This is a genomic window from Alteribacter keqinensis, from assembly GCF_003710255.1.
Classification (GTDB): domain Bacteria; phylum Bacillota; class Bacilli; order Bacillales; family Salisediminibacteriaceae; genus Alteribacter; species Alteribacter keqinensis.
Genome location: NZ_RHIB01000001.1, coordinates 749728 through 806840 on the forward strand (window position 1 = coordinate 749728; position 57113 = coordinate 806840).

The 57113-nt window shown below is 43.4% G+C and carries 65 protein-coding genes and 2 riboswitches (1 of these 67 running past the window's edge); of the genes, 55 read left to right on the forward strand and 10 right to left on the reverse strand.

From position 1 onward, the window contains the following. Positions 1-56: 56 nt before the first annotated feature. A riboswitch (FMN riboswitch) is annotated at positions 57-211 on the forward strand. Positions 212-389: 178 nt separating this feature from the next. From ribD to EBO34_RS03740, 5 genes are all read left to right on the forward strand, one after another. Then, positions 390-1478, forward strand: coding sequence for a bifunctional diaminohydroxyphosphoribosylaminopyrimidine deaminase/5-amino-6-(5-phosphoribosylamino)uracil reductase RibD (gene ribD / locus EBO34_RS03720; protein WP_122896595.1), 1089 nt, complete (start codon positions 390-392; stop codon positions 1476-1478). Continuing rightward, complete coding sequence (gene ribE, locus EBO34_RS03725) at positions 1478-2125, forward strand: riboflavin synthase (RefSeq protein WP_122896596.1); 648 nt, start codon at positions 1478-1480, stop codon at positions 2123-2125. Before ribD ends, ribE begins: the two co-directional genes overlap by 1 nt. Before the next feature lie 40 nt (positions 2126-2165). After that, on the forward strand, positions 2166-3365 hold the full coding sequence (locus tag EBO34_RS03730) for a bifunctional 3,4-dihydroxy-2-butanone-4-phosphate synthase/GTP cyclohydrolase II (protein WP_122896597.1): 1200 nt from the start codon (positions 2166-2168) through the stop codon (positions 3363-3365). A 198-nt stretch (positions 3366-3563) separates the two neighbouring features. Beyond that, entirely contained in the window at positions 3564-4034 is a 471-nt protein-coding gene (ribH, locus tag EBO34_RS03735) for a 6,7-dimethyl-8-ribityllumazine synthase (protein WP_122896598.1), read from the forward strand. Between the two features lie 14 nt (positions 4035-4048). Beyond that, the gene (locus EBO34_RS03740) at positions 4049-4399 is read left to right on the forward strand and encodes a GNAT family N-acetyltransferase (protein ID WP_122896599.1); all 351 of its coding nucleotides are present in this window, start codon (positions 4049-4051) and stop codon (positions 4397-4399) included. A 238-nt stretch (positions 4400-4637) separates the two neighbouring features. Here the strand turns inward: EBO34_RS03740 and EBO34_RS03745 are convergent, their stop codons facing one another. Further along, a complete protein-coding gene (locus EBO34_RS03745; protein ID WP_122896600.1) occupies positions 4638-5156 on the reverse strand; it encodes a DUF309 domain-containing protein in 519 nt (172 codons plus the stop codon). A gap of 155 nt (positions 5157-5311) precedes the next feature. On the opposite strand from EBO34_RS03745, the gene EBO34_RS03750 reads away from it, so the two are divergent. Genes EBO34_RS03750 through EBO34_RS03760 form a run of 3 tightly spaced genes read left to right on the forward strand, consistent with a single transcriptional unit; the run spans position 5312 to position 7181 of the window. Continuing rightward, the gene (locus EBO34_RS03750) at positions 5312-6076 is read left to right on the forward strand and encodes a segregation/condensation protein A (protein WP_122896601.1); all 765 of its coding nucleotides are present in this window, start codon (positions 5312-5314) and stop codon (positions 6074-6076) included. Then, positions 6066-6650: an SMC-Scp complex subunit ScpB gene (gene scpB, locus EBO34_RS03755; protein ID WP_122896602.1), complete on the forward strand. Its 585-nt coding sequence runs from the start codon at positions 6066-6068 to the stop codon at positions 6648-6650. Before EBO34_RS03750 ends, scpB begins: the two co-directional genes overlap by 11 nt. A gap of 60 nt (positions 6651-6710) precedes the next feature. Continuing rightward, positions 6711-7181, forward strand: a complete 471-nt coding sequence (locus tag EBO34_RS03760) for a DUF3907 family protein (protein WP_122896603.1) — start codon at positions 6711-6713, stop codon at positions 7179-7181. A gap of 70 nt (positions 7182-7251) precedes the next feature. Here EBO34_RS03760 and EBO34_RS03765 read toward each other — a convergent pair whose 3' ends face one another. Next, positions 7252-7968 carry a DUF421 domain-containing protein gene (locus tag EBO34_RS03765; protein WP_346725793.1) on the reverse strand — a complete coding sequence of 239 codons (717 nt, stop codon included), beginning with the start codon at positions 7966-7968 and terminating at the stop codon, positions 7252-7254. Between the two features lie 235 nt (positions 7969-8203). On the opposite strand from EBO34_RS03765, the gene EBO34_RS03770 reads away from it, so the two are divergent. The 6 genes from EBO34_RS03770 to EBO34_RS03795 are packed head-to-tail and all read left to right on the forward strand — an operon-like array spanning position 8204 to position 11645. Further along, positions 8204-8662, forward strand: a complete 459-nt coding sequence (locus EBO34_RS03770; protein ID WP_122896604.1) for a YhcN/YlaJ family sporulation lipoprotein — start codon at positions 8204-8206, stop codon at positions 8660-8662. Between the two features lie 15 nt (positions 8663-8677). Next, on the forward strand, positions 8678-9157 hold the full coding sequence (gene spoVAC / locus EBO34_RS03775) for a stage V sporulation protein AC (RefSeq protein ID WP_122896605.1): 480 nt from the start codon (positions 8678-8680) through the stop codon (positions 9155-9157). A 3-nt stretch (positions 9158-9160) separates the two neighbouring features. Further along, positions 9161-10180, forward strand: a complete 1020-nt coding sequence (gene spoVAD / locus EBO34_RS03780) for a stage V sporulation protein AD (RefSeq protein WP_122896606.1) — start codon at positions 9161-9163, stop codon at positions 10178-10180. Next, positions 10180-10530, forward strand: coding sequence for a stage V sporulation protein AE (spoVAE, locus tag EBO34_RS03785; RefSeq protein WP_122898504.1), 351 nt, complete (start codon positions 10180-10182; stop codon positions 10528-10530). Before spoVAD ends, spoVAE begins: the two co-directional genes overlap by 1 nt. A gap of 32 nt (positions 10531-10562) precedes the next feature. Further along, positions 10563-10769, forward strand: a complete 207-nt coding sequence (locus EBO34_RS03790) for a DUF1657 domain-containing protein (protein ID WP_183163692.1) — start codon at positions 10563-10565, stop codon at positions 10767-10769. Between the two features lie 15 nt (positions 10770-10784). Continuing rightward, entirely contained in the window at positions 10785-11645 is an 861-nt protein-coding gene (locus EBO34_RS03795; RefSeq protein WP_122896608.1) for a DUF421 domain-containing protein, read from the forward strand. Positions 11646-11657: 12 nt separating this feature from the next. Here the strand turns inward: EBO34_RS03795 and EBO34_RS03800 are convergent, their stop codons facing one another. Next, positions 11658-12377, reverse strand: a complete 720-nt coding sequence (locus EBO34_RS03800; RefSeq protein WP_122896609.1) for a DUF421 domain-containing protein — start codon at positions 12375-12377, stop codon at positions 11658-11660. 128 nt (positions 12378-12505) lie between these two features. Here EBO34_RS03800 and EBO34_RS03805 point away from each other — a divergent pair, with 128 nt between their 5' ends. From EBO34_RS03805 to EBO34_RS03850, 9 genes are all read left to right on the forward strand, one after another. Next, complete coding sequence (locus EBO34_RS03805; protein ID WP_122896610.1) at positions 12506-13654, forward strand: D-alanyl-D-alanine carboxypeptidase family protein; 1149 nt, start codon at positions 12506-12508, stop codon at positions 13652-13654. Further along, complete coding sequence (locus EBO34_RS03810) at positions 13647-14240, forward strand: nucleoside recognition domain-containing protein (protein WP_122896611.1); 594 nt, start codon at positions 13647-13649, stop codon at positions 14238-14240. The genes EBO34_RS03805 and EBO34_RS03810 overlap by 8 nt, the downstream gene beginning before the upstream one ends. Positions 14241-14246: 6 nt before the next feature. Next, the gene (locus EBO34_RS03815) at positions 14247-14777 is read left to right on the forward strand and encodes a spore maturation protein (RefSeq protein ID WP_122896612.1); all 531 of its coding nucleotides are present in this window, start codon (positions 14247-14249) and stop codon (positions 14775-14777) included. Positions 14778-15440: 663 nt separating this feature from the next. After that, the gene (locus tag EBO34_RS03825; RefSeq protein WP_122896614.1) at positions 15441-16160 is read left to right on the forward strand and encodes a pseudouridine synthase; all 720 of its coding nucleotides are present in this window, start codon (positions 15441-15443) and stop codon (positions 16158-16160) included. A 98-nt stretch (positions 16161-16258) separates the two neighbouring features. Beyond that, entirely contained in the window at positions 16259-16789 is a 531-nt protein-coding gene (resA, locus tag EBO34_RS03830; protein ID WP_122896615.1) for a thiol-disulfide oxidoreductase ResA, read from the forward strand. A 9-nt stretch (positions 16790-16798) separates the two neighbouring features. Next, entirely contained in the window at positions 16799-18466 is a 1668-nt protein-coding gene (gene resB, locus EBO34_RS03835) for a cytochrome c biogenesis protein ResB (RefSeq protein ID WP_122896616.1), read from the forward strand. Continuing rightward, entirely contained in the window at positions 18450-19640 is a 1191-nt protein-coding gene (gene ccsA / locus EBO34_RS03840) for a cytochrome c biogenesis protein CcsA (RefSeq protein ID WP_122896617.1), read from the forward strand. The genes resB and ccsA overlap by 17 nt, the downstream gene beginning before the upstream one ends. A 338-nt stretch (positions 19641-19978) precedes the next feature. Further along, complete coding sequence (locus EBO34_RS03845; protein ID WP_122896618.1) at positions 19979-20692, forward strand: response regulator transcription factor; 714 nt, start codon at positions 19979-19981, stop codon at positions 20690-20692. Then, the gene (locus EBO34_RS03850; RefSeq protein WP_122896619.1) at positions 20692-22467 is read left to right on the forward strand and encodes an ATP-binding protein; all 1776 of its coding nucleotides are present in this window, start codon (positions 20692-20694) and stop codon (positions 22465-22467) included. Before EBO34_RS03845 ends, EBO34_RS03850 begins: the two co-directional genes overlap by 1 nt. 392 nt (positions 22468-22859) lie before the next feature. Here EBO34_RS03850 and EBO34_RS03855 read toward each other — a convergent pair whose 3' ends face one another. Then, on the reverse strand, positions 22860-23372 hold the full coding sequence (locus EBO34_RS03855; protein ID WP_122896620.1) for a MogA/MoaB family molybdenum cofactor biosynthesis protein: 513 nt from the start codon (positions 23370-23372) through the stop codon (positions 22860-22862). Between the two features lie 158 nt (positions 23373-23530). Beyond that, a riboswitch (cobalamin riboswitch) is annotated at positions 23531-23745 on the forward strand. A gap of 158 nt (positions 23746-23903) precedes the next feature. Here EBO34_RS03855 and EBO34_RS03860 point away from each other — a divergent pair. The 4 genes from EBO34_RS03860 to EBO34_RS03875 are packed head-to-tail and all read left to right on the forward strand — an operon-like array spanning position 23904 to position 27750. Continuing rightward, positions 23904-24878 (forward strand): ABC transporter substrate-binding protein, encoded by a 975-nt coding sequence (locus EBO34_RS03860; RefSeq protein ID WP_183163693.1) that lies wholly within the window; start codon positions 23904-23906, stop codon positions 24876-24878. Further along, positions 24847-25908 (forward strand): FecCD family ABC transporter permease, encoded by a 1062-nt coding sequence (locus EBO34_RS03865; RefSeq protein WP_249413989.1) that lies wholly within the window; start codon positions 24847-24849, stop codon positions 25906-25908. The genes EBO34_RS03860 and EBO34_RS03865 overlap by 32 nt, the downstream gene beginning before the upstream one ends. 17 nt (positions 25909-25925) lie before the next feature. Further along, positions 25926-27218 carry a heme ABC transporter ATP-binding protein gene (locus EBO34_RS03870; RefSeq protein WP_122896622.1) on the forward strand — a complete coding sequence of 431 codons (1293 nt, stop codon included), beginning with the start codon at positions 25926-25928 and terminating at the stop codon, positions 27216-27218. After that, complete coding sequence (locus EBO34_RS03875; protein WP_122896623.1) at positions 27193-27750, forward strand: cob(I)yrinic acid a,c-diamide adenosyltransferase; 558 nt, start codon at positions 27193-27195, stop codon at positions 27748-27750. The genes EBO34_RS03870 and EBO34_RS03875 overlap by 26 nt, the downstream gene beginning before the upstream one ends. 177 nt (positions 27751-27927) lie before the next feature. Here the strand turns inward: EBO34_RS03875 and EBO34_RS03880 are convergent, their stop codons facing one another. After that, on the reverse strand, positions 27928-28674 hold the full coding sequence (locus tag EBO34_RS03880; RefSeq protein ID WP_122896624.1) for a SurA N-terminal domain-containing protein: 747 nt from the start codon (positions 28672-28674) through the stop codon (positions 27928-27930). A gap of 158 nt (positions 28675-28832) precedes the next feature. On the opposite strand from EBO34_RS03880, the gene EBO34_RS03885 reads away from it, so the two are divergent. Next, positions 28833-29645 carry a histidinol-phosphatase gene (locus tag EBO34_RS03885; RefSeq protein ID WP_122896625.1) on the forward strand — a complete coding sequence of 271 codons (813 nt, stop codon included), beginning with the start codon at positions 28833-28835 and terminating at the stop codon, positions 29643-29645. Positions 29646-29745: 100 nt separating this feature from the next. On the opposite strand, the gene serA is transcribed toward EBO34_RS03885, so the two are convergent. After that, a complete protein-coding gene (gene serA / locus EBO34_RS03890) occupies positions 29746-31347 on the reverse strand; it encodes a phosphoglycerate dehydrogenase (RefSeq protein WP_249413990.1) in 1602 nt (533 codons plus the stop codon). Between the two features lie 628 nt (positions 31348-31975). On the opposite strand from serA, the gene EBO34_RS20545 reads away from it, so the two are divergent. Then, positions 31976-32146 (forward strand): hypothetical protein, encoded by a 171-nt coding sequence (locus EBO34_RS20545; protein ID WP_183163695.1) that lies wholly within the window; start codon positions 31976-31978, stop codon positions 32144-32146. Between the two features lie 55 nt (positions 32147-32201). Here EBO34_RS20545 and EBO34_RS03895 read toward each other — a convergent pair whose 3' ends face one another. Further along, the gene (locus EBO34_RS03895) at positions 32202-32450 is read right to left on the reverse strand and encodes a ferredoxin (RefSeq protein ID WP_122896626.1); all 249 of its coding nucleotides are present in this window, start codon (positions 32448-32450) and stop codon (positions 32202-32204) included. Between the two features lie 235 nt (positions 32451-32685). Between EBO34_RS03895 and EBO34_RS03900 the strand changes: the two genes are divergently transcribed. The 5 genes from EBO34_RS03900 to EBO34_RS03920 all read left to right on the forward strand — a co-directional run bounded on the left by EBO34_RS03900 (position 32686) and on the right by EBO34_RS03920 (position 36703). Next, complete coding sequence (locus EBO34_RS03900; RefSeq protein WP_122896627.1) at positions 32686-33750, forward strand: YpbB family protein; 1065 nt, start codon at positions 32686-32688, stop codon at positions 33748-33750. Beyond that, on the forward strand, positions 33747-35255 hold the full coding sequence (locus EBO34_RS03905; RefSeq protein WP_122896628.1) for a RecQ family ATP-dependent DNA helicase: 1509 nt from the start codon (positions 33747-33749) through the stop codon (positions 35253-35255). The genes EBO34_RS03900 and EBO34_RS03905 overlap by 4 nt, the downstream gene beginning before the upstream one ends. Positions 35256-35270: 15 nt before the next feature. Then, a complete protein-coding gene (locus EBO34_RS03910; protein WP_249413991.1) occupies positions 35271-35861 on the forward strand; it encodes a CPBP family intramembrane glutamic endopeptidase in 591 nt (196 codons plus the stop codon). Between the two features lie 75 nt (positions 35862-35936). Beyond that, positions 35937-36215 carry a hypothetical protein gene (locus EBO34_RS03915; RefSeq protein ID WP_122896629.1) on the forward strand — a complete coding sequence of 93 codons (279 nt, stop codon included), beginning with the start codon at positions 35937-35939 and terminating at the stop codon, positions 36213-36215. A 53-nt stretch (positions 36216-36268) separates the two neighbouring features. Then, positions 36269-36703: a DUF2663 family protein gene (locus EBO34_RS03920; RefSeq protein ID WP_122896630.1), complete on the forward strand. Its 435-nt coding sequence runs from the start codon at positions 36269-36271 to the stop codon at positions 36701-36703. A gap of 66 nt (positions 36704-36769) precedes the next feature. Here EBO34_RS03920 and EBO34_RS03925 read toward each other — a convergent pair whose 3' ends face one another. After that, positions 36770-37009, reverse strand: a complete 240-nt coding sequence (locus EBO34_RS03925; protein WP_122896631.1) for a hypothetical protein — start codon at positions 37007-37009, stop codon at positions 36770-36772. Between the two features lie 191 nt (positions 37010-37200). Here EBO34_RS03925 and EBO34_RS21035 point away from each other — a divergent pair, with 191 nt between their 5' ends. The 10 genes from EBO34_RS21035 to EBO34_RS03965 all read left to right on the forward strand — a co-directional run bounded on the left by EBO34_RS21035 (position 37201) and on the right by EBO34_RS03965 (position 45913). Further along, on the forward strand, positions 37201-37332 hold the full coding sequence (locus EBO34_RS21035; RefSeq protein ID WP_272873237.1) for a hypothetical protein: 132 nt from the start codon (positions 37201-37203) through the stop codon (positions 37330-37332). 26 nt (positions 37333-37358) lie between these two features. Next, positions 37359-37637 (forward strand): hypothetical protein, encoded by a 279-nt coding sequence (locus EBO34_RS03930; RefSeq protein WP_122896632.1) that lies wholly within the window; start codon positions 37359-37361, stop codon positions 37635-37637. 145 nt (positions 37638-37782) lie between these two features. Beyond that, positions 37783-39471, forward strand: coding sequence for a formate--tetrahydrofolate ligase (locus EBO34_RS03935; protein WP_122896633.1), 1689 nt, complete (start codon positions 37783-37785; stop codon positions 39469-39471). Positions 39472-40082: 611 nt separating this feature from the next. Further along, entirely contained in the window at positions 40083-40451 is a 369-nt protein-coding gene (locus tag EBO34_RS20550) for a hypothetical protein (RefSeq protein WP_183163696.1), read from the forward strand. Beyond that, complete coding sequence (locus EBO34_RS03940; protein WP_183163697.1) at positions 40448-41203, forward strand: metallophosphoesterase; 756 nt, start codon at positions 40448-40450, stop codon at positions 41201-41203. The genes EBO34_RS20550 and EBO34_RS03940 overlap by 4 nt, the downstream gene beginning before the upstream one ends. Before the next feature lie 139 nt (positions 41204-41342). Then, entirely contained in the window at positions 41343-42239 is an 897-nt protein-coding gene (locus tag EBO34_RS03945) for a MerR family transcriptional regulator (RefSeq protein WP_122896635.1), read from the forward strand. A 136-nt stretch (positions 42240-42375) separates the two neighbouring features. After that, entirely contained in the window at positions 42376-42966 is a 591-nt protein-coding gene (locus EBO34_RS03950; RefSeq protein WP_122896636.1) for a genetic competence negative regulator, read from the forward strand. Between the two features lie 62 nt (positions 42967-43028). Then, a complete protein-coding gene (locus EBO34_RS03955; protein WP_142996767.1) occupies positions 43029-43259 on the forward strand; it encodes a hypothetical protein in 231 nt (76 codons plus the stop codon). An 82-nt stretch (positions 43260-43341) separates the two neighbouring features. After that, positions 43342-44634, forward strand: coding sequence for a Glu/Leu/Phe/Val family dehydrogenase (locus EBO34_RS03960; RefSeq protein ID WP_122896638.1), 1293 nt, complete (start codon positions 43342-43344; stop codon positions 44632-44634). Positions 44635-44926: 292 nt separating this feature from the next. Then, positions 44927-45913 carry a YpdA family putative bacillithiol disulfide reductase gene (locus EBO34_RS03965; RefSeq protein ID WP_122896639.1) on the forward strand — a complete coding sequence of 329 codons (987 nt, stop codon included), beginning with the start codon at positions 44927-44929 and terminating at the stop codon, positions 45911-45913. Between the two features lie 21 nt (positions 45914-45934). Here the strand turns inward: EBO34_RS03965 and EBO34_RS03970 are convergent, their stop codons facing one another. After that, positions 45935-46903 carry an asparaginase gene (locus EBO34_RS03970; protein WP_122896640.1) on the reverse strand — a complete coding sequence of 323 codons (969 nt, stop codon included), beginning with the start codon at positions 46901-46903 and terminating at the stop codon, positions 45935-45937. A gap of 177 nt (positions 46904-47080) precedes the next feature. Between EBO34_RS03970 and prsW the strand changes: the two genes are divergently transcribed. From prsW to fni, 9 genes are all read left to right on the forward strand, one after another. Continuing rightward, a complete protein-coding gene (prsW, locus tag EBO34_RS03975) occupies positions 47081-47752 on the forward strand; it encodes a glutamic-type intramembrane protease PrsW (RefSeq protein ID WP_122896641.1) in 672 nt (223 codons plus the stop codon). Between the two features lie 60 nt (positions 47753-47812). Further along, a complete protein-coding gene (locus EBO34_RS20555) occupies positions 47813-47980 on the forward strand; it encodes a hypothetical protein (RefSeq protein ID WP_183163698.1) in 168 nt (55 codons plus the stop codon). Positions 47981-48362: 382 nt separating this feature from the next. Then, entirely contained in the window at positions 48363-49391 is a 1029-nt protein-coding gene (gene sleB, locus EBO34_RS03980; RefSeq protein ID WP_249413992.1) for a spore cortex-lytic enzyme, read from the forward strand. A gap of 18 nt (positions 49392-49409) precedes the next feature. Then, positions 49410-50759 carry a germination protein YpeB gene (gene ypeB / locus EBO34_RS03985; RefSeq protein WP_122896642.1) on the forward strand — a complete coding sequence of 450 codons (1350 nt, stop codon included), beginning with the start codon at positions 49410-49412 and terminating at the stop codon, positions 50757-50759. A 229-nt stretch (positions 50760-50988) separates the two neighbouring features. Next, on the forward strand, positions 50989-51630 hold the full coding sequence (locus tag EBO34_RS03990) for a flagellar brake protein (RefSeq protein WP_183163699.1): 642 nt from the start codon (positions 50989-50991) through the stop codon (positions 51628-51630). 111 nt (positions 51631-51741) lie between these two features. Further along, complete coding sequence (gene cmk / locus EBO34_RS03995; protein WP_122896644.1) at positions 51742-52425, forward strand: (d)CMP kinase; 684 nt, start codon at positions 51742-51744, stop codon at positions 52423-52425. Then, entirely contained in the window at positions 52418-53017 is a 600-nt protein-coding gene (locus EBO34_RS04000; RefSeq protein ID WP_249413993.1) for a lysophospholipid acyltransferase family protein, read from the forward strand. Before cmk ends, EBO34_RS04000 begins: the two co-directional genes overlap by 8 nt. A 79-nt stretch (positions 53018-53096) precedes the next feature. After that, positions 53097-54251, forward strand: a complete 1155-nt coding sequence (gene rpsA, locus EBO34_RS04005) for a 30S ribosomal protein S1 (protein WP_122896646.1) — start codon at positions 53097-53099, stop codon at positions 54249-54251. Between the two features lie 23 nt (positions 54252-54274). Next, entirely contained in the window at positions 54275-55324 is a 1050-nt protein-coding gene (gene fni / locus EBO34_RS04010; protein WP_122896647.1) for a type 2 isopentenyl-diphosphate Delta-isomerase, read from the forward strand. 255 nt (positions 55325-55579) lie between these two features. Here the strand turns inward: fni and EBO34_RS04015 are convergent, their stop codons facing one another. Next, the gene (locus EBO34_RS04015) at positions 55580-55717 is read right to left on the reverse strand and encodes a YpzI family protein (protein ID WP_122896648.1); all 138 of its coding nucleotides are present in this window, start codon (positions 55715-55717) and stop codon (positions 55580-55582) included. A gap of 80 nt (positions 55718-55797) precedes the next feature. On the opposite strand from EBO34_RS04015, the gene EBO34_RS04020 reads away from it, so the two are divergent. Beyond that, a complete protein-coding gene (locus EBO34_RS04020; RefSeq protein ID WP_122896649.1) occupies positions 55798-56430 on the forward strand; it encodes a YphA family membrane protein in 633 nt (210 codons plus the stop codon). A gap of 349 nt (positions 56431-56779) precedes the next feature. Beyond that, positions 56780-57113 carry the start of a ribosome biogenesis GTPase Der gene (gene der, locus EBO34_RS04025; RefSeq protein ID WP_122896650.1) on the forward strand. The gene runs 983 nt beyond the window's last position, so the window shows 334 of its 1317 coding nt (coding positions 1-334); it begins with the start codon at positions 56780-56782; its stop codon lies beyond the right edge, outside the window.

The window sequence follows — 57113 nt, forward strand, 5'->3', positions numbered from 1 at the left end:
GCAAAATTCGACCACGGAAGAAAGTTTTGTGATATACTATACAAAACTGAACAGCTTATTTCCTTCGGGGTCGGGTGAAAATCCCAACCGGCGGTGATGTGGCCATAGCAGCCCTAAGCCCGTGACCCGTTTCCACAGTGTAAACAGAGGAAACGGTGGATTCGGTGAGAAACCGAAGCCGACAGTATAGTCTGGATGGGAGAAGGAAACGATAGAAAAAACCGGTATAACTATCCCGGGCACCAGTGTGTCTTTTTGACACAGCTGCAGACTTTTCTGCAAAAATGCCTCCAGGAGTGGACACCTGGTTTATTTCCTATTGTTTACTTTTTACTGACACCTGAAGGAAGAACCTTCAGGTTTTTTTATATTTCCGGGAGTGAAGCACTATGCTCGATGAACGATTTATGAATCTTGCCCTTAATATGGCTCGTACCACAGAAGGACAAACTGCACCAAACCCCGTTGTCGGGGCAGTCATTGTTAAAAATAATCAGGTAGTTGGAATGGGGGCTCATCTAAAAGCAGGTGAACCTCATGCTGAACGGCACGCTCTGGCCATGGCGGGCCGCAAAGCAGAAGGATCAACATGTTATGTCACACTTGAACCGTGCTCCCACTATGGCCGTACACCACCGTGTGCGGATGCTTTGATTGATGCTAAAGTGGAGCGGGTTGTAATAGCAACAAGAGACCCCAACCCAAAAGTTGCCGGCAGGGGGATTGAGAAGCTTAAGGAAGCGGGTATTTTAATTACTGAAGGCGTTATGGAAAAGGAAGCACAGGCTTTAAACCGGACTTTTTTTCATTTTATTAAACACCGGCGTCCTTTTGTAACGCTTAAATCAGCAACGAGCATTGACGGTAAGATTGCCACTTCCACGGGTGAGAGCAAATGGATTACAGGACCTGAAGCCAGGCTTAATGTCCATCAGCTCAGACATGAAAACGATGGAATCCTCGTTGGGGTGAAGACGGTTATTGCAGACGATCCCCTTCTGACAACAAGGCTTCCCGGCGGCGGGAAGCATCCTGTCAGGATTGTTCTCGATCACTCTCTTAACATTCCTGTTACTGCATCGTTGGTTACAGACAGGAGTTCACCAACATGGGTAGTGACAAGCGGAAACCATAACGCACAAAAAAAAGAGGAGCTTGAATCTGCCGGGGTTCGCGTATTACCCATTAATGCTGCTTCGATTGAGATTGAAGATGTCCTTAATCTTCTTGGGGAGCTTGGTATTATGTCTCTTCTCGTTGAAGGAGGAGGACATGTGAATGACAGTTTCCTGAGATCAGGTCTGTTTGACCAGGTTGTCGTTTATCTTGCTCCTTTGATAATCGGAGGCCAAAACGCACTTTCCTCTTTTTCAGGAACAGGAATTGAACGGCTCAGTGACGGGAGCCGTTTGAAGATTAAATCAGCTGAAATGGTCGGTAAAGACCTCAAAGTAACAGCAGTGAAGGAGGAGAGATAATGTTTACGGGTATTATTGAAGAAAAAGGAACAGTACAATCCATTCGCCAAGCCGGAGAAGCGATTGTAATGAGGATCAAAGCTCCTTATATTCTGACTGATGTAAAGCTTGGAGACAGTATCGCCGTTAACGGTGTGTGTCTGACCGTTACTTCATTCGATGAGAACTCATTTTCGGTTGATCTTATGCCGGAAACAGTGAGAGCAACGAGTTTAAGAATACTGAAAAATGGCTCCACTGTAAATCTGGAGCGTGCCATGGCTGCAAACGGCCGGTTCGGCGGTCATTTTGTAACCGGGCATGTGGACGGTACCGGTACCATTTGTTCGAAACGAAAAGAATCGAACGCCGTTTATTATGAAATAGAAGTAAGTGATGAGCTTTTAAAATATATGATGCATAAAGGCTCTGTGGCCGTAGATGGTACAAGTCTTACCATTTTCGGGGTAGCCGATTCCACTTTCCTGATCTCAATTATTCCTCATACAATTGAAGAAACCATAATCGGTTCAAAGGGGCCTGGGGACATTGTTAATATTGAAACGGATATGCTCGCAAAATATATGGAACAGCTCATTTCCAGACAAATGAAGAATGATAAGCCTGATAAGATGTCCGAATCCTTTTTGAAAGAACATGGATTCTAACTAACATTAAGGACCAATGATGAAAGAGAGGTCGTAAACCATGATCGAATTTGATCGGATTGAAGAAGCAATTTATGATTTAATGCAAGGTAAAATGGTGATTGTGTGTGACGATGAAGACCGTGAAAACGAAGGAGATTTCGTTGCCCTGGCTGATAAAACAACACCGGAAGTCATTAACTTTATGATCACCCACGGCCGCGGCCTTGTATGTACACCGATAACCCAAAAAAGAGCTGAAGAGCTTGAACTCGTGCCTATGGTTGACCACAATACGGATCCTCATGGAACAGCATTCACGGTAAGTATTGATCACCAGTCTACGACAACAGGAATCTCTGCACATGAGAGGGCTGCTACGGTTCAGGCGCTAATCAAGCCGGATACGAAGGGTACAGATTTTAAAAAGCCCGGACATATCTTCCCCCTTATCGCAAAAGACGGAGGCGTTTTAAGACGTGCAGGTCATACAGAAGCTGCTGTAGATTTGGCAAGACTGTGCGGCTCTGAACCTGCGGGGGTTATCTGTGAAATTATAAAAGAAGATGGAAGTATGGCAAGGGTCCCTGATCTTCGGAAAATTGCAGATGAACACGACCTGAAAATGATAACAATTAAAGACCTGATTCAGTATCGTAACCGGAAAGACAAACTTGTGAAAAAAGAAGTTGAAATCACCATGCCTACAGAATTCGGTGAATTTAAAGCTGTAGGTTATTCAAATGTTGTTGATGGAAAAGAACACATCGCTTTAATTAAAGGGGATATTAACCCGGAAATACCAACCCTTGTGAGGGTTCATTCAGAGTGCCTTACTGGAGATGTGTTTGCATCAGAGCGTTGTGATTGCGGTCCGCAGCTTCATGCAGCCCTTGAGCAGATTGAAAAAGCCGGGGAAGGTGTACTCCTTTATATGAGGCAGGAAGGCCGTGGAATCGGACTGTTGAATAAAATGAGAGCCTATAAGCTGCAGGAAGAAGGGTTTGATACTGTAGAAGCGAATGCCAAGCTGGGTTTTGCACCTGACCTGCGCGACTATGGAATCGGAGCTCAGATTCTGCGTGATCTCGGGGTAAGTAAGATGAAGCTTTTGACGAATAACCCAAGAAAAATTACCGGTCTGAAAGGATATGACCTGGAAGTGGTTGATCGTGTTGCCCTTCAGCTGCCGCATACGAAAGCGAATGAACGCTATTTGAAAGCAAAAAAAGATAAACTTGGACATATGCTTCATTTCTAAACGATCAACGCGCAGGAAATACGGCACTGTACTTAACAAAAGACTGAATTAAAGGTTTCGGCGGATGCGGTACACCCGGGGACAACGTGTTCCGGGAAGCTCCGCATCCGCTATAAGAAAAGAAATAAAAAACAGCATCTGACAGAAGTTAATGAATTTTTTTATTGTAGATCAGACAATTAATCAGGAGGCGTTAAAATGGGAAACGTATATGAAGGACAACTCACAGCAACAGGACTTAAAGTAGGGATTATAGTAGGGAGATTCAACGAATTTATTACCGGAAAGCTCCTAAGCGGAGCCGAGGACGCATTACGAAGACACGGAATTGACGAAGCTGATGTAGATATTGCATGGGTTCCCGGTGCTTTTGAAATTCCGCTTATTGCAAAAAAAATGGCAGACTCGAAAAAATATGATGCTGTTATTACGCTGGGAACGGTTATAAGAGGGTCAACCCCGCACTTTGATTATGTGTGCTCAGAAGCGGCCAAAGGGGTATCAAGTGCTGCAATGTCAAGCGGCATCCCTGTGATTTTTGGAGTACTTACGACAGAAACGATTGAACAGGCGATTGAAAGAGCAGGAACAAAAGCAGGTAATAAAGGTTGGGAAGTAGCAGTGGCAGCGATCGAGATGGCAAATCTCACAAAAACGATCGAGGGCTAGAAAGAAGGATAAGTATGATTATTCCTTATCATCGTGATTATGAAAAAATCGCTATGGGGTTATTGTCTTATACCCCGAATGAAAAAAAAGTCAAAAAACTTCAGCATACAATGAAACAGTACGAGACTGAACAGAATTGGCAACTGTATTTTTGGAAGGAAGAAGAAGCCATCATAGGTGTTATCGGTATCGAAATCGAGGAAAACACAGCGTACCTTCATCATCTGTGCGTAAATCCGTCCTACCGGGAAGAAGGAATAGGGACAAAAATGGTTCGGGAGCTGGAAAAATATACGGGGCATAAGCTTAGTTCAACAAAATCAACCAGTTCCTTCCTGGAATCCTGCCAGAGCCAGAAAGAATAAACAACATACCCATAAAAGGAACCATACACCGGTAAGAGTGTGGTTCCTTTTCACTTTAGAGTATGGGGGAAATCAACACCTGACTTTTCTGAGTCTATTTAAAAAATTGTACTTTTTCAGTGGCCACGCGAAGGATGAGGAGGCTCACCAGCCTTCCTCCGAAAACGAAGTATTTTTCAGGAGCGATGTATTTGCACCGCATATTACTAATACCCTCTTGTCCCAGCCTCTATGTCATTTAACCACGTTCTTTTTTCTTTTCCAGCAGGCTTGTTTTACGGGCTTTAATAACATCTGTTCTGTCTCTTCTTTTATGTCTGTAGATCAGGTTTTTGTCAGTCAAATCTTCCGTGCTTCCCCACTTAACACCGCGTGCTGCACACAGGCTGATACAGTCTTTCTCAAGTTTTTGATCATTTAGTGTAAGGTTAAAGGTTTCGTAGGGCTCTTTATTGTCGATCTTTACTTCTCTTCGTTTTAACTGACCAAGAAGGGAAGGAGTATCAATGCCAAGTTTGGTATAGCGGAAAGGATCTGTTTCGATCATAGCAATCACTTTCTTTAACAGCTTTTTAGCACCTGGGTAGTTCTCCTGACGGTGATGATACATGGCTACTGCAAGCTGTATAAGAGCGAGCCATTGAGGCTGCCGGTCCTTTTTCCAGTACTCCTCCATTACTTCATGACATTCAAATAAATCACGTTCGCCTTGAAAGTAGACGAGGTATTCAATGTAGGCTTCAGGATAATTTTTCATCAGGGGACCTCCAGTGTGGTAATTACTTATACTTTATCATAATCGATGGGCATTCTTCACAGTAAAAGAACGGGCTCAGCCCTGATTTTTCAGGGCGGAACAAAGCATGGTATGGTATAATGCTACAAGAATATAAATGAAATGGTGAATAAAAAATGCAATATAGTGTGAAGTTGAATACCTTTGAAGGACCGTTGGATCTGCTTCTTCATCTGATCCAGAAAAACGACCTTGACCTGTACGATATTCCTGTTGCGAAAATTACAGACCAGTATATGAACTTTATACATACAATGCAAGTTCTCCAACTTGATATTGCAAGTGAATATCTGGTAATGGCTTCTTCCCTTCTGGAAATGAAAAGTAAACTGCTTCTGCCTCCTAAAGAGGAGGACGAGATATATGAAGAGGAGTACTATATGGAAGGTGATGACGATCCCAGGGATGATTTAATGAAGAGGCTGATTGAATACAAGCGGTATAAGGAAGCCGCAGGGGAGCTTAAGGAAAAAGAGATTGAGCGGAGTCAGCTTTTTTCGAAGCCTGCTGCAGATTTGAGCCCGCTTCTTGAAGAAGAAGAAAAAGAACCGGCAAATGTAGATGTGTCACTGTATGATATGCTAAGTGCTTTCCAAAAACTTGTAAAAAGGAAGAAAGACTCAAAACCGATCTACTCTAAAGTTCACCGTGATGAAATTCCAATTGAAAAGAGAATGACTGAAATCATTACCCGACTGGAATCAATGCGTGGAAAAACGAGCTTTTCATCTTTGTTCGATACTGATTCCCGCAGCCAGAAGGTAGTTACATTTCTTGCGGTTCTCGAACTGATGAAGTCAAAGATGATTGGCTGTACACAGGAAGGCAATTTTAATGACATTGTTGTATATCAACGAGAGGTGTTAACGATTGACGAATAGTGAAATTAAAGCAATTATTGAAGGTCTTTTGTTTGTTTCGGGGGAAGAGGGAATTGACCTTAAACAGCTCAATGAAGTTCTTCAGACAGACTCAGACGTTTTAAAAACATGTTTAGATGAAATGATAGAGGAGTTTCAGGCTAAGGAGCGGGGGATACAGGTTGTGGAACTTGGAGGAAGTTACCTCCTTACTACAAAAGCTGAACATGCATCATATTTTAAAAAACTGGTCCATTCACCAGCCACGGCTACCCTTTCCCAGGCTGCCCTTGAAACCCTTGCAATCATCGCATACAAACAACCGATATCACGTGTTGAAATTGAAGATATTAGAGGAGTGAAATCCGAACGTCCAATCCGTACCATTCAGGGCAAAGCGTTAATAAAAGAAGTGGGTAGGGCTGAAGGGACAGGCAGGGCTATTCTTTACGGCACAACAAAAGAGTTCCTTGATCAGTTTGGACTCCGCTCCCTCGATGAACTTCCACCAATGCCTACGGAAGTAGAAGAAGAGGATCCTGAGGGCGAGGCGGACCTTTTCTTTGAAAAATTTCAGGAGCAAATTGAACGGTAACTCTGGCATCATTTTGTACAGGCTACATAAGATGTAGTATTGAATGTCGAGGAGGAAGTTATGGCTGATAATCAGGTGAGAAACCAGCTATCGTTCACTGAAGAAAGACTGTCTTGGGCTTTGTTTGAAATCCGGCAGTTTCTAAACAGTGTGACACTTGAATCTCTGTGTTCAGACGGAGTGGAAAAAGCCTCTGTTGAACCACTGTTGGATGATATCAGACACCTTTTTGTATATTTTGATGAAGGATCGGATGCGAGCAGAACCATTCTTAAGTCCGGTATTTTCAGAGAAGCTGCTGCAAAAAAGACAATGTACTGGATTTTCCATAAATGTGTAGAAGCATTTTTTCAGCCCCGTCTTGACGGGTGGTACGAAGACAGCCGCGCTGCCTACAGCGGTAAAAGTTCGATCAGGTTCAGAAGTGTCCCCCCGGAGCAGGTGCGAATACTCCTGATCAAAATTGAAGGCCCGATTCAGGAAATAAGAGAAGAACTTGAATATTACGAATCAGGCTATTCAGCGAGGTAGTCCAATGGTTATAAAGAGAATGTTTCAGGAAGGTCAACCTTCTTGAGACATTCTCTTTTTTTATCTATTTCTACACGTCAATATTTTTAACAAAGGGATAGTGGGAAATCTGGACATACAAAGGTTCGCCTTCGCTAAACTCGGCGTACATAATATCCCCTAAATTAAGACCCTCCCTGGAGAAAATATCAGACAGTAAGTTTACATTCAGCCGGGTCTGATGAATATTTTTCTCTACCCATTCGCCGTCACTTATGATTGAAATCGGGAGTGAGACCTTTCCTTTGGTACCAGGGTTTAAATCTTTCATTAATACAGACTGAAAAGGTGTTTTCTTTAATACATTTACTGTTCCGTTCGGTTCTAAAATGGCGTATTCTACTTCTTTAAATGAAAATACATCTTTATCCCTGAGAAGGTGCTGCAGCTGATCGAGGTCAAGCTTGTTCTTTTTAAGCTGGTTTCTGTCTATGACTCCTTCACGTATAACAATCGAGGGCTTGCCTTCAAGTATGGAACGGGTCCCCTTCCATTTTTGAGTAATGTATTCAATGAAATAAATAAATGTTCCCCACAATCCGATGGCATATAGGACGTATTTCAGGCCGATTTCTTTATCGTAGATGGCGTTTCCTACAAGTTCACCAAGAACCAGAGCTGAAATGAAATCAAAGGGGGTAAGCTGGGTAATTTGCGTTTTCCCCAGTACTTTCGTCAATATAAGAAGGGCAAAAAAACCAATCAGCAGCTCAATGGTCAGTGAAGGAAAAGTGGTATTCAAGATCATCACCTGCCTCAAGGATTCTTATCATGATTACAATGTATATCCTTCTTATAGTAAGCAATTGATTGATTAAATACTCTAACCTTTTCCAATTATGATTTTCCCTTTGTTGAGAAAGCTATAGTTACCAGGGCAAAAATGATTAATCCTTTCAAAGTGATGTCGCTGCCCATTTTCCATATACATATTATCTCTTTGTTTCTTCATACTAAAAGTACGATGAAAGGGGTCGACGATCGTGAGTAAAAAGAAAGTTATTCTGCTGAGTCTGGTTCTTATCTTGCTGACATTCACCTCGGGCTGTGGGGGGCAGGATCAGTCAAAAGGACAGGAAAAAGAAGCTGAGGTTATGTACATTGAAGCTAAAAGTAAAGTGAATCAGGAAAAAGCGGATTCGGCTAAGCGGGAGCTTGTGAAAATGAAAGAAGTAAAGGAAGTACGTGGCGCAGCGGTAGACGATGACATTTATCTTGCCCTCACAGTTGAGGGATTCGACCGGTTGTTTTTAGACAGGATACGAAAGGATGCCCATCAAAAAATCAAAAAGAAGTATCCGGATGACAACATCCATATAACCACAGACAGAAAACTTTCTTCAGATTTAGAGAAGCTTGAGAAAAAGCTATCCAAAGATGGAGTGAAAAAGGGTGATTTAAAACAAAACCTGAAAAAAATTGAGGACGACATGAAAGGATAGAAGGGAGGCATCCGTATGGGTAAGAAAACAAAAATTCAAAAATTGACACCCGAGCAAAAAAAGTATCAGCAGACGGCACAGAAGCATGAAATAAAACGCCCGGTAATTAAAAACATTATTAAAGCTTTTTTTGTAGGGGGATTTATTTGCTGCATCGGGCAGGCGATTCAGCTTTTTTATATGTATCAATTCGATTTTAATGAGAAAACCGCAGGCAACCCCACCGTAGCTACACTCATATTTATTGCTGTCCTGTTAACCGGCTTTGGTGTTTATGACCGTTTTGCACAATTTTCAGGTGCCGGTACAGCTGTTCCTGTTACCGGCTTTGCCAACAGTATTGCCTCCGCTGCCATTGAGCATAAAACAGAAGGCTACGTTCTGGGTGTAGGCGGTAATATGTTTAAACTTGCAGGTTCGGTGATCGTTTTTGGAACCTTTGCTGCTTTTGTTATAGCTTTAATTCTTACTTTAACAGGAATAGAGGGAGGTTAAACTATGCTGGCGGGTCAACGAACATGGACGTTTGCAAATCGTCCGGTCATCGCATCAACAGGAGTCGTAGTAGGTCCATTTGAAGGAAACGGCAGGCTTTCTGATGACTATGATACCATTCATGAAGATCTATGGTGCGGTCAGGACTCCTATGAAAAAGCACAAAAGAAACTCTTTGAAGATGCTGCATTAAAAGCTCTGAGTAAAATTAACAAAAAGCCTGATGATGTTCAGTTTATTTTTGCCGGAGATTTATCAAACCAGATCACGACAACTTCATTTGCATGCAGGACATTATGTATCCCATACATAGGCTTATTCGGAGCATGCTCTACTTCGATGGAAGGGCTGGCTCTGGCAGCCTTTGTAATGAATAATGAGGGGGCAGACCTGGTCGTTACAGGTTCATCGAGTCACAATGCAGTCGTTGAGAAGACGTTCCGCTACCCAACTGAGTACGGAGCGCAAAAACCGCCTACTTCACAATGGACAGTCACAGGAGCAGGTATGGCATGCCTGACGAAATCAGGTGATGGTCCTGTTGTTACTGCTGCAACAATCGGCAAAGTTATCGATATGGGTATGAGTGATCCTTATAATATGGGAGCGGCAATGGCACCAGCTGCAGTGGATACAATTAATGCACACCTCAGTGACCTTGGTATTACAGCAGACTATTATGATCTGATCGTAACTGGTGATCTCGGGAAAATCGGCCGTTCGATTGCTCTTGATTTGTTCGAGCAGCAGGGCACACCTGTTTCTAATGAACTTTTTCAAGACTGCGGATTGCTTATTTATAAAGAGGATCAGCCTGTTTTCGCAGGTGCAAGCGGTGCGGGTTGTTCAGCAGCGGTAACTTACGGTCACCTCCTCAACCGGATGAAACGCGGAGAATTAAAGCGCATTCTCGTCGTAGCCACCGGGGCTTTGTTATCTCCACTAACGTTTCAGCAGCATGAATCCATTCCATGTGTCGCTCACGCCGTGGCTATTGAAGCAGGGGAGGTGAAAAGCCAGTGATGACATTTGTCTGGGCGTTTATTGTAGGCGGACTTATTTGCGTCATCGGCCAGATTCTGATGGATGTCGCCAAACTGACCCCGGCTCATACTATGAGTTCACTTGTAGTGGGAGGGGCAATCATGGACGGTCTTGGTTTGTATGAGCCTCTCATTGACTTTGCAGGTGCAGGAGCAACGGTACCGATTACAAGCTTTGGTAATGCTCTTGTGCACGGGGCGGTTGCAGAAGCGAATCAGCACGGCATTATCGGAATTGTGACTGGTATTTTCGAAGTTACGAGTGCGGGGATATCATCAGCAATAATATTCGGTTTTCTGGCTGCACTTATTTTTCGTCCGAAAGGTTAAATGAATGACTATAAAAACAGGGGGATATGTTAATGCCGCAAGTAAATCAGGTTAAAGCATGCCTGGCTTCATTAAAGTCGCTGGAGGCCGGGTTAAATGAATTGCAGATTCAAACCACAGATGAAGATGCTCACGATGTTTTCAGAGAAGGCGCTCTGAAGGTAAGAACGATTGCCAGAGAAGTGGAAGATCAAATACACGTACTTGAGTTAAATAAATCGAAAAACCTATCCAATTAAAAAGGGGGAATTTCTATGCCGGGATGGTTGGAAGTGACTGTAAGAACAATCAGTGCTTTAGTACTCATATTAGCTTCTGCGAAGTTGCTGGTCAGAAAAAACCTTGCCCACATGACTCAGATGGAGTTCATTATTATGGCTTTTTTCGGCGCCATGCTTGGTGTTGGAGCTGTAAATCTGTCCATTCCAATTGCCTTTCCTTTGCTTGGTTTCTTCATTGCAACATTATTCTTATTCAGTGTGCAGCTTTTAAAATTAAAAAGCAGAACGTTCAGGGTGTGGGTGCAGGCGCAGCCGGCACCGGTTATTAAGAACGGTAAAATTCTGGAAGAAGAAATGAAAAAGCAGCGGTTTACAAGTGATGACCTTGAAACCGAACTCAGAAGAAAAGGGATTTTTAATGTTCAGGATGTGGAATTCGCAATGCTCGAAGGATCAGGAGAAGTGGATGCCCTCCTTAAAAAGGACAGACAGCCTCTGACAGCTAAAGAAATGAACATTGCATTGGGGACGGTGAAAGAAGCAGAGACTGTAATCCGAGACGGTAAAATTCAGGATGAGGCGTTGAACCGTCTTGGTTTCAGCCGACGGTGGCTGGAAGAACGAATTTCAAAAAAAGGCTATTCAGTTGATAATATTTTTCTGGCACAGGCAGACAGGGACGGGGAAATTTACACTGATCTGTATGATGATCAGATCAAACAAAGACCGCAGACTGAAAAAGAAGCCTTGTTTATAACACTGAAAAAAGTGCAGGCGGAGTTGGAGACTTTTTCTCATGACACAAAAGATGTAACAGCAAAACAAATGTACACAAGGAATGCGGTAGAACTGGCTGATTTGAAAAAGAAGCTTGAAGTTTACCTTCTGATCTGAAACAGGGATGCTCTAATGATAAAAGGCAGGTCCTTCACTTCTGTACTCATTTTCCGAGATGTGGAGTTCCAGGTTGTCGTTTATGCTTGCATAAAAAACCAGGGATGTATTTTTATACCCCCTTTCTACCAGCTGCTCATGAAGCCATGAGAGAGTAAGTCCGAGATCTTCAAGAACACTCACGTACACTTTTCCTTCCAAAATCACCGGATAAGCAATGCCCGGTGATTTTTTTGTGAGGTTTAAATCCTCAATCGTCACGTTTTCCTTCTGTCCTTCCAGTTGAACAGTGAGGGCTCCATTTCCTTCTACAATAGCCAGCTTGACACTGGAGATATCAAATACGTTTTTTTCCCGTAACATCTGAAGAATGTTGTCAACGGAATATCTGAGTTTTTCAAGGTTGCCGGGTAACAGCTTGCCGTTATGGATGACAATTGTTGGTTCAAAAGTCATCCACCTTCCCACTTTACGGTTTTTTATTATCATTTGAGACGCAAAGCGCTGCAGAAGTGCAATACCGATAATGGCGACGACAGTGTGAATATGCTGGACATCCGGCTGGGCAATATCAGCCCCTGTAACTGATGCCAGTGTCATAATGACCAGGAAGTCGAACACTGGAAGAGCGCCAATCGAACGTTTACCCATAAAGAGAGTAATGGCAAGCAGCAGCGGCAGTATTGTCGCAATTCGAAAGACAACAATAAACAGTTCCTCGATTAACCCCATCAATGATCCCTCCCTGTATTAACCTCTATTTTCTTCCATTCTCAGCCATTTATACTCTCCGGTCTTTCTGCATAACCAACCCGCTCATGCATAGACTTGTACAAATGCTTTATAAGGGACGGTGTGTGATGAAAAAGCCAATAATACTTCTTATCCTTGTTATGATTATGGCATTAACGGCCATTTTGCCTGTCCGTGCAGGTGCCAATGTCTACCCGGGACAGACTTCGGCGCAGGGAGCGGTGCTGATGGAGCTTGAGAGTGGGCGGGTTTTATATGAAAAAGAAGCGCATACACAAATGAGAATTGCGAGTATAACGAAAATCATGACTGCCCTCCTTGCCATTGAATCAGGGAAGATGGACGAGATGGTCACGATTTCTTCAAGAGCAGAGGGTACTGAAGGGTCATCTCTTTACTTATATGCAGGGGAGAAGCTGCCTTTAAAGGATCTGGTTTACGGCCTTATGCTCCGGTCTGGTAATGATGCAGCGGTGGCCATTGCTGAGCATGTCGGGGGGAGCCTCGAAGGGTTTGTGTATATGATGAATGAAAAAGCACTGGAAATCGGGATGACAAATACGGTTTTTAATAATCCCCACGGTCTTGATGACCATGAAGAGCACTATTCAACAGCATATGATATGGCTGTTCTTGCCCGTTATGCAATGGAAAATAACCAGTATCGGGAAGTGTCAGGCACTAAATCCTATAAAGCATCAGAGCGGGAAAACGGCTACAGAGTTTTTAATAATAAGAACCGTCTCCTTACCCAGTTGTATCCATACTCTACAGGAGGGAAAACAGGATATACGAAAAGAGCAAAGCGGACACTTGTTTCTACTGCAGAAAAAGATGGTGTTGAACTGGTTGCTGTGACATTGAATGCCGGCAGCGACTGGCACGATCATATGAATTTATTCAACTGGGCTTTTAGCAGATTCCAAATGATGGAAATTGTAAAAGAAGGACGTTTTAATAGTATTAAAGACCCTTTTTATAAGAATAAACTTTACGCTGCTTATAATTTTGAATATCCTCTTACAGATGAGGAGGCAGATCTTGTGGAACAAAAAACAGTTCTCCTCTCTCCTGATGAGAGATGGGAGAAGACTGGTTATCCTGACCCGATAGGTTCCATCCAGATTTCCCTGAATGGGGAGAGAATCGGGGTTGTACCTCTGTCTTTTGAAACTGAAGTGGAAAATAAGCCTTCATTCTTCAAAAGGATGTGGGATGCTTTGTTTATGATCAGTGATGTGAAGGACAGTGGTTAATCTAATCTGGGTAATCCTTTTTGTTGCCGGTATTATATTCGCGGCAATTAACGGGACGATGGATCAGGTGAACAAAGCAGTTTTTGACGGTGCAAAAGAAGCGGTAGCGATCTGTATCGGATTAATGAGTGTCCTGGTTTTCTGGCTGGGGCTTATGAAGGTTGCGGAAGAAGGGGGCATTTTAAAAGGGCTCAGCAGCCTGATGGGCCCTCTTGTCAGGCGGCTTTTCCCGGAAGTCCCGAAAGATCACCCGGCTATGGGCTATATTTTATCCAACATGAGTGCAAATTTGTTCGGCCTTGGAAATGCGGCAACACCAATGGGGATAAAAGCCATGGAAGAGCTGAAGAGACTGAATGGAGGGAAAGATGAAGCGACCCGGTCCATGATTACCCTCCTTGCAATCAATACGGCAAGTATTACCCTTATTCCGACTACTGTCATTTCCATAAGATTAAATTACGGTTCGGTGTCTCCGACAGAAATTGTCGGAACAACCATCCTGGCGACAGCCTGTTCCACTGCAGGCGCCTTATTAATTGACCGGTATTTTCATTACCGGCGAACGAGAAAAAGAGGGGTGTGACCATACATGGAGTGGATAACCTATCTGTCACTATGGATCATCCCCGGGTTGATTGCTTTCATTCTGGTTGTTGCAACGATAAGAAAGGTTCCTACCTACGAAATGTTTGTTGAAGGAGCCAAGGAAGGCGTATCAATGGCGTTCTCTGTCATACCATATCTCGTTGGAATGCTTGTTGCGATCAGTGTGTTCAGGGAGTCAGGGGCGATGGATTTTTTTATCAACCTTCTAAGGCCTGCCCTCCAGGCTGTAGGAGTCCCGGCTGACATCGTTCCTTTAGCCATGATAAGGCCTTTGTCCGGTACAGGAGCACTGGGAATGACATCAGATCTGATTGCCATCCACGGACCTGATTCCTTTATCGGGAGACTTGCCTCGACAATGCAGGGAAGTACAGATACGACGTTTTATGTGCTTACGGTCTACTTCGGTGCCGTAGGGATAAGGAAAATGGGGGATGCCCTAAAGGTAGGGCTCTTGGCCGATGTAATCGGTATCCTTGCAGCGATCATTGTTGTTACCCTGGTTTTTGGATAAGAAGAGGCGTCCCGCAGTCGGCCCAACGCGGAACGGCTCTTTTTTTAGTGTTTCCCCTGAAAACACAAATAAAAGAAAGTAATAACGCTTCATAATTAGCAAGATTTGTTGAACGGAATACGCCCCCTTTACCCGGACTCACACCGAACCTCATCATCTCTGTGCCTCTGCGGGGGCTTGCCTGTCTCGAACTTATGGCCACTGAAAAATTCCATTTTCTCAGAGAAGTAAGGTGTTGATTTCAGCTAATTTCACTTAATGAATATACCTTTACGTCAGGTTCGTAAAGCTCCGCTGAAGGTCATCCGCTCACTTTCCTTGGCTGTGCCGGCACAGCCAAGGAAAGTGAAGGGCACGCAGGCTTCATCTTCTGTATTTCAAAAGAAGAGTTCGGGAAACAGCCGTATATTTTCCTTTGTTAAAGGAAGTAAACAGTACTGTATTTTAATGAAGGTTATGTTTCAGAAATGGGATGAGGCATGCAGGCAGTATCAAAACCCTGCTTCCTTTACTCCCATTCATTTAAAATGGTGTAAATAAGAAAAAAACGTTGAGACTCTCATGAAAAAAAGCTAAAATTAAGGTTTGAAACAGAAAGGGATACGCCGACAATGCTAATGAGAGACATGAACGGATTTGAAGGCTATAGAAGAGGTGGAAAAAATGGAGAGACTCCAAAAAGTAATTGCCCAGGCGGGTGTTACGTCAAGAAGAAAAGCAGAGACATTGATTGAAGAAGGAAGAGTAACAGTAAATGGTAAAATGGTAACGGAGCTGGGAACCAAAGTAGATCCCCATAATGATAAAGTGGAAGTGAACGGCGTACCGATCGACAAAGAAGAACCAGTCTATTATCTTCTGTATAAACCACAGGGAGTCTTATCGAGTGTAGAGGATCACCTTGACAGGAGAGTCGTAACAGACCTGATTGAATCAGAGAAAAGAATTTATCCCGTCGGACGGCTGGACTATGATACATCCGGTCTCATTTTACTTACGAATGACGGAGAATTTGCCAACGTACTTATGCATCCGAAATACAGAATTCAAAAGACGTATATCGCTAAAATCCGGGGCATCCCTTCAAGACAGAATCTGAAATTACTTGAACGGGGCATAAAGCTGGAAGACGGTAAAACAGCGCCGGCAAGAGTCAAACTGGTCAAAGCTAATAACCAAAAGGGAACGGCGATTGTGGAAATAACAATTCATGAAGGGAAAAACCGTCAGGTCCGCAGGATGATGGAGGCGATTGGCCACCCTGTTGAGAAGCTCAAGCGGGAGCAGTATGGTTTCTTAACATTAAGAGGACTGAATGCCGGGGAATTCCGGGAATTGAAGCCTCACGAAGTGAAAAAGTTAAGAGAACTTGCCGTCACATAATCGTCATTTTTTGATAGGTCTCTTCACTGTAAAGACTGGTGGAGTAGTGCTAATATGAAAATAGTACTCGAAATCTGTGTGAAAAATGAGGGATGAAGATGAAAAAGAGGAGACTGATCATACGTTCAGCCATCTTAGTTGTCCTCGCAACAGCCATTGGATACACCCTTTTCACCCATTTTTCTGAAGAGAGGGGACTCGTTGATGCAGGAGACACTGCACCGGACTTTGCCCTTGAAGATATGGATGGGAATCTTGTTCATTTGGACGAGCTGAAAGGAAAAGGCGTTTATCTTACATTCTGGGCAACATACTGCACATATTGCCGGGATAAAATGGAGTACCTGAAAGAATATCATGAAGAATACAAAGAAAAAGGTGTAGAAGTGGTTGCATTGAATGTTGATGAATCAACCGTTCAGGTGCAGCGCTTTCTGGACCGTCATAATGTTCCATATACCAACGTTATCGACCGGGGGATGAAAGTAAGCAACGCCTACGGTGTAAACAGTCTGCCGGCCGTTCTTTTAATTGATGAAAATGGATCTGTCATCGAACGCCAGGTTGGCGGTAAAACAGAACAGCAAGTACTCGAATCTTTGGATAAACTTGTACCTGGCAGCGAGTAGGGGGTCATCATGAATAAAGTCAAATGTGAATGCGGACATCTCAACCCTTTTGGCACATACTTGTGTGAGTCATGCGGAAAACCCCTGAAAGAGGATGGAAACCAGCTGGCTAACATGCGTTATGAAGGAGTAGCAAGACGTTCGCAGACTTACAGGAAATCGATAGTAGATAAAATCTGGAACTTTTTTTCCTCTGTTAAAGTGGGAGTTTGGATCATTGTTCTGACTTTAATCGGATCCTCGATAGGAACGATATTCCCGCAGGAAATGTTTATTCCACCCGGGCGACCGGCTTCCGTTTATTACTACGAGGAATATGGTACACTGGGGCAGCTTTTCTATCAGCTTGGCTTTCATAATCTTTACAGTTCATGGTGGTATATGCTCCTTGTGGCTGCCCTCGGTGTTTCGCTGGTTATTGCGAGTATTGACAGGTTTGTACCGCTGTACAGAGCGTTGAAAACCCAGAGGGTAACAAGACACCCGGGCTTTATGAAGCGTCAGCGTCTGTTTAAAAACACTGATCAGGTTTCAGAACCTGGTGTAAAGATAAAAAAAGCCTCTGACATACTTAAGAAACGTAAATATAACGTTCGGGAAGAAAACGGAAATCTCCTTGCAGAGAAAGGCCGTTTCTCAAGGTGGGGTCCGTACGTAAACCATATCGGTCTTATCATCTTTTTAATTGGTGCTATGCTTCGCCTGTTTCCCCAAATGTACCTTGAAGATCACATCTGGGTAAGAGAAGGCCAGGAAGTTGAAGTCCGGGGAACAGGAGGAGAATATTCGGTCCGAAACGATAATTTTCTGATCGAGTTTTATGATCAGGAGGACGAGCGTTTCCGGGAAGGTCTTGAACGTTCAGGAAGTGACGTAGTCAAAACCTACCAGACGACAGCAACCCTTTTCAGACAATCGTCGGAAACAATCGGTGCAGGAGAAAAAGAAGAGGTCAAACAGCATCAGATCCGGGTAAACGATCCGATGACGTTTGAAGGATTCTCATTATACCAGGTTGATTATAAGCTTAACGAACTGGCGGAATTCACGTTTGCCCTTGAAGAAATCGATGGTGATTCAGAAGGGCTTGAAGATGTCACATTTGATGTGAACCTTTACGATCCGGAATCATCCTATGAGTTTGATAACGGATACCGTGTTGAAATTTATGATTACTTTCCTAATTTTACATTTAACGATGACGGTGAACCTTCCACTTTAAACCGTATACCGGACAACCCGAGGTTTATCTTTGAAGTATTTGAACCGGGTGAAGAAGAGGGAGAGCTCAGTTTTGTTGGGATACAATTAAACGAAGCACTTGACCCGGATAATGAATACCGTCTTCGAATGGTGGACTTCGATACGAACAATGTAAGTGCACTTGCAGTCAGACGGGATCGTACCCTTCCTATTTTAATCCTTGGGGGAGTTATCTTTATGATTGGACTCGTTCAAGGTTCCTACTGGCACCACCGGCGCATGTGGATCCAAGAGCGGGATGGAGAGCTTTGGGTCGCAGGTCATGCGAATAAGAACTGGAATGCATTGAAAAAAGACTTTGAGTACCTGTCTGAAAAAACAGGTATTCCGGTACCGGATGACCAGACCGATGAAAAGGAAGAGGAAGCAGGTACCGATGAAGGAGTGAGAGAAGACGATGGCCCAGCTAAGTAGTAATTTACTTTTAATTTCATTTTTCCTGTACTTTCTTGCGACTGTACTTTTTGCCGTATCTGTTACAGGACGCCGCTTTAAAGATAAAGCAGGGAACGAAAAAAACCGCCTCGGCACATATGGATACATTTCATCTGTATTAGCCTTTGCCCTTGCAATCGGCTACTTCATAACAAGGTGGATCGCCGGGGGACATGCTCCTGTAAGTAACATGTTTGAATACACGACATTTCTTGGAATCATGATGAGTCTCGGGTTTGTTATTATTTATCCAATGTACAAAAGCCGGGTTCTCGGATTGTTTACGATGCCAGTTGTAATGCTCATCATTGCCTATGCATCTGTTTTCCCGACTGAAATTCAGCCGCTCATTCCGGCTCTTCAGTCAAACTGGTTGAAAATCCATGTTATTACAACTGCTCTCGGACAGGGGATTCTCGCTGTTGGTTTTGCAGCTGGTCTTGTGTATCTTGTGAGAGTCACCGACTTTAAACAAAAGTCCAGAAAAGTAACGGCATTGGAACTTGTGTTTTTCGGACTTTTATGCTTTGCGGGCCATGTTCTTCTGAGTATGGGCTTTGGCGCTGCAAACTACGAAGCAGACTTTGTATATGTAAACGAGTTTGCCCAGGAAGACGAGATCACTTACCAGCTTCCGGCTCTTATTGGTCCTAATGAAGGAACACTGATGACAGAAAACCGGTTCAGTCCTCTCATTAATGCACCGGATTTTATCGTACCCGATGATTTGAATGCCGTTATCTGGGCATTTATCTCAGGTACTGTTCTGTATTGGCTCCTGCGCCTTGTTATGAGAAAGCCAATAGGCGGCGCTCTGCAGCCCCTCGTCAGAGGAGTTAATCCACAAAGTGCTGATGAGCTCAGTTACCGGGCGATTGCGATTGGTTTTCCGATCTTTACTCTCGGAGGACTCATTTTCGCTATGATCTGGGCACAAATCGCCTGGACCCGATTCTGGGGCTGGGATCCGAAAGAAGTATGGGCATTAATTACATTTTTGTTTTACGCCGCATACTTACACTTACGGCTTTCAAGAGGCTGGCACGGTGAAAAGAGTGCATGGCTCTGTGTTATCGGGTTTGCGATCATTATGTTTAACCTGATTTTCGTTAACTTGGTTATTGCAGGATTGCACTCATATGCAGGGTTATAGGAATTGTTAGCAGCGTGTCTTGATTGAATGGACCGGTACGATGCTTGTCACACGAAGCCATTAATACAGGCCTTTGACGGGGTCTTCAAATGGCGTTTTATAGCCCGCTACTCGCCCGACACGGGAACCCAACTCGTGCAGGGATTTCAAAAGAGGGTAGCGGCTCCGCTCATTGCTTCCAGAGGGCGATTCATAAGGTAGTGCTATACCTTATGAATCGCCCTCTTTTTTCACTAATTGGACACATATGTTTTTGAACGGAATGTGACGAGTTGGATTAAGAAATGATAAACTAAAGGTATTGTTAAGATTTTGGGTGCGCACAGGGGGTAACATAGATGAATGCTGAAGCGAAACTGTTAGTGGTAGACGATGAAGAACGGATCCGCAGGCTTTTAAAAATGTATCTTGAACGTGAAAACTACGAAGTAAGAGATGCTGAAAATGGTGAAAAAGCTTTAGATATGGCTCTGAAAGAAGATTTTGACCTTATTCTGCTGGATTTGATGATGCCCGGGATTGACGGGATTGAAGTTTGTGAAGAGTTGCGAAAGCATAAAGCGACTCCTGTTATCATGCTCACGGCTAAAGGAGAAGAAGCAAACCGTGTTCAAGGCTTTGAAGCAGGAACTGATGATTATATTGTTAAGCCGTTCAGTCCGAGGGAAGTCGTTCTCCGGGTAAAGGCATTGCTTAGAAGGGCCTCAACAACCAAGTTTCTTCATACGGAAACACAGGCAAAGGATATTCTTGTTTTTCCTCACCTGACTATTGATAATGATGCTCATAAAGTTCTTGCCGGAGGGGAAGAGATTAACCTTACCCCGAAAGAATATGAACTTCTTCATTACCTGGCACAGGCACCTGATAAAGTATTTGCACGGGAGGATTTACTGAAGGATGTCTGGAACTATGAATTTTTCGGAGACCTGCGAACTGTGGATACCCATATTAAAAGGCTCAGGGAAAAATTAAACAAGGTTTCACCTGAAGCAGCGCATATGATCGCGACTGTGTGGGGGATCGGTTATAAATTTGAGGCGGGCAAGTAATGATGTTATGGAGAAGTGTAGTAGGAAAGTTATGGGCGACGATCTTACTTCTTGTAAGCGTCGTCCTTTTAGTCCTTACCGTCCTTTTGCTTCAATACTTTGAACGGTTTCACTCTGAACAGGCAGAAGAGCAGTTATTAAACCATGCATCCCTTATTGCGAGTCTGTTAGAAGATGAGCATACAGATGAAGCCGCTATCGCCATGTCAAGAAAAATTGCAGAAACATACTCTACTCGTGCTGTTATTGTAATGGATGAAGAGGAGTACTGGTATTCTTCTGACAATACACGTGGTGAGCTTCCTGTTGATTTATTTTATGAAGACCCAAGGCTTTCACAGGTCATGGAAAATCAGGAAGTTGTTGTCCAGCGGGGGGATTACGAACTTAATCTCAGGAATGGTGATCATCAGGAACTTCTGATTGTCGGTCTCCCCGTTAATCATAGTGCACAGACTGGTGCTGTCTATATGTATATGCCGCTTGATATTGTGAATGAAGCTTCAGTACAGACGAAGCAGATTATTCTTCTCAGTGCAGCAGTTGCCATTATACTGACAACAGTTTTTGCATTTTTCCTTACGACAAGAATTACAGCTCCTCTAAGAAAAATGCGGAGGGCGTCTCTTGAAGTGGCGAAGGGAAATTTCAACACTAAAATTCCGATCCGTTCCAATGATGAGATCGGACTGTTAAGCATGGCATTTAACCGAATGGCCCGTGCCCTTAACACTAACCTGGATATGCTTAACCGGGAGAAAGAACAACTCTCAAGAATATTAAGCTCCATGGCAGATGGTGTGATTACCCTCGACAGACGGGGTGAAATGAGCATAATGAACCCACCGGCTGAAGCATTCGTAAAAGCATGGACATACGAGAATAATCACGAATCTGAAATCTTTGTCCTTCCCGAAGAAATTAAACACTTGTTTAAACAGGTAACGGAAAAAGGACAGGAACAGATGGTGGAAGTGGATGTTCAGGGAAGAAGCTGGGTGATTTTGATGACCCCTTTGTATGATCAGGAAAATATCCGCGGTGCCGTTGCCGTCCTCCGTGATATGACTGACGAAAGAACCCACGACAAGCTGAGAAAAGATTTTATCGCTAATGTCTCACATGAACTCAGAACTCCAATTTCCATGCTTCAAGGATACAGTGAAGCGATCATTGACGATGTTGCAGGTTCTGAAGAAGAGAAAAAGGAACTGGCGCAGATTATCTATGATGAATCATTACGTATGGGCAGACTGGTAAATGAGCTTCTTGATCTTGCGAGGATGGAAGCGGGACACATCAGCCTGAATCTTGAACGGGTGAATACAAGAGAATTTTCAGAGAGGGTTGTAAGGAAGTTCAGCGGAATTGCGAAAGAACATGATGTTCTTATAGTAGAAGACATCGAAGCAACAGTTAATTCACTCTTAATGGATCCAGACCGAATCGAGCAGGTTCTTACAAATCTTATCGATAATGCGATTCGCCATACCCCTGAAAACGGACAAGTCACGTTGTGCGTGACCAATGTGGAAGGCGGGGTCAAAATGGATGTGATTGATACCGGAAGCGGAATACCGGAAGAAGACCTTCCCTTTGTTTTTGAACGGTTTTACAAAGCAGACAAAGCGCGTACCCGCGGCCGGTCGGGGACAGGTCTGGGCCTTGCCATCGTAAAAAACATTGTCCATGCTCATAAAGGCCGTGTTTCTGTTCACAGTAAGTTGAAAGAAGGAACAACATTTACGGTGTTTTTACCGGATGGAAAAGAATAAAAACAAGAGCGCAAGTGCCTTGATATCACCAGGGATAAAGAAAACTGGCTTATCGCCAGTCTTAGCGAAAGCCTTAGTTGCCCTTGTGCTTTAGTGCAAGCATTTGAGGGAGGCCGTCAGATTAAAGCCGCTAACCAGGCTTCAGCTACGAGCTTAACCTCCCTGTTCAATGTCAAGTTGCTTCGACGCATAAACTTCGCGGCTATAGAAACGAGGAAGAAGCAGGGGATGAAATGACCTCGAGCTCGCAGGCGTTGGAGCTGGACGTGGAAAAGTTTCATCATAAAGTTAGACGCATTTCAGGAGATTTATTAATTCCAGAACAATGGGAAAAGCCCAAAGGCAGGATTTAACCTTTGGGCTTTTGTGTTTTTATAAGAGAGGAAGATAATTCAAAGATCTTTACGGACTTCTCTTACAACATGGCCAATCTCGGGAATAATCAGGCTTTCCATTGCGAGCTTTACGGCACCTGAACTGCCGGGTGTTGAGAAGATAACTGTTTTCCCTCTCACTCCGGCAATCGCCCGGCTGAGCATGGCTGCTGAGCCGATATCTTTCTCATAGCTCAAATACCTGAACAGTTCACCAAATCCGGGGATCGTCTTGTCAAGCATTCTTTCAACTGCTTCATATGTAATATCTCTCAATGCCAGACCCGTACCGCCGTTAATGAGTAGCGCGTCAACACGTTCATCGAGCTGGGCTGCCAGTACACCTTTTTGAATAGCAGTAAAATCATCTTCTACAATTCTGTGATCAAGCACTGCGTGACCGTTTTCCTCAAGGTATGACTTCATAAGCCTGCCGCTTTTGTCTGTTTCCATTGTTCTCGTATCTGAAACAGTCAGAACAATACAGTTAATGTGACGAGGTGCCTGTTTCTTGTGTTCATGAACACTCATGAGTGTGAACCTCCTTCTATAACTATTCCAGAAAGGTGTATATCATATAGGTTTCTCCAAAGGACAGACAGTACCTCCTTATATCAAAAGATATCAGATTTTTAATGACGAAACGAAACGAACGTGTGTATAATAGAGGAGTAAATACATCAAAAACATACGTTCTGCTGCTTTAAGGTCGTGCCGCTTACGGCACGTTAAAAGGGAAGACCGGTGAAAATCCGGCACGGTCCCGCCACTGTAAGCACATTGATTGTTTTCATAGCTGTAAGGCTATTGGGAGACTAACTCCATTCCACTGCCATCCGGCGGGAAGGAAGAAAACAGCCATATATGTGCGAGTCAGGAGACCTGCCTTAAAGTTTACGTACCTTCGGGAAAAAGGTAAAGCGGTGATTACTTGTTCAACATTGTTGAATTTAGTTTTCATATGCAAAACAACTGCCTTTTGTTCACAGGCAGTTTTTTTATTTTCTCTAAAATCCCGGTGAGATTTGTTTACGTAAAATGTACATAAGGGAGAGTTTGAAAATGAACAAAAAGAAATGGTTAACGGTTGTAATGGGAACTGTGCTTGTTATCGGAGCATGTTCACCGGAAGAAGCCGATGAGGTTTCGGAGGGAGGAAGTTCTGAAGGGGAAAATGGGGAACAGGAACTCTCAGATGAAGAGGCGTTTCCAGTTACAGTTGAAGATGCAAGAGGAGAAGAGATCACAATTGAAGAGCAGCCTGATAACGTCATTTCCCTGCTTCCCAGCAATACAGAACTGATCTACGGCCTTGATGCATGGGATCAGCTGCAGGCGGTTACTTCTAACGATGATTATCCGGAGAAGGCAAGTGAGCTTCCAAGTGTAGGAGATATGGTTATCGATGTTGAAGCGGTTATAGCCAATGAGCCGGATCTTGTTCTCGGCGGGGCAATAAATGATCCCGAAGCACTTAATCAGATAGAAAGTGCCGGTATCCAGGTAGTCGTTATCGAAGATACAAATACGTTTGAAGATTTTTACCGAGTTGTTTCTACAGTTGGGGAAGTCCTCGGTAAGAATGATGAAGCAGGTGAACTGATTGCCTCATTTGAAGAAGAAATTGAACGGATAGAAAAGATCTCTGCTGATATTCCGGAAGAAGATCGTGTAAGTGTATGGGTCGAGGTCGGGGCAGATCCTGATTTGTTTACAACAGGATCAGGAACTTTTGTAAATGAAATGCTCGATGTAATTGGTGCAGATAACGTTGCTGGTGACCAGGAGGGGTGGGTCCAGTTTTCGGAAGAGGATGCGGTAACCCTTAATCCGGATGTGATCATCCTGACATACGGGGCCTACGTTGAAGATGCGCGGGGGGATGTTTTAAACCGTTCGGCATGGCAGAGTATCCCTGCTGTTGAACACGATAGGGTTTATGAACTTGAAGATTCAAATATCGTTACGCGCCAGGGCCCTCGGTTGATTGAAGGAGTCGAAACCCTTGCAAAATTTATCTACCCAGATCATTACTAACCGTCGACAGGTACTCATATATGTCATTTTCTTTACGCTCCTCACAGCAGCACTGTTTACTGGTGTGGGAGCAGGGAGCGTTTTCATTCACCCTTTTGAGGTGGCAAAGATACTCGCTCAGCAGCTGCCTGGGGTACAGATCCTTGTTGAAGATAAGAGTCCCCTCACCCATATTATTATGGATATCCGTCTGCCAAGGGTGATGCTTGCTTTGTTTGTTGGAGCTTCACTTTCGGTTGCCGGGGCTGCTTTTCAAGGGCTTTTACGTAATCCCCTGGCCGATCCGTATACACTTGGAGCCTCGTCCGGTGCAGCAGTAGGGGCAGTCATGGTCTTTTATTTCGGCATTACAATTCCATTCCTCGGTTCATTTACCCTTCCGGTCACAGCGGTGGCTGGGGGATTTGTTTCCCTTTACCTTGTTCTTATCATGGCAAGGCTGGTAAGCAGAACAATGGCTGTTGAAACGATTATTCTTATAGGGATTATTTTCAGTTCGTTTTTAGGCTCCGTTATTTCATTAATGATTGCCCTTAGTACTGATGAATTAAGGCAGATCATTAACTGGCTTATGGGATCTGTAGGGATGAGGGGCTGGCCGTATGTTTATTTAATCATTCCTTTCTTTATTACCGGTACGATTCTGTTGCTCGTACACTGGCGCGAGCTGAATGCTTTTGGTTTTGGTGAACAGTCTGCCCATCATTTGGGGATTGATGTGAAACAAAAAAAAACGGTAATCCTTTTTGCTGCCGCTATACTTACAGGCGCTGCAGTTGCGGTATCAGGAACAATAGGGTTTGTCGGCCTTGTCATTCCTCATTTTGTACGTCTTTTGAGCGGGCCTGATCATAAGCACCTGCTGATTCTTTCAGCTGCAGGGGGCGGGGCATTTCTCATATTCGCTGATGTCATTGCAAGAACAATACTTGCTCCTCAGGAATTACCGATAGGTGTTATTACGGCACTTATCGGGGCACCGGTTTTTGGGTTAATTTTGATTTATAAGATCAGGAACAGAAACGTATAGATTCGAGGTGATAATAAGTGATAAAAGTTGAGTCTCTGGAAGCCGGTTATGGAAACAGGCGAATAGTAAACGACTTGTCATTCCTGGTGGAAAAAGGGGAAGTCTATGGGGTTCTCGGACCTAATGGAAGTGGTAAAACAACACTGTTAAAAACCCTTACCCAGGCTCTCCCGTTCACAAAAGGAAAAATAGCTGTAGCTGGAAAACCTATAGAGAACTATCAGGTAAAGGAACTGGCACGTGTTATGGCCCTTCTTTCCCAGCACCATGAACAATCCTTTGCGTATACGGTAAAAGAAGTTGTGGCTATGGGGAGATATCCTCATAAAAAAGGACTCTTTCATTTTTCTGACGAAAAAGATGAACAGCTCGTTGAGGAAATGATGGAGTTGATGGATGTTACGGACTTTAAGGAAAAACCATTGTCAATGCTCAGCGGCGGGGAACAGCAACGGGTTTTTCTGGCAAGATCTCTCGTTCAGGAGCCAGAGGTTCTTCTTCTCGATGAGCCCACAAACCATCTTGATATTTCTTATCAGATTGAATTAATGAGCCGAATCGTCCGGCTTGCCGGAGAGAAGCGTCTCACAGTGCTGGCAGTTCTCCATGATGTCAACTTGGCAAGCATGTTTTGTGACCGCCTGCTTTTACTGAATGATGGGAAGAAGGTTGCAGAGGGAACCCCAGGATATGTTTTAAAGGATGAAAATCTTTCACAGATGTATAATACGCGATTAATAGAAAGCACTCATCCGACTGTTCCTAAACCGTTAATCACTTATGAACCTGATCATTATAGATCGGCTAATGGCACATTTATCAGATTTAAAGAGACAGATGCAAAGCTGATCATTGAAAGCGGTGCTCCTTGGAGGGTCATTACAACCCGGAAAAACGGGCCGGCTGTTCGGTGGATAAAACGTTTTACATTTTTAAAAGAAGGGATACCAGGACAAAAGGAAAATCAGGAGCTCATATTTGACATCAGGAAAGGTCGTTGTACGATTGTAAAAGAAAAGCACAGCGGGGGTTTTTCGCTGATTCTTGTTTTAAATGAAGGCGAGGTTACTGTCTCAGCGTTCCTGAACGGCCGTTTAAGTGACAACGGTATGTTTCACCTGGCAACACTCATTGCTGGCGCAGTCAAAGCCGCTGCGCCTGGCTACAGCCTTTGTGAAATGTGTATAGCTGTAACCGGGATGGGCGGGAGCTGGGGAGGGGAAAATGCGATAATGGAAAGTGCACGTGATCTTGTTAATGAAATTAAAAAAGGAGAGGTCAAACGTGAAGATTTATACGAAAAAAGGTGACAAAGGGAGTACCTACCTTATCGGCAGGCGGGTAGAGAAAAACCATCTAAGGGTGGAAGCCTACGGTACTGTAGATGAATTAAACAGCTTTATTGGAAGAGCGATCGCAAACCTCAGTCAAAAGACCTGTTCAGACGTAATTAAAGAGCTTACTGAAATTCAGCATCAACTGTTCGATTTAGGAGCAGATCTAGCCAATGTGACGGAATCTCCGTCCTATAAAACCAAGGAAATCTACATCGACACGATGGAAAAAGCCATCGATACCTATTGGGCGGAAGCACCTGAAATTAAGACCTTTGTCCTGCCGGGTGGCAGCGTGGGGGCTTCAGATCTCCATATCTGCCGTACAGTCGCAAGAAGAGCAGAGAGACGGGTCTTTGCATGTGCAAAAGAAGAATCGATTCCTGATGAAATAATAAAATATATTAACCGGTTGTCAGATTACCTGTTTGCTGCTGCGAGAGTTGTTAATTTCCGTGACGGGAATACAGATATTCTCTACAGAAGCAATCATGATGTATTTAAGTAAATGGTTGTGTTAAAGAGCATTGTTGATTTAACAAAAATGTGATTGCAGCGAATGCGTGACACTCCTGTGGAAGCAATGAGCGTAAATCAACACTATTTTAAGAGAGTCAAGTAAATAAATGCAAAAGAAAACCCCACGCTTTTAAAGCGTGGGGTTTCTGTATCCTGAGAAATTGGATTATACGTTGATTTCAATATCAGCATCTTCACGAAGCTGATCAATATATTTCTCCAGCTTAAGATTTTGTCTTAAGTCATCTTCCATTTCATCGAAATCTGCTTCAGGGTTTTGCTGGGCAATCTCTTCATATGCCTGCTCTACCTCTTCATCATTAACTTCAATAGCATCTTCTTCAAGGTGATCCAGCGTAATTAATTCTTCAACAGCAAGCTGCTGACGAATGTCTTCTTTTAATTCATCTTCGGTAAGACCGCTTTGTTCAAGGGCTTCTTCATACTGATCACGGTCTTCAAACTGAGCTTCAATAAGTTCGTCCAGTGTTTCTTCTACCTGCTCGTCAGATACGTCAATGTTCTGGTTTTGAGCTTCCTGCACTAAAAGCTCCTGATCTACCAGTTGTTCAACGATGTTTTGCTGCATCATTTGAACTTCTTCGGCAACCTCTTCATCGTCAAGTTCTACGCCTTGCTGTGCATACATTTGTTCAACCTGCATCATCTGCATATCATACTGGTCACGGGGAACTTCCTCGCCGTTCACAGTTGCAATTGGTTCACCGTCTTCTTCAGGAGCAGCCTCTCCGGCTTCACCTTCTTCACCGTCTTCATTAGTTTCTACTTCTTCAGTCTCTGGAGCATCTTCACCATCATTTACTTCAGGAGTTTCATCGTCTCCACAAGCAGCTAAAACTGAAATCGTAGTCACAGCGACTCCGATTGCAAGTGTCTTTTTAAAGCGTTTCATTTGGCATCACCTTTCTGAGCTGAAAATTTAATCCTTAGCATTAGTTCTCACTGTACCATATTGAGGAATGGGGTTTCAAATATTCAAATCTCTAAAAGTATGGACACGACGGGTTCTATGCTAGAATAGAAACCATCTTAATGGGGAGGGGATCATTGTTGCGTACTGATTTTCATAATCATCTGGAAAAAGGAACATTGACACTGGATTATCTGAAAAAGTTTACAGAAGAAGCTGAAAGAAAAGGTATTGATCATTTTGGTATTTCAGAACACGCCTATCATTTTGAAGAGACAAAAGAAATCCTCAGTAACCCCTGGGTAAACGAACGTCGGTGGTACACGATGGAAGAATACGTGAATCTGTTCGACCAGGCGAAAGAAGAGGGAATCAATGTACTCATGTCCATCGAAATGGATTACACCCCGGGAAAGCATAAAGAGATGGCAGCTTTCATTCAAAAATATCCTTTCGACTACGTGATCGGCAGTGTCCACTGGGTAGGAGACTTTGGTATTGATCTTGCTGAATACAGAAAAGAGTGGGACAAGCGGGATGTCAAAGACGTGTATAAGAAATATTTTGACCAGATCGTTACACTTGCTGAGTCCAACTTGTTTGATATTGTCGGACACATTGACCTTGTGAAAATCTTTGGCCATGTGCCGGATGACCGGGAATTTTTAATCGGTGAATATGAACGGGTAACGAATGCGATTAAAGAGTCAAAAACGTGCGTTGAAGTAAGTACGGCCGGACTCAGAAAGCATGTAGGAAGAATTTATCCGGAACCCGACCTTCTGAAAATGTGTTTTGAGAAAGATATTCCGATCGTTTTGTGCTCGGATGCTCACGAACCTGAACATGTTGGATATGAATATGATCAGGCAGTAAGGCTGGTAAAAGAAGTGGGCTATACGAAAGTGATGACGTTTAAGAATGGCAGAAGAGAAGAAGTGGAACTTACATAAAAGAAGCCCCGGAGGGTTAAACTTCCGGGGCTCCTTTTATTTATTCAGAGATAGTTTCGGCTGAGTGGTTGCTGTTTACCAGTGCTGTTATTTTTATTATTTATAGTTCCAGAACAGTCACGTGTCGGATGTCATCTACATTTTCAAGAGCTTCAACCGTTACTGCGTCCATTTCTTTATCAACAGACAGGATCATCATGGCGTCTCCGCCCTCGGATTTACGTCCGACCTGCATGGTGGCAATATTTACATCATGATTTCCTAAAAGCTGACCAACCCTGCCGATCACACCCGGTCTGTCATTATGCTTAATAAAGAGCTGGTGTTCTGAAGGCTGGAAGTCGACCGTAAAGTCGTCCACCTTGACGAAGCGCAGGCCGAAGTCCTGATTGGACGTTCCGAGGAGAGTAAACGTCTTCTGCTCTCCTGTAATAACCGCCTTGATCAGACTTTGGTAGCCGGTTTCTTCCTGGTTTCTTTTCTCACTTAAGGATACGCCCCGCTCTCTGGCTATAAACGATACGTTTACATCATTAACATAGGAATCCACACGGCTTTTGAAGAAACCATTCAGAAAGCTTCTCGTAAGTATCGCAGTATCATTTTCTGCTAATTTACCGGAATAGACGAGCTCGATCTCTTTTACGGGGATGCGCATACTCGTTGAAGACATTTTGCCCATTTTATATGCAAGTTCATAGAAAGGATGAATTTTTTCAAATGCATCCGATGAAATATGCGGGAAATTCAGCCCGTGAATGATCGGTTTTCCTTCAGAATAGGCAAGAATTTCAGAAGAGACCTGCTCTGCCACACTGCGTTGGGCTTCCTTAGTGGAAGCAGCAATATGCGGTGTGAGAATGACCTGGTCAAAATTTTTAAGAGGGTGGTTCTGAAGAGGCTCATCTTCAAAAACGTCTAAAGCAGCCCCGCGGACCTGCCCGGTTTCAAGTGCTTCCACAAGTGCTTGCTCATCGATAATCCCACCACGTGCACAATTAAGAATAAATACGCCTCGCTTTGCCTGCTCAAACTCCTTTTGACCAATCAAGCCTTTTGTATTTTTAGTAAGTGGTGTATGCACGGTAATGACATCACTCTCCCGGAGGATATCATCAAGTGAGCCTGAAGTGACGCCGAACTTTTCAGCCCTTTCTGCAGTTAAAAACGGATCGAAGACGATAACATTCATTTGAAACGCTTTTGCCCGGGCAGCAAGTTCAGTTCCAATTCGTCCGAACCCGACAATTCCCAGTGTCTTCCCGTAAAGCTCAAGCCCTTCAAACTTCTTACGGTTCCATTCTCCTCTTTTTACACTTTCGTTTGCCTGAGGAATGTTTCTGAGCAATGTGATCATCATGGCAAAGGTATGCTCACACGTTGAAATCGTATTCCCATCTGGTGCGTTAATGACAATGACACCGTGTTTTGTAGCAGCTTCCAGGTCAATATTGTCTACGCCGACACCTGCCCGGCCGATAATCTTCAGATTGGGGAGGGTCTTAAAAGTGTCTTCAGTAACTTGGGTGGCACTCCTGACAATAAGGGCCTCTACTGTAGGATCAGGTTGAGTAAATTCGGTGATCGGCTGTTCTATGAGCCGAATTTGTGGATTAGTGAGCAAAGGTGCGAGCCCTTCATTGCTCAAACGGTCCGATACGAGAACCGTGAATGTCTTCGCAGATGTTTTTGTGTCAATCAAAGATAAGTCCCTCCTTGGTCTTGGTATGCTACACAATATATCAGAAAACCGAACATGAAGAAAGAAAATTCGTAATATTAATTTTAATTTTTTAATGTAGTGCAGAATCAACGGGAGAAAGTGGTGTGTTTGGAAATTGAGTGGGGGAAGTCGGGGATTCTTAACATAAAGCCGTCAATTATTAACATTGGAGCGTGAATCCCTGATCTTGTGACAGGAGTTACACAAGTCAGATGAAAATCTGTTCATAGGTCAAGCAAGCAGTCTTGTATAAATATAGATCCCCTGCTTAAACTTCACTCGAGCCTGATGGAAACGTGAGAAAACCTTAAATGACTTAGGCAGTTTCACATAGTAAAATGGGTTAAACCTATGTGAGAGGTGACGTAATCATGATTTTGAAAACACGCCGGCTTCCAGTTTGGATGCTTAAGCTGGCTGCTTTAAAAAGAAGGATGTCTAAGCTCACCCCAGGTAAGAGGATATTAGCATCGAACTATCATTAAAGAAAGCCGGCTATCGTGGGGGGAAGAGCATTTGATTATCAACTGGTTACCTATTGGATGAGATGAATTGTTACGTTTTACAGGACATAAGAATGACCGGTCACCTGGGATGACACTTCCAAATGGATACGCTTTTTATCACTGAAAAATATCTTACAATCATTGAAGCTGAAAATTACCGGGGTACTATCACATTTGAACCGGAACTTAACCAGGTAAGGCAAATTGCGGGAGTACTTCTTAATATAAAAGGCAAAAAACAAAACCACGTATACGATAATTATATTATGTAAACAAAAAACCGCAATTAACAAAAAAACCCGCCATTTAGGCGGGCCCTGCTAAGTACTATTCAAATTTCAACGCGTCACCATCAAAGGACTCGTCTGCAATTTTAATGGAGTCGGTCGGGCAGCCATCAAATGCATCTTCCATATCTTCGTGAAGTTCTTCAGGTACAGCAGCCGTACCTTCATTGTCATCCAGGATAACAAATGCGATCCCATCGTCATCGTAATCATAAATATCAGGTGCAGCTGCACCGCATGCTCCGCAGGCTATGCAAGTATCTTTGTCAACAATCGTGAATTTTGCCATTATTAATTACCTCCCAATATGATGTAAGTATGATCCCTTTAATTCTCTATTATGTAGAAAGGGCATTTTTAGAACCATTACTGTTATGTCTTCACCTAATGTTATTGTAATGGTTCTACCTCTTTCTTTCAATAGAAAATATAAGGGGTAATTCCGGACAGGCAAGGTTTTACCTGGTCTGATTTACTCGGATCTTTTATAATGTTAAAAAGGTGTTCGGAAAGGGGGAAGCACAATGGATGCACAGAAATGGTTAATGCTGACCGTCATCAGACAATTTTGCGGACAACGGAGCATGAACGGCGTGATTTATCTCCTTCATGGAAGGCGGTCCTCACAGGTCATCCAAGATGCTTCATTGTTTTATGTTTTACCGTTAACTGCTTGTTTAAAACATCGTTATAAAGAAGAGTTGTACAGTGTAAAAAATGAGCTGAAAAAAGAAGAGGCATACATAGAAGATGAAAAAGGTAGGGTGTCCTTGACAGATTATGGTTCTGACTTACTAGAAAAGGCCAATTCACAATTCGTCCTTCCGGTACATTTCAACGGGGGAAAGTATGAACTGAATGGGGAAGCGGACTGGTTCTGGAAGCGGCTCTCTCTTTTTATCCAGTCCTTGTCGGTCCGCCTGAAAAGTTCGACACCTTTTATTCCTGTTCAATATGACAGCAAAGTCCAGCATTGGGTGAAAGGCTACTTTCCGGAAAAAGATCAGAGAAAAAACGTTGCAGACGGACTATATAAAGAACTGTATACACTCCTTGAGAACATGGAGGACGAAGTGGCTCTGATATTTGTAAGACGGCTGACTTCGTGGAAACGAACCGGCGAGACGATCAGTCAGCTTACTGCTGAGAACAAAGACCCCGTCATGACTTATTTGTCCTTCAGGTCGGTAATTCATTATTTGATGGATCAAGTCACACAAAAGAAAGAGGCATATCCGCATCTTTCCTTGTTTTTAAAAGAGACCCGGAAAACTTCACTGGTAACAAATACCGCTGAAGAGACTTACAGACTGCTTAAGCAAGGGTATTCGATGGACCGGATTGCATCAAAGAGGAATCTTAAAAAGAGTACAATTGAAGATCATATTATTGAAATTATCCTTTTTACACCAGGTGTTCATGCGGGGCAGTTCGTGGACCCGGCAATTGTAGAGCAAGTCCTGAATGTAGCAGAGGAATTGAATACACAACGGTTAAAAAAGATAAAAGATGCTCTTGGAGAAGGCTATGATTATTTTACAATACGGGCATCTCTTGCAAGCCGCCATGAAAGGATGAGCCAAAGATGAATATAGAAACGGCTTTGCGGCAATCTTTCGGCTACGCCGGTTTCAGGTCAGGACAGAAGGAGATTATTAAAGACGTACTAAAGGGAACCGACGTTCTTGCAGTGCTCCCTACAGGAACAGGAAAAACCCTGTGCTACCAATTTCCTTCAAGATATCTAAAAGGGATGACCATTGTTGTGTCTCCTTTGCTGTCTCTGATGGAGGATCAGGTTCACCAGCTCAAAGCCCGCGGGGAGAAAGGAGCTGTAGCCTTAAACAGTCACGTCAATAAGGATGAAAGAGAGCGGATTGTAAAAACCTTTAATGACCGGACACTTTTGTATGTATCACCGGAAATGCTCCAGAGTAACTGGCTCATGTATCATTTGAAAAAGCACAGGGTCGGTCTTTTTGTAGTTGATGAAGCCCATTGTATATCCCAGTGGGGACATGAATTCAGAACGGATTACCTGAAGCTGGCTGCAATCCGCGAATCACTGGGTCAGCCCGGATGCCTTGCTCTCACAGCGACAGCAACACCTGCTGTGCAAAAAGACATTGTCAGCCACTTGAATATGACGGGAACGAGGGAGCATATCTACTCAGTGGACAGGCCCAATATATCCCTCCATGTTAAAAAAGCAGCCGGTTATGAAGAAAAAATCACACTTATTAAAGATGCGGTTCTTGATTTTAAAAAGCCGGGTATTGTTTATACGGCAACCAGAGCAGAGGCGGAAATGCTCTCTCAGATAATAAAAAATCAGACATCAATCAGGACAGCATCCTATCATGGAGGAATGGAAGGAGAGGATAGGATTCTCGTCCAACAGCAGTTCATTCGTGATGAGCTTGATGTTGTTTTTTGCACGAATGCCTTTGGAATGGGGATTAATAAATCCAATATTCAATTCGTCCTTCATGCACACATCCCTCAGTCTGTAGAGCACTACGTACAGGAAACAGGCCGGGCAGGAAGGGGAGGGGGACAGAGTGCGGCTCTCCTTATTTATACTGAAGAAGACCGGTATCTTCCATTGTCTTTTATAGATTATGAAGTACCATCTAAAGAGGAAGTAAAACACTTTTTTGCAGGTATTAAAAGTAGAAGGAAAAACGGGGACACCTCAATCTTGTTATCAGAGTTCCTGGGCCCTTTAGGTTTTGATGAAACAAAAGAACGCCTATTTCAATACCATCTAGAGTACTTTGGGGCGGTACGTGATCATCATCTCATGATTGAAAATTGCAGGGATGATTGGGAAGAGCGGCTGATCCGTTTTTTTGATAAGCGTAAAGTAAAAAAACGAAAGCAGCTCACGGCAATGGAAAAGGTCATTGAAACAGAGGGTAATTGTTTGAGGGAACAGGTCCTTGGCTACTTTGGAGAGGCGAAAAAAGAGAAGATCACTCCCTGCTGTTCTGGATGTAATGATAAGCCGGTATTTGCAACAGGGGCAGAAAGAGAAGAAGACCATTCAAATGACACAGGGACTTGGAAGGCGCTTCTTAGTGAAGTTTTTTGATAAGGAGGACACAGATTGAAATCCCACAAAGAGATTATTAACACCTTGTCCGATAGAGATTTACTTCTCAATTTATATATATCTCAGGCTGTGATGCTCCTTCTTGCACTGGTTTTTTCGAGATTTCTTCTCGGGAGCTGGCTGGCCCCCTTTGAAATGATTACATTTTCCGCAGATGCAGTGCTCCTGGGGTTTGCCATAGCCGCTGTAGTCGTAGCAGTAGAGCTTGTTTTTGTAAGGTATCTTCCAGGCTCTTTTTTTGATGACGGAGGCATTAATGAACGGGTTTTTAAAGACCGTTCGTTTTTTCATATTCTTATCATTTCCCTGACGGTTGCTGTATGTGAGGAAATATTGTTCAGAGGGGTTATTCAGACCTCTTTTGGAATTATTATTGCATCAGTTATTTTCGCGCTTATTCATTTCAGGTATCTCCATCAGCCTTTTTTGTTCGGGTTTACAGTTATATTAAGCTTTCTACTTGGATTTGTTTACTTATGGACCGGCAACCTGCTCACTGTAATCAGTGCGCATTTCTTTATTGACGCCATTCTTGGTCTGCTGATTCGTTATAATGTATTGAATAGGATAGGAAAAAATCCTTAGTTCTTACTATTTACATAAGTGGACAATTAAGGGAAGATAGTGTAAGACATATGTTAAAGTCCGAGGTGAAAAGAGATGCGCGCACAAAGCCGGCAGGATCTGCATAATAACGGGCAGGAACAGACTGGTTCCATTGATTTTTCAGAAATGGATGCCATGGATCTTCCCCCCAGAAGTGTCGTGAGAAAGCAGCGGGAAGCAGAAAAAAAACAAAAGAAAATAGAAGCAGAAGAAGAGGAACCGAATCAGGAAACCGTCCAGTTTCCTCTTGTAAGATTATTTTTACTGCTGTTTTTTATGCTTGTGATTACAGTCATAACCTACCCCATGTGGAGTGAGTTTTTTGCAGGGTAAAGCATGAAAACAAATTGTCCTCATATACATGATAAAAACGATGGAGGTTTATCATGGAAAGTGAGAGAAGAATGCAAAAAAATGAGAACCACATAGTCGTTAAAGCGCTGGTTAAAGCAAAAAGAAAAGAAGAGAAAGCGGAAAAAACAGTTATAAGAGCAGGTATCCTCTGTCTTTGTGTGCTGGCTCTGGCTGTATTTTATATGATTACGGCTGTTTTTCTTTCCCATCACTCTTCCCAGTACTGGACGGTCATGATTCATGATCCGGTCATGATTATCCTGATTGCCGTACTGGTATATACATTCGCCAATCTGAAAAACAAGAAAAAATCCCAGGATAAAGCTGAAAGGGATTTTGACAGGCTGAGAGAAGATGTTATAGACCGTTCATCAGACATATGGCAGCTACAGCATTCAACAGCCGACCGGGAGACATATTATCAGCACCTGATGAAGGAACATAATATTAATCTGTACCATAAATAGAAAATGAAACTTAGTTGCGGTTATCAATAAAGGCTGCCTCGGAATGTATTCCGGGACAGCCTTTTATTATGAACTTTTTGCCTCTACATTGGGGGAAGAAATAAGACCGAAAAATGCGCATCCGTTTCGCCGGAACCGCTGTCCGTGGATGATAACGCTTTCATTATCAATGTGTTCAATTTTTCCGTATGCTACAGTCTTGCAGGTAGTAATACAAAAGGCTTCAACAGGGTAGCCAAGCTTCATGTTACGGGCGAACTCCGCGTCAGTAACTAACGAGCGGTTTTTCCATTTATGCAGGTTCATCGGAATCCTCCTTACAGAATATTAAAATGTCAGAAAATTAAGAATCTTTATGTTTATTATACTGACTCCGGATCAGATGTGCAAGAGTCTGGAGAAAAAATAGGCGTTATCATCAAGAGGGGCAGAGACGTTACAACAAATACCTGCGGTGTACATATAATGAGATGAGTGAACAAAAGAGGTGAAGTACATTGAGTGATAAAAACAATCTGGGGAATGCTATTCTTCTTGTTGTCACCATATTTGTTTTTTTGAGTTTTACATTCGGATTTGGAGCCAGTTCCAATGGAGATGATGATGACTTCATTGTCATTCAGTCATAAACAGCAGGTAAGGCAGGTGTAGGAATTTGAGTAACAAGGGGAAAAACCCGAAGCAAAACGGTAAAAAGTCGTATACAGAAGACCTCGGCCCCTTAAGTCCTCAGCAGCTTGCTGTTATACTCGCTATGCTTACGAATGTTTTACGTGTAAAAGCGGTGTTGATAACTGTGGATCAGACTGTGGAAGTTGTTCTTCAAGGCAATCTGAAGCAGCAGAAAAAAGAAATCCAGAATATGCTTAACGAGTTGAGTGAAGATAAGGTCGATGAATGGATGAGGATGCTCCAGAAGTTCAACAGTGATTAAAGAAAGAGAGATCTGTATAAAAGGTTCTCTCTTTTTGGTTGTTTACAGGAGAATTTGTATTAAAATAAATGGGTGTGATGTATTTTAAGGTGATTTCCGATACAATGTAAGGGGTTACATAATGAGTTCAAAAGACGAATGAGGAGTGGATCAAGTGAATGAAATAAAATCAGATATTCAGATTGCTCAGGAAAGTAAAATGACGCCAATCAGAGACATTGTTGAAAATCTCGGAATAAGTGAAACTGAGTGGGAGCCTTACGGCCATTATAAAGCGAAGCTGTCACTCTCTCTTATGGACAGATTGGAAAAAAATAAAGACGGGAAAGTCATTCTTGTTACAGCAATCAACCCGACTCCTGCAGGAGAAGGGAAATCGACTTGTACTGTCGGTCTCGGCCAAGCATTAAATAAAATCGGCAGGCGTGCCATGATTGCTTTAAGGGAACCGTCACTCGGTCCTACTATGGGAATTAAAGGCGGAGCAGCGGGAGGGGGCTATTCACAGGTTGTTCCAATGGAAGACATTAACCTGCATTTTACAGGAGACATTCATGCAATTACGACTGCACATAATGCGCTGGCAGCCATGATGGATAATCATATACACAGAGGAAATGAACTCGGGATTGACGTGCGTAAAGTAGTCTGGAAGAGAGTCATGGATATGAACGACCGCTCACTCAGGGAGGTTGTTGTGGGACTTGGAGGGCCATTGAAAGGGGTGCCGAGAGAATCAGGGTTTGACATAACAGTAGCATCTGAAATTATGGCTATCCTGTGTCTCGCAGCCGATTTAAAAGACCTGAAACACCGCCTTTCAAAAATGGTCGTTGCCTACACATCAGACGATAAGCCGATTACTGCGAGTGATCTTGGGGCGGAAGGGGTACTGACGCTGTTATTAAAAGATGCGATAAAACCGAACCTTGTACAGACCCTTGAGAACACGCCTGCACTGATCCACGGAGGTCCATTTGCTAATATCGCGCATGGCTGTAACAGCGTAATGGCTACGAAGATGGCCGCAAAGCTGTCTGACTATGTTGTTACCGAGGCAGGTTTTGGGGCAGACCTGGGGGCAGAGAAGTTCCTTGATATTAAAACACGGGCAGGCGATATTGACCCTGACCTGGTAGTTATTGTAGCTACAATCAGAGCCTTGAAAATGCACGGCGGGGTGTCTAAAGACAACTTGAAAGAAGAAAACGTAGAAGCTTTGAAAAATGGACTGGCAAACCTCGAGAAGCATGTTGAAACCATTCGTCAGTTCGGGCTTCCCCATATCGTAGCCATAAACCGTTTCCTTCATGATACCGATGCTGAAATTGAAGCACTTACATCGTGGTGCAATGAACAGGGCATCAATGTTGTTCTGGCTGATGTCTGGGCTAAAGGTGGAGAAGGTGGCCGTGAGCTTGCCGAAAAAGCTGTAGCATTAATCGAAGAAAATGATAAAAACTTTACTCATATGTATGATGTGAACGAGTCAATCGAAGAGAAAATCAAGGCAATTGCAACGAAGGTATACGGTGCAAAAACCGTCGAGTTCAGCAGCTATGTTAAAAAGCAGATGGCTGATTATGCCCGTTACGGTTGGGGTAATCTTCCTGTCTGCATGGCAAAAACCCAGTATTCCCTGAGTGACGATCCGTCTAAACTTGGCCGGCCGGAAGGTTTTACGATTACAGTCAGAGAACTGAAACCTTCTATAGGTGCAGGGTTTATTGTAGCCTTAACAGGGGATGTCATGACGATGCCGGGTCTTCCAAAAGAGCCTGCTGCACTTAAAATGGATGTGGATGAAGAGGGCAGGGCCGTAGGTTTGTTTTAAATTAATTAAGACAGGATCGGTGAAGCTGCTTGAGGTTATCGGCTTCACCTGCTCTGGGCCCGGCACAGGGAAATATTATGTGCCGGGTTTTTACGTTTTAGGCTATCTTGAATGCAGAATTAGGGGAAGGGTGCATTAACCCCTCATTGAAGATCAACTTCCCATGATGTGATGAAAAAATCAGAGAAACAGGATAATTCAGCCGAAAAAAGACCGCATGCCTATTATCATGCGCCATGGTGCGATTAATTAGCGTGGGTGTCTGTGTTAAAGCTCATTGTTTTAAAATGTTGATTGGAGCGAATGCACAGCACTCCTGCGATAAAGCGAGTTCCGGGGGTCCCTGTCAAGCACGAGCCCTGCTTCATAAATAAGCATTTATTTAATTTGTCACATAAGGTTCACAGCCTTGCCGAGGAAGAAGCAGCATGATGAGGAGGCTCCCGCTGCTGAAAGGGGTGAAAGGAGCGGAGATAGGTTAGCAGAACTAACTCACTATTTAAATGGCATACCTGTTAATGATGAAAAAAGAAGCTTTTCAATTGGACAAATGGACGTTCCTCTTCAGGAGAATTGAATAACATAAAGAAGTACAGAAGAGGAGGTCAGGTGTGGGCAGAAAACAGCTTTTTCTTTATCTTGCAGGGTTTTTATCAGGCCATTATGCTATTTTATTTTTTAAAAACCAGCCTTATTACTCCATAGAGCTTTTAACAGCTTCACTGGTTTTTTCTCCCTTTTCGTGGTTTTTTGGAGCTTTTTCATTTGTCTTAGGTTTTCTTTGTTTTTCATCCTTAATTAAAGCAGAACATCAGGGGCTGTTTAATCTGATTGGCAAAAGACATGCTGTATTATTCCTGACAGCTTTGTACTTTATCCTTATGTTTAAATGGCCCGGTGTTGTGTTTGCTGGATTTGCATTGCTTTATGGTATAATGGATGCGCTCGATTTAAGGAGGAAGGAGAGGGATCAGTCATGATTTTCGCTGTTGCTGCAGGCGCTGTGCTGGTTTTGGTGCTGTGCTTCTTTCTTCTTACATACATGCGTTCTCTTGCATTTTCACACCATATTACGAATGAAACGATTACGCTTCCGGTTCAAATGGAAGACAATCATATTCTTTTTATCTCGGATATTCACCGGCGTCAGCTGAAGCCGGGATTTTTTCGGACGTTTTCAAAAACCCCGGATATGGTTTGGATCGGGGGAGACCTTGCAGAGCGTGGAGTAAATGAAAAGACGCTCAAACATAATCTGAAGGTTTTATCCTCAATTGCACCGGTTTATTTTGTCTTTGGAAATAACGATTACGAATGGCCTGAAGCTTCTTTTACACGTATTCTTCATCAATTTAATGTAACGATACTTAAGAATAGCGCTGTTACCTTTAAAGACACATGGACACTGAGTGGAATTGATGACATGAACAGAGGGATACCTGAATTTGAAACGGCATTAAAAGGCTCAAGGGGCCCGGTTATTTTGCTCAGCCATAACCCGGAGGCTGCATGGGCGGTTTCGGGCTTCGATAAGGTAGTGTGTGTGGTAAGCGGTCATACTCACGGCGGGCAGATCAGGCTCGGTCCTTTTGGAATTGCAGAAAAGGCAGGCTGGACTCTGAAGGGGGGCAAACCCGTATTTATCAGCTCCGGGTACGGTACGACCCAGATTCCTTTACGCCTCGGGACAAAGGCTGAATGTCATGTTCTCCGGATAAAAGGCTGTAGTTAAACGAAAGATGAAAAAAAGTTAAACAAATTTTACACAAGTTAAAGAAGTAAGGTATACTGAATCAAATGAAGGACGTAGATTACAGGCTTTCAGAGGTTGATATACATGTCCGGATAAATTTGTATTAGGTGGGATGAAAATGGGTCGTATTGAAGGCAAGTATAATATAAAAGCCGTCTCCAATATGCTGGGTATTCAGGCAGGGACTCTCCGGGCATGGGAAAGACGTTACGACATTATTGAGCCTGTCAGAAATCAGGCCGGCCACCGCTTGTATACAGACGAACACGTAGCTGTCCTGAGGTGGCTCATAAATAAAGTAAACAAAGGTTTTACGATCGGACAGGCGGTGGGCCTGCTGGAAGATCATGACCTGAATGACATGCCGGTGGATACTGCAAATGAAAATGACAGGGCTTCGTCAATTAAAGAAGAGCTTTTTCATGCCCTTCTCCGCTTTCAGGAACATAAAAGCAATCAGATTCTTGATCAGGCTTTTGGTATGTTTTCCATTGAAAAGGTCATGACAGACATCCTCGGGAAAATTCTTGTTGAAATCGGGGACAAATGGGAAGAGGGAGAGATTTCATCTGCCCATGAACATTACATTACTGCTTTTTTGCGTACAAAAATAGGGAGCGTATTTCACAACCTTCCTGTTGATGGTCTGCTTCCCAAAGTGGTCTGTGTCTGTGGTCCCGATGAAACACATGAAATCGGGCTGCTTATTTTCACTTTATATTTACGGCGCAGAGGATATGAAGTGATCTATTTAGGCAGCGGAGTTCCAAAAGAAGATTTGAATATCGTAGTAGATGAAGTAAAGCCGAAGATGGTGTTTATTTCCTGTACCATGACAAGGCATCTGAAAGGGACGTTTGAGGCTGCTGAAGACCTTAAAGAAAAGTTTGAAGGAGTACGTGTGGGTGTCGGCGGAAATGCTCTTATGAACTTAAGTGCGAAGGATGAAGAGAAATACGAAGATATGCTCCTCGGTTTTTCACCATCTGAATGGGAACAATGGATAAGAGTCTGACATATTGGGCGTTGTGTCGAACCAAATATTCCTCCTTTACATACTGTAGTAGTAAACACAGTCACCGTCGAAGTGAATTCCGGAAGTACAACGTCCGATCCCTTCTTCAAGTGACAGCCTTCAAGGAGGGTCGTCAATGCGCCTCGAACGTTTGGCATACGACAAAATTAAGATATTTCTTACATTCGATGATCTGAAGGACCGCGGTATTACTAAAGAAGAACTATGGATGGATGTACCAAAAGTACATGACCTTTTCAGAGAAATGATTGTGGAAGCGAGTAATGAGCTAGGCTTTGATCCTGATGGACCTGTTGTCGTTGAAGTGTTTTCCCTGCCAGCTCAGGGAATGGTCATCATTGTCTCAAAATCCAATGAAGAAATAGACAGTGATGACGAAACGTTCGACGACTCATATATAGAACTGCAAATTACACTGGGAGAAACCGAAGACATTGTTTATCAATGTCTCGATTTTGAAGATGTAATCCAGCTTTCCCACAGGCTGTATCAGCTTGGCATTATGAATGGGACACTTTTTTCCTATTCAGGCCATTACTACCTTCACTTTACTGATTATGATCTTCTTGGTGATCCTGACTCCTTTATTGCTGTACTCGCTGAGTATGGCCAGAGTTCCCATGTAACCATTTACAGACTGCAGGAATATGGTAAGCTTCTGATGAAAGATGATGCTGTGAAAAGAATTAAAGAGTGTTTTAAATAAGACACATGACTCCGGTACCGGAGTTTTTCTTTTTTACCAGGCTGTGTAAAAGGATAGAACTGGTGGAGTATGTTTTGGTACCGGCAGGCAAAACTGAAATGTATCCAGTGAAAGCCCTGGAGGATCTAGGAGCCGGGTTTATACTCCGTCCGGGAGCGAAGGACTTTATTTCGGAAGGTAAAAGAGAAAGAGCACTTGAGGCAGGCTGTTCCTTAGCCGTTTTTTTGTATGAGAGACCATTGGATAAAAAAATGTTTGTTAAAAAGGAAACAGTAGTGGAAAAATCACTTTAGGTTCTTTATAGTAGTAAATGTAAGACAGGATATTTATTATTTTATTTTACTATTTTACATATAACACGTTGAGGTGAAATCAATGGAAGGAAACGAAAAGCTCGATAAGGAGACAACCGGAAAGAAAGTGAAATCGGGAAAGCAGGATGTACTCCTCTCTACAAGGACTGTGGTTAAAACTGCACTTGATAAGCTTGGTTATCCACAGGAAGTATACGAGTTGATGAAAGAACCCCTGAGGATGATGACCGTACGTATTCCTGTTCGTATGGATGATGGATCCATAAAGGTGTTTACTGGTTACAGGGCTCAGCATAACGATGCTGTCGGTCCGACAAAAGGCGGTGTTCGTTTCCACCCGGATGTTTCAGAGACGGAAGTGAAAGCGTTATCAATATGGATGAGCCTGAAAGCGGGTATTGTTGATCTGCCCTATGGCGGAGGTAAAGGAGGGATTGTCTGCGATCCCCGTGAAATGTCCTTTCCTGAACTCGAACGCCTGAGCAGGGGATATGTACGGGCAATCAGTCAGATTGTCGGTCCTACAAAGGATATACCTGCCCCGGATGTCTTTACAAACTCCCAGATAATGGCATGGATGATGGATGAGTACAGCCGTATGAAGGAATTTGATTCACCAGGCTTTATTACAGGCAAACCGATTGTTCTAGGAGGATCTCACGGCAGAGAGTCTGCAACGGCAAAAGGTGTTACGATCTGCATAAATGAAGCGGCCAAGAAAAAAGGAATTAACATTGAAGGAGCCAGGGTAGTTATTCAGGGCTTCGGTAATGCCGGAAGCTTCCTTGCGAAGTTTATGCACGATGCGGGAGCGAAAGTGGTAGGTATTTCTGACGTTTATGGCGCCCTTCACGATCCGGACGGGCTTGATATAGATTACCTCCTTGACCGCCGTGACAGTTTCGGAACAGTTTCCAAGCTGTTCAAAGAGACGTTAACAAATGAAGAGCTTCTTGAACTTGACTGTGATATTCTCGTTCCGGCAGCCATTGAAAATCAGATTACAGAGATGAATGCCGACAAGGTCAAGGCGCAAATTGTAGTGGAAGCTGCAAACGGACCCACTACGATTGAGGCAACGAAAATCCTCAGCGACCGCGGGGTTCTTTTAGTACCTGATGTTCTGGCAAGTGCAGGTGGAGTAACTGTATCCTACTTTGAATGGGTACAGAATAACCAAGGCTATTATTGGAGCGAGCAGGAAGTTGAAGAACGACTGGAAAAAGTCATGGTCAATTCATTTGAGAATGTATACCGGCTGTCAACTTCAAGAAATGTGGATATGCGGCTAGCAGCATATATGGTTGGAGTTAGAAAAATGGCGGAGGCAAGCCGTTTCAGAGGATGGATTTAAGCATCGAATTTTTTTAATTACACGGGCAGCATACTCTTTAGTAAAAGATGATCCAGGGACCAGGTGTGGTACCGGATCATCTTTTTAGTCTGTTCTCGGAATACGATTTTTCGGAAGTCTCAGCCACTTCATCTCTTTCTTTACTCTAAAGGAAAGTACGAATAGCAACAATGTATACAAAAACAGCCGCTTTTTTATTACCCCCTGTATTCTTGCTTCCCAAATACTTGCACGAGGGCTCAAAAATATGTTTAAGTAATAACAGCACAAGTGAAAAAGGGTGATATACCAAGTGAACAGAGAAGATGTGATCATAATCGGAGCTGGGCCTTGCGGGCTCTCAGCTGCAATAGCACTGAAGAAAAAAGGATTTAATCCTCTCATTATTGAACGGGGAAACGTAGTAAATGCAATTTACCGTTATCCTACTCATCAGCAGTTTTTCAGCACCAGTGAAAAGCTTGCCATTGGCGGGATTCCCTTTTATTCAACTGAAAGAAAGCCCAAGAGAAATGAAGCGCTTGTTTATTATCGTGAGGTTGTTAAAGAGAAGGATCTCAGAATTAATGCTTTTGAGGAAGTTACATCTGTTTCTAAAGACCCAAACGGACAATTTCTCCTTACATCATCAAAATATGGTGAATCAAAAACCTATAGTGCCAAATATGTCATTGTAGCTACAGGATATTACGATTCGCCGAATTATATGGAGGTGCAAGGTGAAAACCTGCCTCATGTACGCCATTATTTTAAAGAAGCACATCCTTATTTTGATCAGGACGTCTGTGTGATCGGAGGTAAAAATTCCGCAGTAGATGCTGCACTGGAACTGGATAAAGCAGGTGCCAGGGTTACCGTTTTATACCGGGGTGAAGAGTACTCTAAAAGTGTAAAGCCGTGGATACTGCCTGAGTTTGACGGTCTCGTCCGAAATGGAGCGATTAACATGGTGTTTAACGCATGTATCGATGAGATTACAGAAGAGTATGTGAGCTATTCCGTCGGTAAAGAACAACATCAGGTGAAAGCAGACTTTGTTTTTGCTATGACCGGTTACCACCCGGATCATTCGTTTATTAAAAAGATGGGCGTTACAATAGATGATGACACAGGGCGTCCTGAATTTAATGCCGAAACAATGGAAACAAACTGTGAAGGGATATATATCGCCGGTGTAATTGCAGCCGGAAACAATGCAAATGAGATTTTTATTGAAAACGGACGTCATCACGGAGGCGCTATAGCCGCATCAATCATACTAAAAGAAGCAGGCCTTTAGGGCACTGCTTCTTTTTAATATTCAGCGTTGGAAAATCTCCTGAAGTCTTTCCTTATCAGATGTTTTTTCCAGTGCCACCATCAGTTTAAGTCGGGCTTTTTGTCCGTTTAGGCCGTTTGTGAAAATCATGCCCATTTCCTTCAGCTCTTTTCCGCCGCCTTCATAACCGTAAGTGTCCTGAACTACCCCGTTAAAGCACCTTGAAACTAGCACGATAGGGATTCCTTTATCAATAAGTGTCTGAAACGAAGGAATTGTTCCGGGGGGGAGATTCCCCTGGCCGAAAGCTTCGATCACAAGACCGTCGATGGGCATGTCACTAATTGAATTAAGAAGTTCTGCTTCCATACCTGCTACTGCTTTAAGGAGGAGAACCTTTTTGCGGACACTCGGAATGACAAAGCGCTGTCCAGAAACAGGGTGGTGGTGAAAATGAACGCCACGTTTGGAGACGATTCCGATGGGTCCGTACTGAGGGCTCTGGAAAGTAGCTATATTGCTCGTATGTGTCTTTGTTACATTTTTTGCTGTATGAATCTCGTCATTTAATACGACTAGCACACCTTTATCCCTTGCTTCCGAACTGGAGGCTGTTTTAATCGAACTGAGAAGGTTGTACGGGCCGTCAGAGCCAAGCTCGTTGCTGGAACGCATGGCACCTGTAATAACAACAGGTATGTCTGTCTCCAAAATCAAGTCAAGCATATAGGCTGTTTCTTCAAGTGTGTCCGTTCCGTGTGTGATTACAACCCCGTCAATACGCTCATCCATAACGCGTTTGTCAATTCTTTTTGCCAGATGAACCATATGTGCAGGTGTCATATGCGGGGAAGGTACGTTCAGGAAATCTTCAACCACAAGTTCCGCATCTTCTACAGCATGGACCGTGTCATGAAGCGGGTTAAGGGGGTTTGGTTTCACTGCTCCCGTTTCTGCATCTTCACTCATGGCAATCGTTCCGCCGGTATGAATAATTAATATTTTTTTCATTTTCATTCAGCTCCTGTTAAAAAGCCCGTCTGGATTAATCATATCCATTGGCATTCTGTGAGTTTTCAGCTATTATTTCTACTATAGGATTGTAAAGTTACTGGTAATCATAATCGATGTAACCGACTCTATTAAGGTATCATGTTTGGATAGGAAAAAACAGAGAGGGAATCGTGCATGTTAATCATCATAACAGCTGCACTGGCACCGTCCATTGCACTACTTTGCTTTTTTTACCTGAAAGATGAATTCGAAAATGAACCTCTCACCACTGTTGCCCGCTGTTTTATTTTTGGGTGTCTGCTTGTGTTCCCGGTCATGTTCATTCAATTTGCTTTTGATGAAGAAGGCCTTTTTCATTCTGCAGCAGCTACGGCCTTCATACAAATCGCTGTCATTGAGGAATTCTTTAAGTGGTTCGTTGTTTTTTTCGCCGTTTATCATCATGTCCACTTTAACGAACGTTACGATGGAATTGTTTATGCTTCTGCGGTGGCTCTTGGGTTTGCTACAGTAGAAAATATCTTTTATCTGATCTCAAGTGGTGTTGAATATGCTTTTTTAAGAGCGCTGCTTCCCGTTTCCAGTCATGCGTTATTTGGTGTAGTAATGGGGTATTATTTAGGAAAAGCTAAATTTAATAAAATAAGGAAAAAGAGGTTTATTTTCTTCTCCTTTCTTTTTCCGGCCTCGTTTCACGGGATTTACAATTATATCCTGCTCACACAGAATTACTGGACATACAGTGTTATACCCTTTATGATCTTCCTTTGGGTATATGCATTAAGAAAAGTAAAACATGCCAACCGGATGCAGGCGAAAGATTACACACACAACAAGGCAGGTTAAACAAGGGGGATCCCTTACTGCAGGGGATACTTGAAACAGTACATTAAAGGAGTGGTAAGAATGACGGAAACAAAACCAAGATATAAAGTTGTTATTCGATGTGAACAATGTGGTGAAAAGTATATTCTGAGAGGCAGACCTAATAATGAAGGTGGCTATGATACAGGGTTTAAACGTTGCGTATGCGGAAACGAAACGAACCTGGTTATAGATGTAACACCTGAATAATCTTTGGTTACTGCTGTCTTACCTGAGGTTCTGCTTTTTTGAATGCTGAGTTACTGAATAAGTACAAAAGAGAAAATGAAAATTTCATGAGGAACAGCGTTAGAAAGTGACCCCTAAGGTGAACAGCCTGAGGGGTCATTTTTTTGTGTTCAACAGTAAGCTTCCGCGCTTTGCCGGCACAGAAAGAAGCAAGGGAAGAACCTGATATGCTTAACGTCTTCAACCCTTCGAAACCGTGAGTTCCATCAGGGGAAAGCAGTTATGAAACGACCACTTTATTCCTTACACAGGTTCTGAATAAAAAAAGGGCAATAGATAAAACTATCGGTACGAAAGGAAAGATTCGTCTTTGATTTCTTTGCTGAGAAAAGGAGGATACAACATGAAGAGTCATGAAATCAGGCGTATGAAGCGTTTGTTAATTGCCGCCATTGTTTGTCTGCAATTTGTCGTTTTACTGCCTTCCATGGAAGCTCACGCATTTACAGATCAGGTGATCCAAAAAGGGGCGACAGGGGACGATGTAGTAGAGTTGCAGTCGAGACTTCAGTACATCGGTTTTTATCACGACACTATTGATGGTGTCTATGGGTGGGGTACATACTGGTCTGTTAAAAAGTATCAGGATGAATTCGGTTTGGAAGCAGACGGACTGGTAGGCCCGAAAATGAAGCAGATGTTAGAGAAGTCTACAGAGTTTGATAAGGCCTTTGTCCACAGAATGCTTAACGAAGGCCGTCAGTTCACCCATTATGGAGGTATGCCTTTAGAGGACCAGAAAGGACCAAAGCCCGGAACCGGTCAGGGTCCGGCCCCTGGGAAACCGGCAGCACCTGGCAAACAGCAGCCTGGTGATGAGGGCAGACAGCAACAGGGAGCTCCTGAACAGGAAACACCTGAAGCAGCGCCTGCACCTAGAGATCAGCCGGGTGCTCCTGAGGAAGAAACACCTGCAGAGCCGGCACCGGGAGATGCGGATATACCGGCTGAGGAAGAAGTACCTGAACAGGATAACGAAGCAGACATCCAAAAAGCCATTAATACGCCTGAAGGTTTCACAGATAATGACATTCAGATTATGGCACAGGCAGTCTACGGGGAAGCCCGCGGAGAGCCATATACAGGGCAGGTAGCTGTTGCTGCGGTAATTTTGAACCGTATTGAAAGTCCAACGTTCCCTAACAACCCATCAGGTGTTATTTTCGAACCAAGAGCTTTCACAGCAGTAGCTGACGGTCAGATTAATCTTGAACCGGATGAAACGGCAAGAAGAGCTGTTCTGGATGCCATTAATGGACAGGACCCTTCCGGTAACGCAATGTATTACTTTAACCCGGACACAGCAACGTCAGGTTGGATCTGGTCTCGACCTCAAATAAAACGAATTGGTAAACATATATTCTGTGAATAGTGAATGGAGGTGTAAGGAATGATTCGTTCAATTATTATTGGAGTATTGGCAGTAGGAGTAATCGGGACCGGCTATTGGGGCTACCTTGAACATCAGGAAAAAAATGCGATTCTTATTCAGTCTGAAAATAATTACCAAAGGGCTTTTCACGAACTCACATACAACCTTGATCATCTGCACGATGAACTGGGCTCTACTCTGGCAATGAATTCAAGAGAGAGGCTTTCTCCTTCTCTGACAGATGTATGGAGAATAACATCTGAGGCGCAAAATGACCTCGGTCAGCTTCCTCTGGCGCTGATGCCATTCAGTAAAACGGAAGAGTTCCTGTATAAAATTGGTGACTTCTCCTACAAGAATGCAATAAGAGATCTTGAACAGGAGCCTCTGTCAGAAGATGAGTATGAGTCGTTAAAAGAACTGTATCACCAGTCAGGGGAGATACAAAATGAAATGAGAAAAGTCCAGAGCATGGTTCTTGATGACCACCTTAAATGGATGGACGTAGAGATGGCGCTGGCATCACAGGATGGGCCTGGAGACAATGCGATTATAGACGGCTTCCAGGTCATCGACGAAAAAGCCGGTCAGTTCTCAGAAGCCTATACTGGTGACGAAGGAAACCGCCGTCAACAGGACGAAGAAATTGCAAAAGCGGTTGAAGACTTGGATGAAATAGACAAGCAAGAGGCAGTTAATATTGCAGGGGAGTTTCTCGAGCGGGAAGGAAAGCTGGAAGCTGATGTTGAGGAAACGGGAGATGGCCTTGCATACAAAGCTTACAGCCTGACCATCGAGGACCCGGAAGATGGACACTACATTTACATGGATATTACAAAAAAAGGCGGGAAGCCTGTTTACCTTCTGGAAGACAGACAAGTTGAATCATCTGAAGTAAGCTTGTACGATGCTTCTGAGAAAGCTAAAAAATTCCTTGACAAGAACGGATTTGAAAACATGCAGCTCGTAGACAGTAAGCAGTACGATAATGTTGGTGTATTTAAATTCGCTTATCTGGTTGAGGACATCCGGGTGTATACAGATGCAGCTGTAGTGGAAGTAGCCCTGGATAACAAAGACATCATCGGATATGAGGGCTTTTCCTACATTGCCAATCACCATGACCGTAAGCCGATGGAAGCCGGACTAAGTGAAGAAGAGGCAAGGGAAAGTCTTAACCCTGCACTTGAAGTGATGGAGTATCATAAAGCCATCATCGAAAATGAACTTGAGGAAGAAGTTCTTTGCTATGAATTTTTCGGCGTCATTGATGATGATACCTACCGTATTTTCATTAACGCCGACAATGGACGTGAAGAGAAGGTAGAGAAAATGGATCGGGCGGAACCCGTTTATAATTTCAGCTAAACACAGTTCTGCTGTAAGGTGAAGTTTACAGGATTTAAAATAAGCTGTCAGATCCTGTTCACAGCTTAGGGGCTGACTCCGGAGGTGCAAACGCCTTTCTGCCGGAGCCAGCCCTTTTTATTGTCGGATGTATAATGAAATTTGTTAAAAAAGAAGGAAAAAAGTCACCGGCCTCGAACGTGTAACAAGAGATCAGTAAAAGAAATACATGTTGAGGAAGTGGGCAGGCTTGATTTCAGTTGGTGATACTATTTATCTTGAAATAAATAATGGAGCGGACAGAAAGAGAAGGTACCGCAGTAAAGTAACCGATTTTAACGATACAACAATCTATATTCAGGATATTCCTGAAGGATCTGTCCTCCTGGATGGAATCCTGATGAAAGCGTGGTTCCTTGGAAAGGATGAAGCGATTTACCTGTTTGAAACAGCAGTGACCGGTAAAATGAAAAGTAATGCGCCAGTAATTGCGCTGAGTAAACCTGATTCAAAAAAAATGATCAGAATACAACGGAGGCAGTATGTCAGGGTGGAAGCTTTCCTTGATGTTGCTGTCTACCCGTATAAGACTGACTTTACACCGTTTACCACGATCTCTTCGGATATCAGTGGAGGGGGGCTGAAGATCGAGCTTCCTGAAGACCATGAACTGGTATCTGGAAATGAAGTACTTCTATATCTGCCTCTTTGTTTTCAGCAGGGTGAAACTGAATACTGTGAAGTTACTGCTGAAGTGCTCAGAATCAGCAGAGGAGCTGTAATCAAAGCGTCTCTTTCATTTAAAAAAATAAAGGAAAAAGACCGTCAGAAGCTGATTCGGTTCTGCTATGAAAAGCAAGTGGCAATGAGGCATAAAGAGAAGTCTTTTTAAAGTAAAAGGTCTTAAAAAATAGACCTTCTGTAATAAAATATGATAATATAGACGAAAGAATTAGAATTCAATGAACGAACCAATCGTTTTGAAAGAGGTAGGAATATCAACATGAAACAACCGATTAATATTTCAATTGACGGACCAGCTGGTGCAGGTAAAAGTACTGTGGCCAGACAAGTGGCAGATGCGTTATCTTTTACCTATATAGATACCGGTGCTATGTACCGGGCCCTGACATATGAAGCGCTGAAGCATCACGTTGATGTACATAATGAAGCCCGTGTCATGTCCCTCCTCAAAGATATGGAGATCACCCTGGAAAATGAGGGTATGACAAGCCGTGTATATGTTAACGAAGAAGATGTTACTGACGCTGTCCGGTTAAATGAAGTAACGAATAACGTATCATTTATCGCCAAACACGAAAAAATCCGTATTGAGATGGTGAAAAAACAACAGGAAATGGCAGAATCCAAACGTACTGTCATGGATGGCCGTGATATTGGAACTGCTGTACTCCCTGATGCTGAAGTAAAGGTATTTCTCACAGCATCAGTTGAAGAAAGAGCAAGACGCAGGCATCAGGAGCATCTGGATAAAGGTATTCCATCTGATCTTTCTGTACTAATTGAAGAGATTGCAAGAAGGGATAAAATTGACTCTGAACGGGAGTTTGCCCCTTTGAAGAAAGCACATGACGCTGTAGAAGTTGATTCCACCTCCATGAGTATCGAAGAAGTGATACAGACGATTTTGCAGCTTGTCAGGGAAAGGACGAATGGCAGTGAATAAGTCAGTATACCGCCTGGGCAAGTTTATATGCAGAACGTTTTTCAGACTTTTCTTCAGGGTCAGAGTAGTAGGGCGGGAAAACCTCCCTTCAAATGGCGGAATCCTGTTGTGCAGCAATCATATTCATTATCTTGATCCTCCTTTTTTAGGCGCTTTTTTGAAACGGGACACCCGGTATATGGCTAAATCAGAATTATTTTCCAAACCCATTCTAAAAGGTCTGCTGCCGAAGCTCGGGGCTTTTCCTATCCGCAGGGGAATGAGTGACAGGCAGGCTCTGCGAAAAGGGCTTTCACTCCTTAAAGAAGGAGAAATGATCGGTGTTTTCCCCGAAGGAACCAGAAGTAAGACGGGGAAATTAGGAAAAGGACTTGCGGGAGTCGGTTTTTTTGCTCTCAGATCAGATGCCTATGTCGTTCCAAGTGCCATTACCGGATCGTACAAACCTTTTTCCAGGCTGACAATCATATATGGTGAACCTGTGGATATGCAGACACTGAGAGAAAACAAAGCTTCAGCGGAAGAAGCTACAGAAGCTATTATGAAATCCATCGGAGATCTGCTGATAAAACACGAATCAAAAAAAGGTTAGAACTTCCGCCCAACGCGGAAGATTAAGATAAAACAGTTTCAACGTTCCCGTTTTTCGGGGGATTAGGGAGGTAGTGTCAATGTCAGAAGAAATGAACAATGAAATGGCGGAAGTGAAGTCATTTTCCGTCGGGGAAATCGTTACCGGAACGGTAACCAAAGTTGAAGAAAAACAAGCGTATGTTAACGTCGGATATAAAACGGACGGCGTGGTTCCTATCAGTGAACTTTCGAGCCTGCATGTTGAAAAAGTAAGCGACGTGCTGTCAGAGGGAGACGAAATCCAGCTTAAGGTAACAAAAGCTTCAGACGATGAGCTCGTTTTATCAAAGCGTGCTGTAGCTGCTGAAAAAGCATGGGAAGACATGGAAGAGAAACTTCAGAACGGAGATACGTTCAACGCTGAAGTGGCAGATGTTGTTAAAGGAGGCCTCGTTGTTGACGTCGGTGTCCGCGGATTTATTCCGGCATCCCTCGTAGAGCGTCATTACGTTGAGGACTTCTCGGATTATAAGGGCAAATCTCTTCGCCTGAAGGTCGTTGAGATGGACCGTGAAAAGAATAAACTTATTTTGTCTCAAAGAGCTGTTCTAGACGCAGAAGCGCAAAATCGTAAGCGTTCCACACTGGAAAATATTCATGAAGGAGACGTCATTGAAGGAACGGTCCAGCGATTAACTGACTTCGGTGCTTTCGTGGATATCGGCGGCGTTGACGGCCTTGTTCATATTTCCCAGATGGCTCACCATCACGTGGACACACCTTCTGAAGTTGTCAGTGAAGGGGACCAGATTAAAGTTAAAGTTCTTGGAGTGGATCCGGATAACGAGCGTATTTCCTTATCCATTAAAGAAACGCTTCCGGGGCCATGGGAACAGATTGAAGGTAAAGTAAAGTCAGGGGACGTAGTAACCGGGACTGTTAAACGACTGGTTTCCTTTGGTGCATTTATTGAAATAGCACCGGGGGTTGAAGGCCTTGTTCACATTTCCCAGATTGCGAACCGTCACATAGGGACTCCTGGTGAAGTACTTGAAGAAGGACAGGAAGTCCAGGCGAAAGTACTTGACGTAAACATTAACGATAAGCGCATTTCACTCAGCATCCGCTCACTGGAAGAGGAAGCTGAAGTTAAGCAGAACAAAAAGGTGGAAAAGGAATATCAGAAAGAAGATGATTCCTCAGGCTTTTCTCTTGGTGATATGATTGGAGATCAATTAAAGAAATACAAATAATGACTGATTGAAGGTGACGTTGGATGAGCAGAGCGAAAAGAAAAGCAGATCATCTCAGAGGTGCACTGCAATCCGGACAGGCGGGAGAATCGGGCTTTGACGATATAACTTTTGTACACCAAAGCCTCCCGGATGTAAACACGTCCTCCATCCAACTTGAAACAGAAATCGGCGAACTGACTATCAGTTCGCCGATTTTTATCAATGCGATGACTGGTGGAGGCGGAAAAGCCACAGAAGTAATTAATTCTTCCCTTGCTGAAGCAGCAAGGGAACTTAACATTCCAATTGCGGTCGGCTCTCAAATGTCTGCTTTAAAAGACCCGGAGGAGCGCCGTACATATGAAACAGTCAGAAAAAACAATCCGGACGGTATTGTTATTGGAAATGTCGGCAGTGAAGCTTCAGTGGACCAAGCTCAGTCGTGTGTGGATATGCTTGAGGCAGATGCATTACAAATTCACCTGAATGTCATTCAGGAACTGGTCATGCCGGAGGGGGACAGAAATTTTGAAGGCGCACTCTCCCGTATAGAAACAATCTGTAAAGAAGTATCCGTTCCCGTTATTGTAAAAGAAGTGGGTTTTGGTACAAGCATGGAATCAGCAAGAAAGTTATCCGACGCAGGGGTATCGGTCATTGACGCAGGTGGTTTTGGCGGTACGAACTTTTCAATGATTGAGAACCAGCGAAGGAAAAAGGATATGTCATTTTTCAATGAGTGGGGTATTAAAACAGCGGCCTCTATAGCTGAAGTAAAATATGCATGCCCTGAAATCCCGGTGCTTTCATCAGGAGGCATTCGGACAGCTATGGATATAGCAAAATCCCTTGCCCTTGGAGCGAGTGCATGTGGAATGGCCGGGCGCATCCTTAAGTGGGTAAAAGACGGAGGGACGCAGGAGGTGTTAGATCAGGTAATCCTTCTCCAGGAAGAACTAAGATGGATTATGACTGCTCTTGGAATCAATAACGTACATTCGTTTCAAAAAGTACCTTTTGTCATTTCGGGAGAGACCCACCACTGGCTTAAAGAACGGGGGATTGACACGAAACATTTCAGCATCCGTTGAAACACATTTTTAAAGAGGCCGGGACATAAAGAAAGTGTTTAGCTGATAATCCGAACAATGCACGAACGTAGCGGATGAAATATACGCAGACTCCTGCGGGATATAAAGCAAAGGTGAGACCCCGCAGTGCGTAGTACGCGGAGGGTAACCCGCTTCCCGCGGAAAGCGAAGTATATTTCAGGAGCGATTTATTTGCACCGCATATTATATGTTCGCGTTCTCGTTGACTAAAACACTTATGTCCCAGCCTCTTTCTTATCGCTCTCTCTGTCTTTTGTTTGCGCTCTGAGCATTTTCAAGCCCTGCTGCTCCATCATAGTGTAGGGACTGATCACGGTCAGACTCTGTTCTTTTTGACTGTTTTAGTTTCTTCTCCTGTCTGTCTTTACCCAAGGAAAACACCTCCTTTTTTCATCCAGCGTATATTTTCCCCCTTTATCTGACGATTATGTAAATAAAGGAGGTGTGTTTTTGTGGATGGTTTTTGGTTTTTATGGTCTGCCTGGCTTACGGTACTGTATATTTCTTTTTTTTCGGACTCAAAACGTTCTTCTTTCCTATATGTATCCCTGGCATTATCAGTGATTATTTGTTCCGGGATAGTTGTGCCTGCACCCGGCGCAGCTGTCGGATGTTCAGCTGTTATATTACTGTTTACCGGGTACCTGCTTTTAACGCATCAGGCGAAAACGGATGTTTTCAGAACATTGTTTCTCAGCCTTTGTACAGCACTTTTATACGGGTGGCTTGAGTTTGTTTATTTTTATGAACCTGTATGGATGCTTTTTTCCCACAAAACAACCTCTGTTGTCCTTATGTCCACTTTGCTTATTTTGACGGGAAAATCTTTACGTCTGCGTGCTTCCGCATTATTTACCGGCTTCTTCCAGGGTCAGGTGGGATTTTGGTTTTATACGATTCTCACTGTAAGGCCCGGGGGAGGAATATATACAGTAGGGGGGATGGACCGCCTTGATATCCTGGGTCTTTGTTTTCTTTCCGCAGCTGGATTCTCTGCGTTTGAATGGGCAGCAGCACGCATAAGGGAGAGGGTGCTGAGCCAGGCAGGTCTCCCTTCTGTTGCAGGGAAAAAAGTCAACGCATAACCCCCGGGAAATCGTTAAGCAAGGTTTGTTAAGGCAGGATTCTTTTGATATAATGAGTTAGTTCATTCCAGCTGGCCCTTTCCAATGACAAGGAAGGGTTTTCTTTTTGACATTTCAAACTATAACAACGACATTTTTTAAGAAAACACGTTTTAAAGGCTGTTTTCGCAAAGATTGCTGTCAGTCTTCACTCAGAAAGCCGAAGTGACCGAGGTATGGGCCGGGCAGGCTGGCCGTCACCTCTCCATAGGTGAAAGTGATTAAGCAGCAATAATACGAAAACAGCGTAATTAAATGATTACTTTTACCTGATACTTAAAGAATGAAGTAGAGAAAGCGAGGGGCTTTTATGCCTAAACCGGTAGTTGCTATTGTAGGACGTCCAAATGTAGGGAAATCCACAATTTTTAATCGAATAGTAGGAGAACGTATTGCGATTGTAGAAGATAAACCAGGAGTTACCCGTGACCGGATATATGGGAACGGAGAATGGCTGAACCATGAATTTCACCTGATCGACACAGGCGGGATCGAAATGACTGACGAACCGCTTCTTACCCAGATGCGTTATCAGGCGGAACTGGCAATAGAAGAGGCCGATGTTATTATCTTTGTTGTAAACGGACGTGATGGGATTACAGGAGCTGACGAAGAAGTATCCCAGCTTCTGTTCCGCTCGAAAA

Bases quoted from the DNA above. Each gene is read 5' to 3' on its own strand.
- ribD (WP_122896595.1), top strand. From the start codon at position 390: ATGCTCGATGAACGATTTATGAATCTTGCCCTTAATATGGCTCGTACC.
- ribE (WP_122896596.1), top strand. From the start codon at position 1,478: ATGTTTACGGGTATTATTGAAGAAAAAGGAACAGTACAATCCATTCGC.
- EBO34_RS03730 (WP_122896597.1), top strand. From the start codon at position 2,166: ATGATCGAATTTGATCGGATTGAAGAAGCAATTTATGATTTAATGCAA.
- ribH (WP_122896598.1), top strand. From the start codon at position 3,564: ATGGGAAACGTATATGAAGGACAACTCACAGCAACAGGACTTAAAGTA.
- EBO34_RS03740 (WP_122896599.1), top strand. From the start codon at position 4,049: ATGATTATTCCTTATCATCGTGATTATGAAAAAATCGCTATGGGGTTA.
- EBO34_RS03745 (WP_122896600.1), bottom strand. From the start codon at position 5,156: ATGAAAAATTATCCTGAAGCCTACATTGAATACCTCGTCTACTTTCAA.
- EBO34_RS03750 (WP_122896601.1), top strand. From the start codon at position 5,312: ATGCAATATAGTGTGAAGTTGAATACCTTTGAAGGACCGTTGGATCTG.
- EBO34_RS03760 (WP_122896603.1), top strand. From the start codon at position 6,711: ATGGCTGATAATCAGGTGAGAAACCAGCTATCGTTCACTGAAGAAAGA.
- EBO34_RS03765 (WP_346725793.1), bottom strand. From the start codon at position 7,968: ATGATCTTGAATACCACTTTTCCTTCACTGACCATTGAGCTGCTGATT.
- spoVAC (WP_122896605.1), top strand. From the start codon at position 8,678: ATGGGTAAGAAAACAAAAATTCAAAAATTGACACCCGAGCAAAAAAAG.
- spoVAD (WP_122896606.1), top strand. From the start codon at position 9,161: ATGCTGGCGGGTCAACGAACATGGACGTTTGCAAATCGTCCGGTCATC.
- spoVAE (WP_122898504.1), top strand. From the start codon at position 10,180: ATGACATTTGTCTGGGCGTTTATTGTAGGCGGACTTATTTGCGTCATC.
- EBO34_RS03790 (WP_183163692.1), top strand. From the start codon at position 10,563: ATGCCGCAAGTAAATCAGGTTAAAGCATGCCTGGCTTCATTAAAGTCG.
- EBO34_RS03795 (WP_122896608.1), top strand. From the start codon at position 10,785: ATGCCGGGATGGTTGGAAGTGACTGTAAGAACAATCAGTGCTTTAGTA.
- EBO34_RS03800 (WP_122896609.1), bottom strand. From the start codon at position 12,377: ATGGGGTTAATCGAGGAACTGTTTATTGTTGTCTTTCGAATTGCGACA.
- EBO34_RS03805 (WP_122896610.1), top strand. From the start codon at position 12,506: ATGAAAAAGCCAATAATACTTCTTATCCTTGTTATGATTATGGCATTA.
- EBO34_RS03815 (WP_122896612.1), top strand. From the start codon at position 14,247: ATGGAGTGGATAACCTATCTGTCACTATGGATCATCCCCGGGTTGATT.
- EBO34_RS03825 (WP_122896614.1), top strand. From the start codon at position 15,441: ATGGAGAGACTCCAAAAAGTAATTGCCCAGGCGGGTGTTACGTCAAGA.
- resA (WP_122896615.1), top strand. From the start codon at position 16,259: ATGAAAAAGAGGAGACTGATCATACGTTCAGCCATCTTAGTTGTCCTC.
- resB (WP_122896616.1), top strand. From the start codon at position 16,799: ATGAATAAAGTCAAATGTGAATGCGGACATCTCAACCCTTTTGGCACA.
- ccsA (WP_122896617.1), top strand. From the start codon at position 18,450: ATGGCCCAGCTAAGTAGTAATTTACTTTTAATTTCATTTTTCCTGTAC.
- EBO34_RS03845 (WP_122896618.1), top strand. From the start codon at position 19,979: ATGAATGCTGAAGCGAAACTGTTAGTGGTAGACGATGAAGAACGGATC.
- EBO34_RS03850 (WP_122896619.1), top strand. From the start codon at position 20,692: ATGATGTTATGGAGAAGTGTAGTAGGAAAGTTATGGGCGACGATCTTA.
- EBO34_RS03855 (WP_122896620.1), bottom strand. From the start codon at position 23,372: ATGAGTGTTCATGAACACAAGAAACAGGCACCTCGTCACATTAACTGT.
- EBO34_RS03860 (WP_183163693.1), top strand. From the start codon at position 23,904: ATGAACAAAAAGAAATGGTTAACGGTTGTAATGGGAACTGTGCTTGTT.
- EBO34_RS03880 (WP_122896624.1), bottom strand. From the start codon at position 28,674: ATGAAACGCTTTAAAAAGACACTTGCAATCGGAGTCGCTGTGACTACG.
- EBO34_RS20545 (WP_183163695.1), top strand. From the start codon at position 31,976: ATGGATACGCTTTTTATCACTGAAAAATATCTTACAATCATTGAAGCT.
- EBO34_RS03895 (WP_122896626.1), bottom strand. From the start codon at position 32,450: ATGGCAAAATTCACGATTGTTGACAAAGATACTTGCATAGCCTGCGGA.
- EBO34_RS03900 (WP_122896627.1), top strand. From the start codon at position 32,686: ATGGATGCACAGAAATGGTTAATGCTGACCGTCATCAGACAATTTTGC.
- EBO34_RS03905 (WP_122896628.1), top strand. From the start codon at position 33,747: ATGAATATAGAAACGGCTTTGCGGCAATCTTTCGGCTACGCCGGTTTC.
- EBO34_RS03915 (WP_122896629.1), top strand. From the start codon at position 35,937: ATGCGCGCACAAAGCCGGCAGGATCTGCATAATAACGGGCAGGAACAG.
- EBO34_RS03920 (WP_122896630.1), top strand. From the start codon at position 36,269: ATGGAAAGTGAGAGAAGAATGCAAAAAAATGAGAACCACATAGTCGTT.
- EBO34_RS03925 (WP_122896631.1), bottom strand. From the start codon at position 37,009: ATGAACCTGCATAAATGGAAAAACCGCTCGTTAGTTACTGACGCGGAG.
- EBO34_RS03940 (WP_183163697.1), top strand. From the start codon at position 40,448: ATGATTTTCGCTGTTGCTGCAGGCGCTGTGCTGGTTTTGGTGCTGTGC.
- EBO34_RS03945 (WP_122896635.1), top strand. From the start codon at position 41,343: ATGGGTCGTATTGAAGGCAAGTATAATATAAAAGCCGTCTCCAATATG.
- EBO34_RS03950 (WP_122896636.1), top strand. From the start codon at position 42,376: ATGCGCCTCGAACGTTTGGCATACGACAAAATTAAGATATTTCTTACA.
- EBO34_RS03960 (WP_122896638.1), top strand. From the start codon at position 43,342: ATGGAAGGAAACGAAAAGCTCGATAAGGAGACAACCGGAAAGAAAGTG.
- EBO34_RS03970 (WP_122896640.1), bottom strand. From the start codon at position 46,903: ATGAAAAAAATATTAATTATTCATACCGGCGGAACGATTGCCATGAGT.
- prsW (WP_122896641.1), top strand. From the start codon at position 47,081: ATGTTAATCATCATAACAGCTGCACTGGCACCGTCCATTGCACTACTT.
- EBO34_RS20555 (WP_183163698.1), top strand. From the start codon at position 47,813: ATGACGGAAACAAAACCAAGATATAAAGTTGTTATTCGATGTGAACAA.
- sleB (WP_249413992.1), top strand. From the start codon at position 48,363: ATGAAGAGTCATGAAATCAGGCGTATGAAGCGTTTGTTAATTGCCGCC.
- ypeB (WP_122896642.1), top strand. From the start codon at position 49,410: ATGATTCGTTCAATTATTATTGGAGTATTGGCAGTAGGAGTAATCGGG.
- cmk (WP_122896644.1), top strand. From the start codon at position 51,742: ATGAAACAACCGATTAATATTTCAATTGACGGACCAGCTGGTGCAGGT.
- rpsA (WP_122896646.1), top strand. From the start codon at position 53,097: ATGTCAGAAGAAATGAACAATGAAATGGCGGAAGTGAAGTCATTTTCC.
- fni (WP_122896647.1), top strand. From the start codon at position 54,275: ATGAGCAGAGCGAAAAGAAAAGCAGATCATCTCAGAGGTGCACTGCAA.